Source organism: Pandoraea anhela, from assembly GCF_902459655.1.
Classification (GTDB): domain Bacteria; phylum Pseudomonadota; class Gammaproteobacteria; order Burkholderiales; family Burkholderiaceae; genus Pandoraea; species Pandoraea anhela.
This window is the reverse complement of the sequence record NZ_CABPSB010000001.1, coordinates 634386-690645: the sequence shown is the minus strand read 5'-3', so window position 1 is coordinate 690645 and position 56260 is coordinate 634386. Positions and strand designations below refer to the sequence as shown.

At 62.6% G+C, this 56260-nt stretch carries 55 protein-coding genes and 4 tRNA genes (2 of these 59 only partly in view); 25 read left to right on the top strand and 34 right to left on the bottom strand.

Annotation, left to right across the window (positions count from 1 at the left end):
• Positions 1-217: the final stretch of an ABC transporter permease gene (locus PAN31108_RS02875; protein ID WP_246183732.1), read on the top strand. The gene continues 2342 nt to the left of window position 1, outside the view; the window shows 217 of its 2559 coding nt (coding positions 2343-2559); its start codon lies off the left edge, out of view; it ends in the stop codon at positions 215-217.
• A 179-nt stretch (positions 218-396) separates the two neighbouring features.
• The gene (locus tag PAN31108_RS02870) at positions 397-840 is read left to right on the top strand and encodes a group II truncated hemoglobin (RefSeq protein WP_150667357.1); all 444 of its coding nucleotides are present in this window, start codon (positions 397-399) and stop codon (positions 838-840) included.
• 73 nt (positions 841-913) lie between these two features.
• On the opposite strand, the gene PAN31108_RS02865 is transcribed toward PAN31108_RS02870, so the two are convergent.
• Both PAN31108_RS02865 and PAN31108_RS02860 read right to left on the bottom strand, forming a co-directional pair.
• Positions 914-1909 carry a hypothetical protein gene (locus PAN31108_RS02865; protein WP_150667356.1) on the bottom strand — a complete coding sequence of 332 codons (996 nt, stop codon included), beginning with the start codon at positions 1907-1909 and terminating at the stop codon, positions 914-916.
• 41 nt (positions 1910-1950) lie between these two features.
• Positions 1951-2436: a tetratricopeptide repeat protein gene (locus PAN31108_RS02860; protein WP_150667355.1), complete on the bottom strand. Its 486-nt coding sequence runs from the start codon at positions 2434-2436 to the stop codon at positions 1951-1953.
• Between the two features lie 302 nt (positions 2437-2738).
• Between PAN31108_RS02860 and PAN31108_RS02855 the strand changes: the two genes are divergently transcribed.
• Both PAN31108_RS02855 and PAN31108_RS02850 read left to right on the top strand, forming a co-directional pair.
• On the top strand, positions 2739-3470 hold the full coding sequence (locus tag PAN31108_RS02855) for an alanyl-tRNA editing protein (protein ID WP_150667354.1): 732 nt from the start codon (positions 2739-2741) through the stop codon (positions 3468-3470).
• A 48-nt stretch (positions 3471-3518) separates the two neighbouring features.
• Positions 3519-4139, top strand: coding sequence for a DUF924 family protein (locus tag PAN31108_RS02850; RefSeq protein ID WP_150667353.1), 621 nt, complete (start codon positions 3519-3521; stop codon positions 4137-4139).
• An 81-nt stretch (positions 4140-4220) separates the two neighbouring features.
• Here PAN31108_RS02850 and PAN31108_RS02845 read toward each other — a convergent pair whose 3' ends face one another.
• From PAN31108_RS02845 to PAN31108_RS02795, 11 genes are all read right to left on the bottom strand, one after another.
• Positions 4221-4763: a DUF2062 domain-containing protein gene (locus PAN31108_RS02845; protein ID WP_174994816.1), complete on the bottom strand. Its 543-nt coding sequence runs from the start codon at positions 4761-4763 to the stop codon at positions 4221-4223.
• 431 nt (positions 4764-5194) lie between these two features.
• A complete protein-coding gene (locus tag PAN31108_RS02840; protein WP_150667351.1) occupies positions 5195-5791 on the bottom strand; it encodes an LOG family protein in 597 nt (198 codons plus the stop codon).
• Between the two features lie 3 nt (positions 5792-5794).
• A complete protein-coding gene (locus PAN31108_RS02835; protein WP_069343104.1) occupies positions 5795-6463 on the bottom strand; it encodes a TetR/AcrR family transcriptional regulator in 669 nt (222 codons plus the stop codon).
• A gap of 142 nt (positions 6464-6605) precedes the next feature.
• Positions 6606-7040, bottom strand: coding sequence for a diacylglycerol kinase (locus tag PAN31108_RS02830; RefSeq protein WP_044456189.1), 435 nt, complete (start codon positions 7038-7040; stop codon positions 6606-6608).
• A 38-nt stretch (positions 7041-7078) separates the two neighbouring features.
• Positions 7079-8113, bottom strand: coding sequence for a glycosyltransferase family 4 protein (locus tag PAN31108_RS02825; protein WP_150667350.1), 1035 nt, complete (start codon positions 8111-8113; stop codon positions 7079-7081).
• Positions 8114-8292: 179 nt separating this feature from the next.
• Positions 8293-9225, bottom strand: a complete 933-nt coding sequence (locus PAN31108_RS02820; protein WP_370819561.1) for a UDP-2,3-diacylglucosamine diphosphatase — start codon at positions 9223-9225, stop codon at positions 8293-8295.
• A 218-nt stretch (positions 9226-9443) separates the two neighbouring features.
• Complete coding sequence (locus PAN31108_RS02815; protein WP_150667348.1) at positions 9444-10400, bottom strand: esterase/lipase family protein; 957 nt, start codon at positions 10398-10400, stop codon at positions 9444-9446.
• 7 nt (positions 10401-10407) lie between these two features.
• The gene (locus tag PAN31108_RS02810) at positions 10408-10977 is read right to left on the bottom strand and encodes an RDD family protein (protein WP_150667347.1); all 570 of its coding nucleotides are present in this window, start codon (positions 10975-10977) and stop codon (positions 10408-10410) included.
• A 219-nt stretch (positions 10978-11196) separates the two neighbouring features.
• Positions 11197-12069: a DUF3106 domain-containing protein gene (locus PAN31108_RS02805; protein ID WP_174994815.1), complete on the bottom strand. Its 873-nt coding sequence runs from the start codon at positions 12067-12069 to the stop codon at positions 11197-11199.
• Positions 12070-12091: 22 nt separating this feature from the next.
• Complete coding sequence (locus PAN31108_RS02800; protein ID WP_150667345.1) at positions 12092-12520, bottom strand: DUF3619 family protein; 429 nt, start codon at positions 12518-12520, stop codon at positions 12092-12094.
• Complete coding sequence (locus tag PAN31108_RS02795; RefSeq protein WP_069343110.1) at positions 12517-13089, bottom strand: RNA polymerase sigma factor; 573 nt, start codon at positions 13087-13089, stop codon at positions 12517-12519. Before PAN31108_RS02795 ends, PAN31108_RS02800 begins: the two co-directional genes overlap by 4 nt.
• 459 nt (positions 13090-13548) lie before the next feature.
• On the opposite strand from PAN31108_RS02795, the gene PAN31108_RS02790 reads away from it, so the two are divergent.
• From PAN31108_RS02790 to PAN31108_RS02760, 7 genes are all read left to right on the top strand, one after another.
• Positions 13549-15318, top strand: a complete 1770-nt coding sequence (locus PAN31108_RS02790; protein WP_150667344.1) for an acetolactate synthase 3 catalytic subunit — start codon at positions 13549-13551, stop codon at positions 15316-15318.
• A gap of 90 nt (positions 15319-15408) precedes the next feature.
• Positions 15409-15900 (top strand): acetolactate synthase small subunit, encoded by a 492-nt coding sequence (ilvN, locus tag PAN31108_RS02785; protein ID WP_039397629.1) that lies wholly within the window; start codon positions 15409-15411, stop codon positions 15898-15900.
• Between the two features lie 77 nt (positions 15901-15977).
• Positions 15978-16994 (top strand): ketol-acid reductoisomerase, encoded by a 1017-nt coding sequence (ilvC, locus tag PAN31108_RS02780; protein WP_150667343.1) that lies wholly within the window; start codon positions 15978-15980, stop codon positions 16992-16994.
• A gap of 382 nt (positions 16995-17376) precedes the next feature.
• Positions 17377-18012, top strand: a complete 636-nt coding sequence (locus PAN31108_RS02775; protein WP_069343128.1) for a phosphatidylserine decarboxylase — start codon at positions 17377-17379, stop codon at positions 18010-18012.
• Between the two features lie 201 nt (positions 18013-18213).
• On the top strand, positions 18214-19089 hold the full coding sequence (pssA, locus tag PAN31108_RS02770; RefSeq protein ID WP_150667342.1) for a CDP-diacylglycerol--serine O-phosphatidyltransferase: 876 nt from the start codon (positions 18214-18216) through the stop codon (positions 19087-19089).
• 196 nt (positions 19090-19285) lie between these two features.
• Complete coding sequence (lysM, locus tag PAN31108_RS02765; RefSeq protein WP_150667341.1) at positions 19286-19768, top strand: peptidoglycan-binding protein LysM; 483 nt, start codon at positions 19286-19288, stop codon at positions 19766-19768.
• A gap of 471 nt (positions 19769-20239) precedes the next feature.
• On the top strand, positions 20240-21784 hold the full coding sequence (locus PAN31108_RS02760) for a 2-isopropylmalate synthase (RefSeq protein WP_150667340.1): 1545 nt from the start codon (positions 20240-20242) through the stop codon (positions 21782-21784).
• A gap of 186 nt (positions 21785-21970) precedes the next feature.
• Here the strand turns inward: PAN31108_RS02760 and PAN31108_RS02755 are convergent, their stop codons facing one another.
• The 4 genes from PAN31108_RS02755 to PAN31108_RS02735 form a co-directional block, all read right to left on the bottom strand.
• Positions 21971-22450, bottom strand: coding sequence for a DUF417 family protein (locus PAN31108_RS02755; protein ID WP_174994814.1), 480 nt, complete (start codon positions 22448-22450; stop codon positions 21971-21973).
• A 181-nt stretch (positions 22451-22631) separates the two neighbouring features.
• Positions 22632-22964 (bottom strand): DUF4148 domain-containing protein, encoded by a 333-nt coding sequence (locus PAN31108_RS02750; protein ID WP_174994813.1) that lies wholly within the window; start codon positions 22962-22964, stop codon positions 22632-22634.
• Positions 22965-23352: 388 nt separating this feature from the next.
• Positions 23353-23946 carry a sigma-70 family RNA polymerase sigma factor gene (locus tag PAN31108_RS02740; protein WP_150667336.1) on the bottom strand — a complete coding sequence of 198 codons (594 nt, stop codon included), beginning with the start codon at positions 23944-23946 and terminating at the stop codon, positions 23353-23355.
• 17 nt (positions 23947-23963) lie between these two features.
• Positions 23964-24551: a hypothetical protein gene (locus tag PAN31108_RS02735; RefSeq protein WP_246183731.1), complete on the bottom strand. Its 588-nt coding sequence runs from the start codon at positions 24549-24551 to the stop codon at positions 23964-23966.
• Between the two features lie 176 nt (positions 24552-24727).
• On the opposite strand from PAN31108_RS02735, the gene PAN31108_RS02730 reads away from it, so the two are divergent.
• The 7 genes from PAN31108_RS02730 (at position 24728) to PAN31108_RS02700 (ending at position 29965) form a co-directional block, all read left to right on the top strand.
• Positions 24728-26002: a branched-chain amino acid ABC transporter substrate-binding protein gene (locus PAN31108_RS02730; protein WP_150667335.1), complete on the top strand. Its 1275-nt coding sequence runs from the start codon at positions 24728-24730 to the stop codon at positions 26000-26002.
• Positions 26003-26290: 288 nt separating this feature from the next.
• The gene (gene rpsO, locus PAN31108_RS02725) at positions 26291-26560 is read left to right on the top strand and encodes a 30S ribosomal protein S15 (RefSeq protein ID WP_044456177.1); all 270 of its coding nucleotides are present in this window, start codon (positions 26291-26293) and stop codon (positions 26558-26560) included.
• Between the two features lie 391 nt (positions 26561-26951).
• A complete protein-coding gene (pnp, locus tag PAN31108_RS02720) occupies positions 26952-29108 on the top strand; it encodes a polyribonucleotide nucleotidyltransferase (RefSeq protein WP_150667334.1) in 2157 nt (718 codons plus the stop codon).
• A gap of 184 nt (positions 29109-29292) precedes the next feature.
• A tRNA-Ala gene (locus PAN31108_RS02715) sits at positions 29293-29368 on the top strand.
• Between the two features lie 170 nt (positions 29369-29538).
• Positions 29539-29614, top strand: a tRNA-Glu gene (locus PAN31108_RS02710).
• A gap of 98 nt (positions 29615-29712) precedes the next feature.
• Positions 29713-29789: transfer RNA gene (locus PAN31108_RS02705), tRNA-Asp, on the top strand.
• Positions 29790-29888: 99 nt separating this feature from the next.
• Positions 29889-29965: transfer RNA gene (locus PAN31108_RS02700), tRNA-Asp, on the top strand.
• Positions 29966-30226: 261 nt separating this feature from the next.
• Here the strand turns inward: PAN31108_RS02700 and gudD are convergent.
• From gudD to wrbA, 11 genes are all read right to left on the bottom strand, one after another.
• Positions 30227-31555, bottom strand: a complete 1329-nt coding sequence (gene gudD, locus PAN31108_RS02695) for a glucarate dehydratase (protein ID WP_150667333.1) — start codon at positions 31553-31555, stop codon at positions 30227-30229.
• A 253-nt stretch (positions 31556-31808) separates the two neighbouring features.
• Positions 31809-33161 carry an MATE family efflux transporter gene (locus PAN31108_RS02690; RefSeq protein ID WP_150667332.1) on the bottom strand — a complete coding sequence of 451 codons (1353 nt, stop codon included), beginning with the start codon at positions 33159-33161 and terminating at the stop codon, positions 31809-31811.
• A 38-nt stretch (positions 33162-33199) separates the two neighbouring features.
• Positions 33200-34930: an ArnT family glycosyltransferase gene (locus PAN31108_RS02685; RefSeq protein ID WP_150667331.1), complete on the bottom strand. Its 1731-nt coding sequence runs from the start codon at positions 34928-34930 to the stop codon at positions 33200-33202.
• A gap of 305 nt (positions 34931-35235) precedes the next feature.
• Positions 35236-35502, bottom strand: a complete 267-nt coding sequence (locus tag PAN31108_RS02680) for a type B 50S ribosomal protein L31 (protein WP_150667330.1) — start codon at positions 35500-35502, stop codon at positions 35236-35238.
• A 150-nt stretch (positions 35503-35652) separates the two neighbouring features.
• On the bottom strand, positions 35653-36504 hold the full coding sequence (locus PAN31108_RS02675; RefSeq protein ID WP_150667437.1) for a M90 family metallopeptidase: 852 nt from the start codon (positions 36502-36504) through the stop codon (positions 35653-35655).
• Positions 36505-36593: 89 nt separating this feature from the next.
• A complete protein-coding gene (locus PAN31108_RS02670; RefSeq protein WP_150667329.1) occupies positions 36594-38198 on the bottom strand; it encodes an MFS transporter in 1605 nt (534 codons plus the stop codon).
• Between the two features lie 30 nt (positions 38199-38228).
• On the bottom strand, positions 38229-38771 hold the full coding sequence (locus PAN31108_RS02665; RefSeq protein ID WP_150667328.1) for a MerR family transcriptional regulator: 543 nt from the start codon (positions 38769-38771) through the stop codon (positions 38229-38231).
• 172 nt (positions 38772-38943) lie between these two features.
• A complete protein-coding gene (locus PAN31108_RS02660; RefSeq protein ID WP_150667327.1) occupies positions 38944-39333 on the bottom strand; it encodes a hypothetical protein in 390 nt (129 codons plus the stop codon).
• A 719-nt stretch (positions 39334-40052) separates the two neighbouring features.
• Positions 40053-41474, bottom strand: coding sequence for an FAD-binding oxidoreductase (locus PAN31108_RS02655; RefSeq protein WP_150667326.1), 1422 nt, complete (start codon positions 41472-41474; stop codon positions 40053-40055).
• 109 nt (positions 41475-41583) lie between these two features.
• A complete protein-coding gene (locus PAN31108_RS02650; protein WP_150667325.1) occupies positions 41584-42024 on the bottom strand; it encodes a DUF2069 domain-containing protein in 441 nt (146 codons plus the stop codon).
• A 57-nt stretch (positions 42025-42081) separates the two neighbouring features.
• Positions 42082-42669 (bottom strand): NAD(P)H:quinone oxidoreductase, encoded by a 588-nt coding sequence (gene wrbA / locus PAN31108_RS02645; protein WP_150667324.1) that lies wholly within the window; start codon positions 42667-42669, stop codon positions 42082-42084.
• Between the two features lie 387 nt (positions 42670-43056).
• Between wrbA and PAN31108_RS02640 the strand changes: the two genes are divergently transcribed.
• A complete protein-coding gene (locus PAN31108_RS02640; RefSeq protein ID WP_246183730.1) occupies positions 43057-44436 on the top strand; it encodes a YihY family inner membrane protein in 1380 nt (459 codons plus the stop codon).
• On the opposite strand, the gene PAN31108_RS02635 is transcribed toward PAN31108_RS02640, so the two are convergent.
• Genes PAN31108_RS02635 through PAN31108_RS02625 form a run of 3 tightly spaced genes read right to left on the bottom strand, consistent with a single transcriptional unit; the run spans position 44433 to position 46922 of the window.
• Positions 44433-44765, bottom strand: a complete 333-nt coding sequence (locus PAN31108_RS02635) for an Mpo1-like protein (RefSeq protein ID WP_150667323.1) — start codon at positions 44763-44765, stop codon at positions 44433-44435. The two genes, PAN31108_RS02640 and PAN31108_RS02635, sit on opposite strands and share 4 nt — an antisense overlap.
• Positions 44766-44802: 37 nt before the next feature.
• Entirely contained in the window at positions 44803-45618 is an 816-nt protein-coding gene (locus PAN31108_RS02630) for an alpha/beta fold hydrolase (RefSeq protein WP_150667322.1), read from the bottom strand.
• A complete protein-coding gene (locus PAN31108_RS02625; RefSeq protein ID WP_150667321.1) occupies positions 45615-46922 on the bottom strand; it encodes an O-acetylhomoserine aminocarboxypropyltransferase in 1308 nt (435 codons plus the stop codon). The genes PAN31108_RS02630 and PAN31108_RS02625 overlap by 4 nt, the downstream gene beginning before the upstream one ends.
• A 430-nt stretch (positions 46923-47352) precedes the next feature.
• Here PAN31108_RS02625 and PAN31108_RS02620 point away from each other — a divergent pair, with 430 nt between their 5' ends.
• From PAN31108_RS02620 to aroC, 3 genes are read left to right on the top strand one after another with little or no spacing between them, the layout of a single operon-like run.
• Complete coding sequence (locus PAN31108_RS02620; protein ID WP_039397675.1) at positions 47353-47808, top strand: CBS domain-containing protein; 456 nt, start codon at positions 47353-47355, stop codon at positions 47806-47808.
• On the top strand, positions 47805-49724 hold the full coding sequence (locus PAN31108_RS02615) for an MFS transporter (RefSeq protein WP_150667320.1): 1920 nt from the start codon (positions 47805-47807) through the stop codon (positions 49722-49724). The genes PAN31108_RS02620 and PAN31108_RS02615 overlap by 4 nt, the downstream gene beginning before the upstream one ends.
• 36 nt (positions 49725-49760) lie before the next feature.
• Positions 49761-50864, top strand: a complete 1104-nt coding sequence (gene aroC, locus PAN31108_RS02610) for a chorismate synthase (RefSeq protein WP_150667319.1) — start codon at positions 49761-49763, stop codon at positions 50862-50864.
• Positions 50865-50987: 123 nt separating this feature from the next.
• On the opposite strand, the gene PAN31108_RS26275 is transcribed toward aroC, so the two are convergent.
• Both PAN31108_RS26275 and PAN31108_RS02600 read right to left on the bottom strand, forming a co-directional pair.
• On the bottom strand, positions 50988-51302 hold the full coding sequence (locus PAN31108_RS26275; protein ID WP_174994812.1) for an MliC family protein: 315 nt from the start codon (positions 51300-51302) through the stop codon (positions 50988-50990).
• A 188-nt stretch (positions 51303-51490) separates the two neighbouring features.
• A complete protein-coding gene (locus tag PAN31108_RS02600) occupies positions 51491-53161 on the bottom strand; it encodes an electron transfer flavoprotein-ubiquinone oxidoreductase (protein ID WP_150667317.1) in 1671 nt (556 codons plus the stop codon).
• Between the two features lie 178 nt (positions 53162-53339).
• Between PAN31108_RS02600 and PAN31108_RS02595 the strand changes: the two genes are divergently transcribed.
• The 3 genes from PAN31108_RS02595 (at position 53340) to PAN31108_RS02585 (ending at position 56035) form a co-directional block, all read left to right on the top strand.
• Positions 53340-54116 carry an SDR family oxidoreductase gene (locus PAN31108_RS02595; RefSeq protein WP_150667316.1) on the top strand — a complete coding sequence of 259 codons (777 nt, stop codon included), beginning with the start codon at positions 53340-53342 and terminating at the stop codon, positions 54114-54116.
• Between the two features lie 216 nt (positions 54117-54332).
• Complete coding sequence (locus tag PAN31108_RS02590; RefSeq protein ID WP_150667315.1) at positions 54333-55397, top strand: DctP family TRAP transporter solute-binding subunit; 1065 nt, start codon at positions 54333-54335, stop codon at positions 55395-55397.
• Positions 55398-55615: 218 nt separating this feature from the next.
• Positions 55616-56035 carry an acyl-CoA thioesterase gene (locus PAN31108_RS02585; RefSeq protein ID WP_150667314.1) on the top strand — a complete coding sequence of 140 codons (420 nt, stop codon included), beginning with the start codon at positions 55616-55618 and terminating at the stop codon, positions 56033-56035.
• A gap of 73 nt (positions 56036-56108) precedes the next feature.
• Here PAN31108_RS02585 and PAN31108_RS02580 read toward each other — a convergent pair whose 3' ends face one another.
• Positions 56109-56260 carry the 3' portion of a PAS and helix-turn-helix domain-containing protein gene (locus tag PAN31108_RS02580; protein WP_150667313.1) on the bottom strand. Its footprint extends 394 nt past the window's final position, so the window shows 152 of its 546 coding nt (coding positions 395-546); its start codon lies off the right edge, out of view — the gene reads right to left on this strand; its stop codon occupies positions 56109-56111.

The following is a 56260-nucleotide window of genomic DNA, read 5'->3' as shown; positions in this document are numbered from 1 at the left end:
GACGGTCGGTGCGCTGGCCGGCCTGCTCGCGTCGCTGGGCGCGGCGGCGCTGGGCTGGGCGTTGGCGCGGTATGTCTTCGAGTTCGCGTTGCGCTTCAATCCGTGGCTGCCCGTGCTGGGCATCGGCGCCGGGGTGCTGTGCGCGCTCATCGGCGGGTGGAGCGGCCTGCGTGCGGTGCTGCGGCAGTCGGCGCTGCGCACGTTGCGCGATGTCTGAACGCTGGGGGCTGTCTGGGCAGAGCATGTCGCTGCGACGTGCTCTGCGGGGCGCTGAGGTGTGCTGAGGTGCGCTTAGGTGCGCGATGGCGCGTTTCCTCGGGTTTTCGGGACGTCGACGAGACGTGGGCGCGAGGCCGATCATGGCAGGCCTGACGGGCCTCGGGCACAATATCGGCCATGACGACCGAAAACACCTCCCCAACCCCTGCGGCGCAAGACGATGTGCAAGACACGCCTGCACAACCGACCGCCTTTTCTTTGCTCGGCGGCGAGCCCCGCGTGCGCGAGCTTGTCGACCGGTTCTACGACCTGATGGATCTGGAGCCCGAGTTCGCGGGCATTCGCGGCATGCATCCGGCCTCGCTCGACGGATCGCGCGACAAACTCTTCTGGTTCCTGTGCGGCTGGCTGGGCGGGCCGAACCATTACATCGAACGATTCGGTCACCCGATGCTGCGCGCGCGCCATCTGCCGTTCCCGATCGCCTCCGGCGAGCGCGACCAATGGCTGCGGTGCATGGCGCTCGCGATGCAGGATATCGGCGTCGAAGAGGCGTTGCAGGCGCGTCTGATGCAGGCGTTCTACGGCACCGCAGACTGGATGCGCAACAAGGCCGGTTAGATCGAAGGGGCGAGCGCGGTCGATCTACCTGGTCGATCAACCCGGTCACCGGAGCCAGCGGCCCCTGGCGACATCAAAGCGTGGAGACGAGCGGCGCATCGGGCACGTACGGCACGCTTGACGACACACTTCGCAGCGAGCCGTCGTCCATCCCGCTATCGTCCGAAACCTCGCCGGCTTCGAGGTCCGATTCGGCATTGCGGGTCTTGTACGTTCCCGCCGCGCCGAACGGTTCCTCGTAGTCCAGCGCACGCTGGACGACATCCATGTGGCGCTTCGCCTCTTTAGCGCTCATCCAGTCGATGACGCCGGTCGTTATCGCATCGCCGAAGACCCGGTACGCCAATGCGGCAAAGCCGATGCAGTTTTGCAAGGTGTCGAGATGCTGCAACTCGGTGGCCGGCGTCTCTGACGGCCGCGCAAGTGCCAGGGGGCCGGGTGTCACGGCATCGTCGATCTCCTTTTTGCCATCATGTCCGCCCGCGAGTTGTCCCGCGCCGTTGATGAACAAGATCATCGACGTGCCGAGCAGGGTCGCCTGATATTTGCCACCGTAGGTTTCGAGGTGCTTCGAACCGAGCAGGCTTCCGGCGGACGCCAGCCACGCGGTGTTCTGAATCTGTGCGCTGGACGCCGACGGATTGCAGTATTTGCCAACGGCGACCGCGAGATCCATCAGGCTCGTCAGCGATGCCGCTGTTGCGGTACCCAGCGTGATCTTGTGAGCGTTGGATAGCGCACTGCTCTCATACGTTTCCTTGACCGTGGCGAGACTGGCCACACTCAACGCACTCACACTCAGCGCGAAATTGCCGATGTGCTGGAGCAACGCGGCGAAGCGGCCCACGGCGGGAGGGGACGGCGCAAGGTCCGCCAGCGATCCGGCGGTGGATGCTGTACTGGATGCAAGATTGGGTGCGGCGATCGATCCTGCGTTTCGTGCCAGTGCACCGAGCGCTCTGGCGGCGTCGGTCCTGAGTGCCGTCTCGTTGTCACGGGCAAGCCGCGTGCCTGTCGCGAACGAGGGGGAGATCGATGAGGTAGTCGGGGAGAAGCTGGTGTTTCGCATTCGGGGGGAAATCCTTAATCAGGGGAGCGCAGAGAAGTGTTTCAGCGTCCGTCGAGCAGACGCAGCAGACGTGTCAGGTTGTCTTGCAGACCGGCGTGATGATGCGAGCTGCGGGCCATTTCCAGGGCATCGACGGCCATCTCGCGTGCCGTCTCGATATCGCCTGTCTGGTGCATACAGAGGGCGGCGAAATACAACGGCTCAGGATTGCCGTACTCGCGGGCGACGGCGACGATCAACGGCGTGATGGCATGTTCGTAGTCCCCGAGTTGGCAAAGGACGTAACCGAACGCCTTGTAAGCGTCGGCGTTTTCGGGAAGCGCGCTGCATATGGACGCGAACGCCTGTGCCGCGCCCTCCAGATCGTTTGCGGCGTGCAGGGCATAGGCGTGTGCGAGGGCGTGGGCGTCGACCGGCCCGTTGATACTACGGGAGGGGCGTGTCGGCACGCCGGGCGCCGGTGGCAGTCGTCGTGCGAAGGCTGCCGGCGGGACGTCGTTGCGCCGGCCAATGGAGGTTCTCGTCATGGCATCTTTCCTTGCAAATTCGATCGCGTCGGTGCGATCGCCACGTAATGTGCGGCTCACAAGACGTTGCCGCTATAGCGCCGCGACAAACGGTGTCGAGAATTCGCGCAACTTGCGTTTGGTTGGGGGCCGACCTACGGGATTGGCGGCGTCCAGGACCAAAGCCGACCCGGTTGGGACGATGCTCGGGAACCGGATCGCCGGTGGGCGTGTGCCGACCGTACCGGCCTTCGGGTGCGCGATTGTGCCTTGCCACGGGGGCCGGAGTCGCGCGAATATATTCAGTTCCCAAAGGAGGCACCATGACAACCGAAGCGCTCTTTCGACAAGACGCCTATCTGCGCCAATGTGAGGCACGCATCACGCATATCGACGAGATGGGCATCATGCTCGACCGCACCGTCTTCTATCCGCTAGGTGGCGGACAGGCGGGCGACGCCGGCGCGCTGGTGATCGCGGACGGCACGCGTCTGGCCATTGGCGACACACGCAAATCGAAGCGCGAAGGCGCAACGCCCGACGACGCCGTTCACGTGCCCGCCGAGGGGCAGGCCGATGTGCTGGCCAACTTGTCGGTAGGCGACGTCGTTCGGGCGGAAATCGACTGGGAGCGGCGCTTCCGTCACATGCGGTTTCATACCGCGTCGCATCTGATGTGTGCGGTGCTGCCGCACCCGGTCGACGGATGCAGCATCACCACCGAGTATGCGCGGCTCGACTTCGTCACCAACGAGTCCATCGAACGCGAGACGGTCGAGGCCGGACTGGCGGCGCTGGTCGCGGCGGCGCGGCCGGTGGCGATCGATAGCATCAGTGATGAGGAGATGGCGGCGCGTCCGGAGTTGGTGCGCACGATGAGCGTGAAACCGCCGGTCGGGCTGGGGCGCGTGCGTCTGGTGCGTATCGACGGCATCGATCTGCAACCGTGCGGCGGCACGCATGTGGGCAATACGTCGGAAATCGGGGCGTTGCGCGTGGCGAAGATCGAGAAGAAGACGTCGCGCACCCGTCGGGTGGTGTTGGCATTCGCCTGAGTCTGGCATCATCGGGCCATTCCCCCAATCTTTTCCTCAGGATTTCCGATGGCGACTCCGGCAGCAGCGCATTTCTCGCAATCACACTCGGCGCAACCTTGGCAGGCAGTGCTCGACTTTTGGTTCGGCGCGCCGGATGCCGAGGCGTATGGCATGGCGCGTCCCGAGTGGTTTCGCAAATCGGACGCCTTCGACGACGAGATTCGCACCCGCTTCGGCGCATTGCATGCGCAGGCGGTGGCGGGGGAACTGCGCGACTGGGCCGACACCCCGCTCGGCGCCTGTGCACTGATCGTGGTGCTCGATCAGTTCTCACGCAATCTGTTCCGGCATCAGGCGCAGGCCTTTGCCGGCGATGCACAGGCGTTGACGGTGGCGCGTCGTCTGGTGGAGGCGGGCGACGACCATCGACTGCCGACCGCGCAGCATCGCGTCTTCGTCTATCTGCCGTTCGAACATGACGAATCGCTGGAGAGCCAGCACGTCTCATTGGCGTTGTACGAGCAATTGGCGCAGGCGTCGGGGCTCGTCGACAACCTCGATTACGCGCGCAATCACGCGGTCATCATCGAGCGTTTCGGCCGGTATCCGCACCGTAATGCCGCATTGGGACGTGTGTCGACGCCCGAGGAGATCGCGTTTCTGAAGGAACCGGGATCGTCGTTCTGATATCGGCGCTGAGGCGCTTGCGCTTCGACGGGTGACGTATCTACGCTTCTCGCGCGGCGTCGCCGTTGCGGCCAAATGGGTTCAGCCGACCTCGGGAGGCGGCGCCGACGGCGCGTGCCGGACGGTGACTGCGCGGCGTTGCTGATGCCAATGGATGGCAAAGAATCCGATCACATACGCGAGCACGCCGCCGACCACGGCAAAGGCGGCCAAACCGGCGCCGAGATGCAACGTCGCGGTGCCGAAGTCGAAATGCAACAGTTGTGTCCAGAAACTCTCGCTCGCGTGTGCCGCAGCGGCGACCGTCGCCTCGAACTCGGCTTTGGGCGACCAGTCGAGCATCCAGCGACCAAGGCGATGCGCCCCCAGATAGACGAACGGCACGGTCAGTGGATTGGTGATGAGCGTGCCCGTCGTGGCAAGAAACAGATTCCCGCGCAGGAAGGCAGCGACGAGGATCGCCACGGGCATTTGCGCGACCGGCAGCAAAAAACCGAAAAAGACACCACACGCTAACCCGATGGCCACGCCGCGCGGCGTCGCCTGCCACAAGCTACGGCGCAGCAACATGCCGGCATGCGGACGCAGCCAGCGCGAACGCAGCAGTCGCATTGGGCGAAGCATCTTTAACATCATGGGCAGGTTGCGCGTCGTAGGATGTTGACCCAGGCGGGCATGAATGGGCGTGTGTGAAAAAACGTCCGCATGTAACGGATGTCTGAGTAATGGGAGCGGCAAGAGTTCAATGCGGTGACGAACGGCGACGGTTGCCGGGAGATGTCACAAGATGGCAGGTAATACACGTTGAGGCAGGAGAACTGCGCGTGCGATGCGGCGTTGGCGGGTGCCAAGCCACCAAGCCACCAAGCATCAATGCATCAAGGCATTAGGGCAGCAAGGCGGCGGCAGCGAAGTGGGGGCAGGACGACAGACAGGAGCCGGTGGGAACGACAGGCGAAATCAGGCGTGCCGGAAAAAAGCGGTGCACGTTGGCGGGGCGCCACGTGAAGGCAGTCCTGCGCGGCATTGCTACCGCGCAGGGATCATGCCAACGCTCAAATCTGCGAGCGCTGATCGGACCAGCGATCGATTTGCGCCGGTTTGAAGTGACGCATCGTGTCGAGCATCGCTTCGGGCGACGCTTCGACCTGCAACTGATCGAGTTGCGGGGCCTTGAGGAACTGCTCGGCCACCATCGACTTCAGGAACACGATCAGCGGATCGTAGTAGTGCTCGATGTTGAGCAGACCGATCGGCTTCGCGTGGTAGCCGATTTGCAGCCAGGTAAAGACCTCGAACAATTCTTCGCACGTGCCGATGCCGCCCGGCATGGCGATGAAAGCATCCGAGAGGTCCGCCATCATCTGCTTGCGCTGATGCATGTTCTCGACGACGTGCAACTCCGTCAGCCCGGTATGGCCGACTTCCTTTTCCATCAGTGCCTTCGGGATGATGCCGACCGCCTGACCGCCATGCGCGAGCACGGCATCGGCGATGATGCCCATCAGGCCGACCTTGCCGCCGCCGTAGACGAGACGGACCCCGGCTTCGGCCATGCGACGACCCAGTTCACGCGCCGCATCCGCGTATTCGGGACGTACGCCGGTGGCCGCGCCGCAGTAGATACAAATGGATTTGACTTCCGACGACATGCCTTACTGCACTCCCTTCGATGAGGATTCCCGAGCCATCTTGTCGTAAAGCTCGCGCGACTTGCCCTTCAGGTAAGGCGCCATCTGCGAGAGGATGTGGTAGCTCGATTGATGCAACCCCGCGCCGATTTCTTCCGGATCGTTGTATTTGCGGGGATTCATCACGAATTGATAGGACAACCAGTACGTGGACAACACCACCATGTTGGTGGTCACGACATCGATCTGTTCCGGAGTGATCTCCATTTCGCCATCGGCCACGAGCAGATCGCACATCTCGCGTGCGAACCGCTTCTTGTGGCCCACGATCTGCTTGAAATGCGTTTCGAGCGTGCGGTTGCGCGCCAGTAGGTCGTTGAGGTCGCGATAGAGGAAACGGAAGCGCCACAGAAATTCGGACATGTACTGCAAGTACGTCCAGACTTCGTCGAGCGTGGGCTTGTGATCGTCGGGCAGCCGCAGGCGCCGTTCGATTTCCTGCTCGAACTGCGCAAAGATGCTGTTGATGATGTCGTCTTTATTGCGGAAGTGATAGTAAAGATTGCCCGGGCTGATTTTCATCTCCTCGGCAATCGTAGTGGTAGTGACGTTCGGTTCGCCGATTTCGTTGAAGAGTCGTAGCGACACTTCGAGAATTCGTTCGCGGGTTCGGCGTGGCGGCTTTGCTTCCATGTCTGTCGGCCCCGGTTAGCGGCAAGCTCGGCGAAGGATGTTCTCCGCTTGCGTTTATGAGTTGAGTAGCAGGTCTACGGCGACCGATTATACCCGGCAGCCGACCGCTGCCAAGCATGGGGGCAGACAGGGAAGCGCGATATCAGAAAAATGCCGTACGTACGAGGTCCACGATGACCGGTCCCGCAAGCGACGCCCAGGTCAGCAGGCACAGGCCGAGCGCGACGAGGACTGCGGCGCTGCCGAAATCCTTCGCACGCTTGGAAAGTTCGTGCCGCTCGAGTGAAATCCGGTCGATGGCAGCTTCGATGCTCGAATTGATCAGCTCGATGATGAGCACGAGCAGAATCGAGCCGATCAGCAGTACGCGCTCGACGGCGGTGACCGGCAGGAAAATCGCAGCCGGCAGGAGGATGGCGGCGAGCGCGAGTTCCTGGCGGAAGGCGCTCTCTTCGAACACGGCAAACTTGAAGCCGGACAGCGAGTACTTCAGGGCGCGCCATGCGCGCATGACGCCCCGGTTGCCCTTGTACGGATTCGGTTGTTTGTCGCGTGGCGGCGGGTGATCGATGAACAAGCGTCAGGTTCCTCGCCGCAAGGGGCTTGATAGGTGGATCAGATCGCAGGCGCGAGCGAATGCTCGGGCTTGCGCGGATGAAGATGCGAGACGAACTCTTCCGAGGCGGCTTGCCACGAGAATCGCTCGGCCCAGGCGCGCGCGCTCGCGCGCGGGACTTTGAGCGCATCGAGACACGCTTCGCGCAGATCCTCTCGCAGCGCGCCGCCTTCGCCCTCGGGGCACCCGTCGAGCACATCGATCGGGCCGGTCACCGGAAACGCCGCAACGGGCAAACCGCACGCCATGGCTTCGAGCAGCACCAGTCCGAACGTATCCGTGCGACTCGGGAAGACGAACACGTCGGCCGACGCATAAACCTTCGCCAACTCCGGCTGCGAGAGCATGCCGAGATAGTTCACATCGGGATAGCGCGAGCGCAGTTCGGCCAGTTGCGGCCCTTCGCCCGCAACCCATTTCGAGCCCGGTAGATCCAGCTTCAGGAACGCCTCGATGTTTTTCTCCACGGCAACGCGCCCCACGTAGAGGAAAATCGGATGTGCTGAATTTAGCACATGTGCTCCCTGCACACGGAAGATGTCGAGATCGACGCCGCGCGTCCACAACACCACGTTGTTGAAACCGTTGGCCTCCAGGTCGCGCCTGACCACGGGCGTCGGGGCCATGACGGCACGCGACGGCTTATGGAACCACCGCAAAAAGCGGTACGTGGCGGCCAGCGGAAAGCCGAAGCGCGCCTGCACGTATTCGGGGAAGCGGGTGTGATAGGCCGTGGTGAACGGGAAGTCGTTGCGCAAAGCCCATTTGCGCGCGGCCATGCCGAGCGGGCCCTCGGTCGCGATATGCAGCGCGTCCGGGGCGAATGCCTCGATGCGGCGAGCGACGCGTCCGGCAGCGAAGAACGCAAGACGGATTTCGGGGTACGTCGGACACGGGATCGTGCGGAATTCCTGGGGCGTGAGCAACTCGACACGATGGCCGGCGGCCTCCAACTGAGCGCGCGTGTTCTTCAACGTGCGGACCACGCCGTTGATCTGCGGATCCCAGGCGTCGGTGATGATCATGATTTTCATCGGGCGCTCCTTCGCGCACACGGCGCGGGTGGAATGACACGCGCGATCGCGCGTGAGGGGGGGCACCGGCGGCACAGGACTGCCGCTCGTGCACGGGTTGAAATCGGGTGGGCCCGGAGGGGGCGGGCGATGTCGTCGGGCCATGCCGCTGTCCGACGCGTCTGACCTCCGTGGCCCTCTCAGGCACTGACGGGTATCGCTTTCACGGTGAGGCGGGTATCGCGTTTCTGCGTCCAGTAGACGATCTTCAGTTCGCCTTCCATCGTCTCGACAAGCGCCGACAGGCTCTCGACCCAGTCGCCGTCGTTGCAATAGAGCAGCCCGTCGATCTCGCGGATTTCGGGCTTGTGAATGTGGCCGCACACCACGCCGTCGCAACCCCGTCGACGGGCCTCGTCCGCCATGACATGCTCGAACGCCGAGATGAAGTTCACGGCGTTTTTCACCTGATGTTTCAGGTACTGCGAGAGCGACCAGTACGGGAAGCCGAAGCGTGTGCGCACGCGGTTGAACCAGCGGTTCAGGAGCAGCGTGAGGGTGTAGAGCGAGTCGCCCAGATAAGCGAGCCATTTGGCGTGCTGAATAACGCCGTCGAACAGATCGCCGTGGGTGATCCACAGGCGCTTGCCCGAGAGCGTGGTGTGAAACGCCTCGTCTCGTACGGCGATGTCGCCGAAGGCCAGCCCGCAGAACTGGCGTGCGGCTTCGTCGTGGTTGCCGGGCACGTAGATGACTTGTGTGCCCTTGCGTGCGCGGCGCAGCATCTTCTGCACGACGTCGTTATGCGCTTGCGGCCAGTGCCAGCCCTTGCGCAGATGCCAGCCGTCGATGATGTCGCCGACCAGATACAGATAGTCCGATTCGTGGTGACGCAGGAAGTCGAGCAGATATTCCGCCTGACAGCCTTGCGTGCCGAGGTGGATGTCCGAGAGCCAGATCGTGCGGTAACGGGTGATGCCTTCGGGGGGCGGGTCGAGCGGGTCGGGGGTGTCCGGCGGCAGATCGATCGAGGTGGGAGGCGCGGTGGGCGGGCTGGCGGGCGGGGGAGCGGGGCGGCCCGGCGGGGTATCTGCGAAGTGACCGGCGCGAGCTGCGGGCGTGGGGATCGGCAACTCGAAGGTGGGGGTCGTCGTCATAGCGGCTCGCACGTCGCGTTGAACATGCGTGCATTGCGCCATGGCTTCGTGAAGAGACGATGACAGTCACGCACGTGTCGCGAAAGTGTCTTCCGACGTCGCGCCGACGCGACAATTGCCGAAGCCGCTGAAGCGGTGTGCGTCGCTCTGTGCGTCCTTTGCGCTCTCCGCGTCCTCTGCGCGAGGCGATGCGCTCAGGCGCCGTGACGCAATCCCTGTGCGACACGCTCCAGCGTCTCCAGCACCAGCGCCCGCGAGCGCGGATGCGTGCCGAGCGACACATGGCCGAGTCCTTCGATGGCAATATTGCGCGCGCCCGGCAGTATCGAAGTGCGCACGGGATAAACCACGTTGTCGTGCGCCGTGTAGATCGACGTGATGCGTGCCCGCTCCGAATCTTTTTCGCTGCTGGCGAGCGCCACCAGCCATTCGCTGCCGATGCCCATCTGGCGCACGTTGCGCCCGATGCCGTGACGCGCGTGAAGCGTGCCGAAGTGCGGCGAACCCAGCGTGACGGTGTGCACGACGGGCAACGTCGGATAGCGGCGCAGACAGGCGCGCGCCGCCAGCCCTCCCATGCTGTGACCCACGATGACGACCGGGGCGCGCGTGCGCTCGGCAAGTGCCTGCACGGCCTCGGCGATCGTCTCGGCATAGTCGTCGATGTCACCGAGTAACGGGGCGAGGTTGATCGCGTCGCTGTGATAGCCGGCGTCCGCCAGATGCCGCGAGAAACGAAGCCAGAACGCACGGTTGCATCCATAACCATGCAGCAGCAACACGGCGACGGGACGCGCCGGGCCGCCGGGCGCCGGCAGCGTGGCGGTGCTGAACCATGGTTGATAGAGGTCGAGCAGGAGGATCGACGCCGCGCATTCGTACACCCAGACCGCGACGTTCGTGCCGGCGGAAGTTCGCCGCTCGGGCGCGGGGTCGCCCTGGGCGGCCATGACGAAGCCGGCGGCGAGTCCGATGGCGTGAGAGACCGGGAGCCAGAGGAGGGTCCACAGAAACGTCGCCCAGGGGTTGTGCCACGCCGACCACGTTGCGACCGCGACCACGATCGACAGCCCGATCTCCACGCCGCCATAGATCAGGTGCGGGCGAGAGGCGCGCAGCGCGTCGGCGGTGGGCGGGACCGGCTTGCTCATCGACGCCTCATTGGGTCAGTACGCTGACGAGCCGTGTGCCGGCAAGCCGATCGTGGACGAATTGATGATCGGGCATCACGCGCATGGCCAGCGCCCAGAGCACCACCCAGCCCGCGAGCAACCCGACACTGTGCCAGCCCGTCAGCCCTAATGCCCAGTCGATCGCCATTGCCGGAAGCACCCACAGCCAGGCGAGAACGTAGCGCAAGATCGCGCGGCCGGGGCTTACCGGGTGGCCGTGGGCATCGACCAGACGGATCTTCCAGGTCTTCATGGCGAGCGTCTGGCCGCCGTGCGTCCAGAACCAGACGAAGTAGACGCCGAGAACGAGAAACAGCCACGTCTGCATTGCGTGGCGGTACATCAGGCCGCTGCGTTGCTGGGTCAGCGCGCTAAAGAGGTAGCCCGCCAGGAACAGCACGCCAAAGAGCAACAGCGACTCGTAGACCATCGACAGCAGGCGTCGGCGCAGCGTGGGCACCGCATTCCCGGCAGGGGAAGCTGACGGCGCGAAGGCGGTCGTCAACGTTTGCGGGCGCGGCGGCGTGGCGGGTTGGGTCGTGACGGAGTCGGTCATCGCAGCGTGGTCCGAGATCTTAGGGGCGAGAACTCCGGCGCCACGTTCGGCTTTGGCGCTACGCGTTCGCGTCGGGAGCGCCGTCCATTATGCGGAAGATTGTGCAGATGGGCCAGTCGGCCCATCCGCCAGCCTGCCGGCGGCGGTGCGAAAGGCCAACGGCCGCCGGCAGACTGGGGTATTTCGGGTACTTCGGGTATTTCGGGTGCCTGGGGGGCGTTACGGCTTGTCGAACCCGGCTTCGCCGTTCTTCTCGCTGCTGGCGGGCGCGGCGCTGGCCGTCCCGTTGCTGGCCGCCGACGGCGCCGGTGCGGAGACGCCCGGCGCAGAGGCCGTGGCGGGCTGCGTGGCGCCCGGCGTCGATGCGACCATCGGGGCGGGAGCCGGCAATGCGCCGTTTTTGGCCGCGATGCCGATGTCCTTGCGATGCACGACCGCGTACGGATTTTTTACCCCCGAGCGCCCTGAAGGCGGCGCGCTGACGACGTTGGGGCGATTGGACAGCTTCTTGTCGTCTGCGGCGAGACGCTTTTTCTGCTCTTCCGTGAGTTGCTGGTATTGCTGCCACACCTGCGCCTTGCGCTCCGGCGGCAGCGTCTTGGCGTTCTGATAGCTCTCGCGGGCCAACTGGCGCTGCTCCGGCGTGAGGCGCACCCAGTCTGCCATGCGGTCGTGCAGACGCTTACGGCCCTCGGGTGACAACGTCTGGAAACGCTTGGCGATCTCGATCCACTTTTCGCGGTGGCGCTCGTTCATCCGATTCCAGTCTTGGGAAAGGGGGGCGAGCGCTTCCTGTTGGGCGGCATTGAGCTTGGCCCAGGCGCCACCGGGCGAGGGCAGGGCGCCTGCCGCGGTGCCGGCGCCCGCCGTGGCACCGGAGGACGGCGTACCGACCGGGGCTGCCGGGCTGGCCGAAGTGGCAAATCCGGCCGAACTGCTGCCGGCCACGACGGATGCGCCGCCGATGGTCGGCGGCGCATCGGACACCACGGGGGCGGCGTCAGGTGCTTGCGAGCGGCGCAGCGCGGCCGTGCCGGCGAGGCCGGCGACGATTAGCGCGGCGACCAGAAAAAGTACGTTGCGTCGCGTCACTGGGCGGTCTTGGATGGGGGGACTACTGGGCACGCTTCACATAGGCGTTGAAGCCGTGGTCGGCGTAGGCCGACAGCGGCAATTCGTCGCTCAATACGGCAGCATCGATATCCGCCAGATCCTGAATGTGCTGCTGATGTTCCCAGTACGCTATGCCGGCCAGACCGATCACCAGTGCGGCGAGCGGCCAGAGCAGGCCCAGACGGCTGAGTTTATCCAGTGCGCGGCGCGGCCCGCCGACTTCCGGCGACTGCATGCCCCCGACACCCGCGAGTACCAGCGCCGGTTGCACGACTGCGACCGGTTCGGGTTTCTTGCGGGCGAGCGCCTGCTGGCGCGCGGCGGCCAGCCGGGCCGCGATGTTCGGCGACGGTGCATCGGAGGCTTCGTCCAATGCCAGTCGCACGCGATGTGCGAAGCGAATTTCCCTCGTTTCCAGATCGTGACTCATAACCTGATCCCTTTTGCCTTCAACGCCTGTGCCAACGCGTGGGTAGCACGCGAGCAGTGCGTTTTGACGCTGCCTTCGGAGCACCCCATCGTGGCGGCGGTCTCGGCAACGTCCATGTCCTCCCAGTAACGCATGAGGAAGGCTTCTCGTTGACGTGTCGGTAGTTTCTGTATTTCCGCCTCGATGAGCGTGAGGATTTCGGCACGCGAAACCGAGTCTTCGCTGCTCTCGGTCTGCACCGACCCGTCCTCGCCCAGCAAGGTTTCGAGGGGGTCGAAATCGTCGCGTTCGTCCTCGCCGGGGCCGGCGAGGTTGGAGAACAGCGTCACCCAGGTGTTGCGCACCTTCTGGCGGCGGAAATAGTCGTGAATGGTGTTCTGGAGGATGCGCGTGAACAGCAACGGCAGGTCGGCCGGCGGCTTGTCGCCGTACTTTTCGGCCAGACGGATCATCGCATCCTGAACGATATCGAGGGCGGCCTCGTCGTCGCGTACGGCATAGACGGCCTGCTTGAAAGCGCGCCGCTCGATGCCTGCGAGAAAATCCGCCAGTTCCTTGTCAGATGCCATCCGGTGGGGTACACGCAGCGTCTGCCGCTGCGCCTGTGAAATGCCGTTTAAGCGTAAAGATTACGTAAAGATCGCGTAGTCGGTGCGGATGCTACCAAAAACGCGCCTGCCTGTAACCGATTTTGCTTCCGGTTGTGTCACGTTGTGCCGAGTTACGACGCCGGGCGTCATCGCCGGGTTCCTATCGTGTGAAGATTGTGCACCAGCGTAGGGACTTGCACCGAACAGTGTGGGAAATTTGCGAAGCGAACTTCGCGATCATGCTGCAAATGCATAAACTCGCTTGACCATTTTGCTGCGAACCAGTAATGTTGCCAGTTCGCAATATCTGTGATTGTCTCAATATCGGCACGCCTATCCGGTGTGTCCATCATTCAGACGCGCAGCTTGAGCCCGGACCACAAGTTCGCGGGGAGAGCACCCGATCAAAATTTTTGCCGAAACTTTGAAAGGTCGACGATGAACATGCCAAGCGCGGAATTCTCCGAGGCGGAAGCTACACGCCACCAAAATACTTCTGAAGACATGATCGGCGCCGAGATCCTCGTGCGCTCGCTTCAGGAAGAGGGAGTCGAACATCTGTGGGGTTATCCCGGCGGTTCGGTTCTCTACATCTACGACGAACTCTACAAGCAGGACAAGATCCAGCACATTCTGGTGCGCCATGAGCAGGCAGCCGTGCATGCGGCCGACGCTTATTCGCGTTCCACCGACAAAGTCGGCGTGTGCCTCGTGACGTCTGGCCCCGGCGTGACCAATGCGGTCACCGGCATTGCCACGGCGTACATGGATTCGATCCCGCTCGTCATCATCACCGGACAGGTGCCCACGGCCGCCATCGGCCAGGACGCCTTCCAGGAGTGCGACACGGTCGGTATCACGCGCCCCTGCGTGAAGCACAACTTCCTGGTGAAGGATGTGCGCGATCTCGCCGCCACGATCAAGAAAGCCTTTTACATCGCGAAGACGGGCCGTCCCGGGCCGGTGCTGGTCGACATTCCGAAGGACGTCTCCAAGGCGCGTTGCCGCTTCGAGTATCCGAAGTCGGTGGCGTTGCGCTCGTACAACCCGGTGACGAAGGGCCATTCGGGCCAGATCCGCAAGGCCATGAGCCTGCTGCTCTCGGCCAAGCGTCCCTATATCTATACGGGCGGCGGCATCATCCTGGCCGATGCATCGAAGGAACTGAACCAGTTCTGCGATCTGCTCGGCTATCCGGTGACCAATACGCTCATGGGCCTGGGCGGGTATCGCGCGAGCGATCCCAAGTTCCTCGGCATGCTGGGCATGCATGGCACGTACGAAGCCAACATGGCCATGCAGCATTGCGACGTGCTCATCGCCATCGGCGCGCGTTTCGACGACCGTGTGATCGGCAACCCGGAGCATTTCTCCTCGACCGCTCGCAAGATCATCCACATCGACATCGACCCGTCGTCGATCTCGAAGCGTGTGAAGGTCGACATCCCGATCGTCGGCGACGTGAAGGAAGTGCTGCGCGAGATAATCGAAAATCTGCAAACGGCCGACCACGGTCCGGACGCGGCGGCGCTGGCCGATTGGTGGAAGCAGATCGAGCAGTGGCGTTCGCGCGATTGCCTCGCTTTCGATCGCCAGAGCGAAATCATCAAGCCGCAACACGTGGTCGAGACATACTGGAAACTTACGGACGGCGAAGCATTCGTGTGCTCGGACGTCGGTCAGCATCAGATGTGGGCCGCTCAGTACTACCGCTTCAACAAGCCTCGCCGCTGGATCAACTCGGGCGGGCTGGGAACGATGGGCTTCGGTCTGCCTGCGGCAATGGGCGTGAAGATGGCGCACCCGGATGCAGAAGTCGCCTGTATTACGGGAGAAGGCTCAATCCAGATGTGCATTCAGGAACTCTCGACTTGCCTGCAATATCGTACGCCGGTCAAGATTCTGTCGCTGAATAATCGCTATCTGGGCATGGTTCGCCAGTGGCAGCAGATCGAGTACAGCAAGCGCTACTCCAGTTCGTACATGGATGCGCTGCCGGACTTCGTGAAGCTTGCCGAGGCGTACGGTCACGTGGGGATGCGCATCGAGAAGTCGTCGGACGTCGAGCCGGCACTGCGCGAAGCGCTGGCCCTTAAGGATCGTACGGTATTCATGGATTTCCAAACGGATCCCACCGAAAACGTCTGGCCGATGGTTCAGGCGGGCAAGGGCATCAGCGAGATGCTGCTCGGTTCGGAAGATCTGTAAGACGACGAGGCGCGTTTGCGCTGTCGGTTGCCGTCGGCATTGCCGGGGCACGGGCGCGACGTCCCAAACCAGGACAATCCGGGATACACCATGAGGCACATTATTTCTGTTTTGCTCGAAAACGAGCCGGGCGCGCTGTCGCGCGTGGTCGGGCTGTTTTCGGCGCGTGGCTACAATATCGAGACACTCACCGTTGCGCCAACCGAAGATCGGTCGCTCTCACGCATGACGGTGGTCACGACGGGCTCCGACGACGTCATCGAACAGATCACGAAGCACCTGAACCGGCTCATCGAGGTGGTCAAGGTGGTCGACCTGACCGAGGGGGCTCACATCGAGCGCGAACTGATGCTGATCAAGGTTCGTGCGGTGGGCAAGGAGCGAGAGGAGATGAAGCGGATGTCGGATATTTTCCGCGGCCGCATCATTGACGTTACGGAAAAGACCTATACGATTGAGCTCACCGGCAATTCGTCGAAACTCGACGCATTTATCGAAGGGCTTGACCAGACGGCGATTCTCGAGACGGTTCGTACCGGTGGCTCGGGCATCGGGCGCGGCGAGCGCATTCTGAAGGTCTGACCGGCAACGACAACGCGGTAAGCGGATTTCAATCCATTCTGATTGCAGTTTATTTTTGGTAATACGGGACACTCGAAATGAAAGTTTTCTACGACAAAGACGCCGACCTCTCCCTCATCAAGGGTAAGGAAGTCACGATCATCGGTTACGGCTCGCAAGGCCATGCGCACGCACTGAACCTCAAGGACAGCGGCGTGAACGTGACGGTCGGTCTGCGCAAGAATGGCGCTTCCTGGAACAAGGCGGTCAACGCCGGCCTGAACACCAAGGAAGTGGCGGAAGCCGTGAAGTCGGCCGACATCGTCATGATGCTGCTGCCGGACGAGCAAATCGCCGACGTGTACAAGAACGAAGTGCACGGCAACATCAAGGAAGGCGCAGCGCTCGCATTCGCGCACGGCTTCAACGTGCACTACGGCTGCGTGATCCCGCGCGCCGACCTCGACGTCATCATGATCGCCCCGAAGGCGCCGGGCCACACGGTGCGCTCGACGTACTCGCAAGGTGGCGGCGTGCCGCACCTGATCGCCGTTGCACAGGACAAGTCGGGTGCCGCTCGCGACATCGCGTTGTCGTACGCTGCCGCTAACGGCGGTGGCCGTGCCGGTATCATCGAGACCAACTTCCGTGAAGAAACGGAAACCGACCTGTTCGGCGAACAAGCCGTGCTGTGCGGCGGTACGGTCGAGCTGATCAAGGCCGGTTTCGAAACGCTGGTCGAAGCCGGTTACGCGCCGGAAATGGCCTACTTCGAGTGCCTGCACGAACTGAAGCTGATCGTCGATCTGATCTATGAAGGCGGTATCGCCAACATGAACTACTCGATCTCGAACAACGCCGAGTACGGCGAGTACGTCACGGGCCCGCGCGTCGTGACCGAAGAGACGAAGAAGGCCATGAAGCAGTGCCTGACCGACATCCAGACCGGCGAGTACGCCAAGTCGTTCATCCTGGAAAACAAGGCCGGTGCCCCGACCCTGATCTCGCGTCGTCGTATCACGGCCGAGCACCAGATCGAGCAAGTGGGCGGCAAGCTGCGCGCAATGATGCCGTGGATCGCCAAGAACAAGCTGGTCGACCAGTCGAAGAACTAAGCAGCAAGCATGACGTGCCGCTCGGCGCAGGCCTCCGGGAGTTTTCGGGGGGGGGCGCGCGCCGGTGGCAGACGGTAGCGGGCAGGAAGGGGCACGGTGACATCGAGCCCGACTGTGCGTGACCCGTTGCGCCGGGCCGTCCGTTTTGCCGTAGCCACCCGCTATGGCAAGGCGGACGGCCTTTTTCGTTTCGACTCAACGGGGTTTGCGCGTCGTTGTCACCGAATTTGGCCCGCCCCGCGAATGTGACGCGAACGTGTCGATTGGGGAAAAAGTGCCGCCATGTCGCGCGCATTGCTACAATGCCGCCACGTCACGGTTTGGCCCGAAGCAGGTCGACCCGCTCACTCAACCGTTTTACCAAGGACGCGAGTTCAATCGCATGAATTATCCTCACCCGATCATCGCCCGAGAGGGCTGGCCTTTTCTGGGTATCGCCGTCGCCGTCGCGCTCGTCGTGCATTTTATGGCTGGCGTGTTTTGGGCCGCGCCGTTCTGGGTGATCGCCCTGTTCGTATTGCAGTTCTTCCGCGACCCGCCGCGTGAAGTGCCGCAGCAGGCCGGCGCCGTGCTCTCTCCGGCAGACGGTCGCATCGTGGCTATCGAAACCACGCAGGATCCCTATGCGGGCCGTGAGGCACTGAAGATCAGCGTGTTCATGAACGTCTTCAACGTCCACTCGAACCGTGCGCCGGTTGACGGCACGGTGACCAAAGTGGAATATTTCCCAGGCCGCTTCTTCAATGCCGATCTGGACAAGGCGTCGCTTGAGAACGAGCGCAATGCGCTGGTGATCGATGTCGGCGGTCAGATCGTGACGAGCGTGCAGGTCGCCGGTCTGATTGCACGCCGCATTCTGTGCTACGTGAAGGCGGGCGACCGTTTGTCGCGCGGCCAGCGCTACGGCTTCATCCGCTTCGGTTCGCGTGTCGACGTGTACCTGCCGCTTGGCTCGCGTCCGCGTGTGGCCATCGGCGACAAGGTATCGGCTACGTCGACGATTCTCGCCGAGCTGTAAGCCGTATGTACCGCATCAGGGCCGCTGGCGGCGGCGCGACACGGGGTCGCACGTCGCCTGATCGTCGCGGTGGCGTCATGTCGTGACGATGCGGTCTGCAACTGCTTTCGCTTTTCGCGTTCCAATAGCGGTGATCCGTCGCGGGTTCGCCCGCAGTTTTGGGGTCAGTGAACCGACCCTAGCATCGTCAAGGAGTTACAGATGCCGGAAAACCATCGCGGCCGCTTGCGCAACAATGTCAGGCATCTCTCGCCGTTCGGCCGTCACAAAAATCCATCAGAGCCATCGATGAACGAAGACCACGATCAGGGTGTGGAGGACGACCTGCCGGTGCGCCCGCGCAATCGCGGCATCTATCTGCTGCCCAACGCATTCACGACCGCCGCGCTGTTCTGCGGCTTCTTCGCCATCGTTCAGGCGATGAACGATCGCTTCGAGCAAGCCGCCATTGCCATCTTTTTCGCAATGGTGCTCGATGGCATGGACGGGCGTGTTGCCCGCATGACCAACACGCAGAGCGCTTTCGGCGAGCAGTACGATTCGCTGTCCGACATGACCTCGTTCGGCGTGGCGCCGGCGCTGGTGATGTACGAGTGGATTCTTCACGAAATCGGCAAATGGGGATGGCTTGCGGCGTTCGTGTACGTGGCCGGCGCCGCGCTGCGCCTCGCCCGCTTCAACACGAACATCGGCGTAGTCGACAAGCGCTTCTTCCAGGGACTTGCCAGTCCGGCGGCGGCGGCGCTCATTGCGGGCTTCGTCTGGATCACCATCGACAACAAGTTGCCGGTCAACGTGTTCTGGATGCCCTGGGTCGCCTTCTGCCTGACGATTTACGCCGGGATGTCCATGGTCTCGAACGCGCCGTTTTACAGCGGCAAGGCGCTCGATGTCCGTCAGCGGGTGTCGTTCGGCGTGGTGCTGCTGTTCATGGTCGGCTTCATTCTGGTGTCGTCCGACCCGCCGCTCGTGCTTTTCGGCATGTTCTGCCTCTACAGCATTTCGGGCTATGTGCTGTGGGCCTTCCGCTTCCTGAAGGGCCGTCGGCAGCGTATCTTCGGTGAGGTCGACGAGTAAAGCCAGTCATGACAAGGGGCGTGTGAATACGCCCCTTGTCACATCTACCTGTCAGAGTTGTCAGGTATTACGCCATCGGAATGTTCTACGCTTGACGATGGTGGCATCGAAGTACCCCCTGTGGCCCGGATCGCGCGACAATCTTTGCGCCCGACCCGGCGCCGTTTCCGTAGGTCAATGTGACGAAGGAGAAATCATGGGCATTATGGACTTCGTGAAAGACGCGGGTGAAGCGTTGTTCGGCAAGGCGCATGCGGCCGAACCGCCGCCCCCGGGCACTGACGCAGACGCCGCCAATCGTGCGGCGGGTGAGGCGATTCAGAACTACATCGCTACGCAAGGCTTGAGTGCAACGGCGCTCAATGTCGAGTTCGACGGTGCGACACGGACCGCCACGGCGTATGGGGTGGCGCCGGATCAGGCCACCAAGGAGAAGATTCTACTGTGTTGCGGTAACGTCAAGGGCGTCGCGACGGTGAACGATCAGATGTCCGTCTCGACACCCTCCGCCGAAGCGACCTACTACACGGTCAAGTCGGGCGATACGCTCTCGGCGATCTCGAAGGCGCAGTACGGCGACGCCAACAAGTACAACGCCATCTTCGAAGCCAACAAACCGATGCTCTCCAGCCCGGACAAGATTTACCCGGGGCAGGTGTTGCGGATTCCGCCGCGCTGATCGTCAGGTCGGTGGGCGGGGCGTTGTTGCGCTTGCGTACGCCGCCTGCCGCGCCGGCGATTTCGTTCTGCATCGATGGCAGTGCAAGGCGCTTCGGTGATCTTCAGCCCGGCTCAACGCCGGGCTGTTTCGTTTTTGGATGGGGGAGGCGGGGGCGTCGCCGAGCTTCGCCCGGTTGCCGCAAAGGCCCGTCTGTACGGGCCTTTGCGCCGGTGTGCGCGTTGCGAAAACCCCCGATTGCGACTATATTGGCGCTCATGATTTCAGGCGCCATCCCGGCTCCGGGCCTTCCTCACGCAACGCCAACGCCATGCCGTTTCTCCGCCTTCGGGCCGGCCATGCCTGCGCGCGTCGCGCGCTGATTCCCTCCCGGTAGTTGCCGCCCCGGACGGCCGCGCGCGATTTGGCTCGCGCTGGCGCCGCCGCCAGACATCAAGACCCAACCCTACGAGATCCCCACAGGAGCAAATCATGGCCGACAAGCTGATCATTTTCGATACGACCCTGCGCGATGGTGAGCAGTCGCCGGGCGCGTCGATGACACGCGACGAGAAGATTCGCATTGCCCGTCAACTGGAGCGCTTGCGCGTGGACGTGATCGAGGCCGGCTTCGCGGCCAGCTCGAACGGCGACTTCGAGGCGATTCAGGCTATCGCGGGCATCGTCAAGGACAGCACCGTGTGCTCGCTGGCCCGCGCCAACGACCGTGATATCGCCCGTGCCGCCGAGGCGCTCAAGGCAGCGAATTCCTCGCGGATCCACACCTTCATCGCCACGTCGCCGCTGCACATGGAGAAGAAGCTGCGCATGACGCCGGATCAGGTGTTCGAGCAAGCCAAGCTCGCAGTGCGCTACGCGCGTCAGTTCACGGACAACATCGAGTTTTCGCCGGAAGACGGCAGCCGCTCGGACCTGGATTTCCTGTGCCGCGTGCTCGAAGCCGTGATCGATGAAGGCGCGACGACCATCAACGTGGCGGACACGGTCGGCTACGGCGTGCCGGAACTCTACGGCCAACTGGTGCGTACGCTGCGCGAGCGCGTACCTAACTCGGACAAGGCCGTCTGGTCGGTGCACTGCCACAACGATCTCGGCATGGCCGTGGCGAACTCGCTCGCGGGTGTGCAACTGGGCGGTGCGCGTCAGATCGAGTGCACGATCAACGGTCTTGGCGAGCGTGCAGGCAACACGTCGCTCGAAGAAGTCGTGATGGCGCTCAAAACCCGCAAAGACTACTTCGGTCTGGATCTGGGCATCGATACGACGCAGATCGTGCCTGCCTCGAAGCTTGTCTCGCAAATCACCGGTTTCACCGTCCAGCCGAACAAGGCCGTCGTGGGTGCGAACGCTTTTGCGCATGCGTCCGGCATTCACCAGGACGGGGTGCTCAAAGCGCGCGACACCTATGAAATCATGCGCGCGGAAGATGTGGGCTGGACCGCGAACAAGATCGTGCTGGGCAAGCTCTCGGGCCGTAACGCGTTCAAGCAGCGGTTGCAGGAACTGGGCATCGAGATGGCGTCGGAGCAGGACGTGAATGCTGCGTTCGCCCGCTTCAAGGAACTCGCGGATCAGAAGGCCGAGATCTTTGACGAAGACATTCTCGCGATCGTCTCGAACGAAGCGCAGGCGGAAGGCGGCGAGCACTTCTACCTCGTGTCGATGGCGCAGCACTCCGAGACCGGCGAGCGCCCGAGCGCGCGTGTCGTGTTCACGGCGCAGGGTAAGGAGCTGGTCGGCGAGTCGGACGGCAACGGTCCGGTCGACGCCGTGCTCAATGCCATCGAGTCACAGGTGCAAAGCGGTGCGGAGCAGTTGTTGTACTCGGTCAACGCCATCACGACCGGTACGCAATCGCAGGGAGAAGTGACGGTGCGTCTGTCGAAGGCCGGTCGCATCGTGAACGGCGTGGGCACCGATCCGGACATCGTCGCGGCATCGGCGAAGGCGTATCTGTCGGCGCTCAACAAGCTTTACTCGAAGGCCGAGAAGCTGAACCCGCAGCTCACGCCGTAAGGCGCAGGGGGCGATAGATTTCGGCGCATATCGACAGATATCGACGGATATCGACGAATTCGGCAGACTGCTGCGCCGATCGTCGGATCGACGCGTCACCCTGGGATCGTTGTCTGCGACGACGTCGCGCCCCGGCACTGGCAGACAAAGCGCCCGCTCCCTGATCGCAGGGGCGGGCGCTTTTCATTATTGCGCTGCGGGATGACGCGGGCCGTGAAGGCTTTGCTCGTGACCCTTCACGAGCGTATGCGCCGCGACGAACAGCGCGATGCCCAGCAGCGAGAGATCCTTGATCAGAAAACCGAATGCACTTCCACCGAAATTGGGCGTCGTCACGATGAAGGATAAGGTGACGACAAGCGTTAGTGCCACGCCGAGGCTGCCTGCGACACGCACCCGCCAATTGCGGGGATAGGCCATTGCCAGCGCTGCCGCCAACTCGAAAACCCCGATGAGGTTGGAAACGCCCTGCGTGCTGACAATCCGATATAGCCAACTTAGCAACGGATGGCTGCTGACCAGCGGGAAGATGGCGGCAGCCTCGTATGCCGTGAATTTGTAGGCGCCGTATCCGATGAAGATGACCACGACGCTGTAAAGTGCAAACTGATATGCCAGGCGCTCAAGGCGCAGGCAGGTCGGGCATGACGCCTGAAACGGTTGCATGGGTGGCGGTCCTCCGGGCAGAGGCGTTGGGGGCCGGTCGCCGGGACTGGCATCCCGGCGACACGGGGCGGGGCTTATGGCGCATGGAGCACACATCGCGTGAGCGCGTCACCCGCGACCGAGCTGGTGTGCGCGGCTCGCGGGTTGGCGATCGTCGGCGACGGTGTGGGCGCGCGGTGGCTTATTGGCCGCGGAACGTGGCGTCGAAGCGCGATTTATCGCGATAGGCCGGCGGCATCGACGCGGCGGGCATGGACGACATGGCGTCCCCCGTGGCAACGCCCGTAGCGGGCTGCGAGCGTTCCATCGACGACTTCGCCAGCTTGGCCTGCGCCTTTTGCAGGTTCGCCGGATAGCGCGTGCTGTCGCCGGCCGCGGTGTAACCTGCGTCTTGCAGCGCCTTGAGTTCGGCGCGAACTTCCGCGCGCGTCTTTCCGGTCTGCGGGGCCGCCATGGCAACGCTCGAGGCGGCGAGGAGGATGGCGGTCGTGGTGGCGAGAATGGACGTCTTCATGGTTGGCATCTCCAAAGGTGCATGAGAACAGAATGGATCCGATCGGGGGGGGGGCGTTCGCTTCCGTTTGCTTCCGTTCGCTACCGATCGCTACCGATCGATACCGATCGCTACCGATCGCTACCGATCGCTACCGATCGCACCGTTTAGTCGTTTGGAGATGCCGGATATGACAGGGCTGCGAAAATTTTTTTAGTCGTGCGCCGGTGAGGTGTCGATGTCGGTTTGCCCGGATGCGACGCGCGACGCAAAACGTAGCGCCGAGAGTTGCGACGCATAGGTCCGACATCCGCAGCAACACATCATATGGACGCGAACGCGCACGCTTTCGCGTCGCGTCAGCAGTCGATCGAGTCTGTCGGAGGCCAGTCGCGTCATCGTTGTGCATTTACCCAAAAGCATCGTCGGTCTCCAGGCCCTTGGCAGACAGGCAGGTGCGCAAGCGGGTGCGAGCCCGGTAAAGCAGCACGCTGCAATGGTTGGCTTCCAGGCCGAGTTCTTCGCAGATTTCGGCAATGTCCATTTCGAGCAGTTCGCGCATGGCGAACACGCGTCCGATGGACGCGGGCAATGCGTTCAGGCATCCGTCGAACAATTGCCAGAACTGTTGCCGGGCGAGAAGCGTATCCGGGCGAGGCCACGGACGAGGCCGTGCATGGTTCGTCCAGTGTCCGCCGTCGTCGAAGAGTTCGCGGTCGAACACGGAGTCGTCCTCGGTGTCGCCCTCGAGCGCCGAGGCGTTGATCGTGCGACGTCGCGCCCGCATGATGTCGATAAGCTTGTTTCGCAGAATCGCGAATACCCATGTCTTGTGCTGAGCGCGCCCCGAGAACTCGTTCGACGGCTGGCAGGCAGCCGTCAGGGCATCCTGAACGGCGTCTTCGGCCAGATGGTCGTCGCGCAATTGCAGCCTGGCGAAACGCAAAAGATCGCGACGCAAATGGGCGAGGTAGGTGGGGTCCAGCGGCGAATTCGCAGGAATAGGGCGCTCTCCTATTGTCAGAACAAATTGTTATCCCGTTTCTCGTGCAGCGGATCGGGGCTGATTTGCGTGGTTTTGACGATGCCTTCCGGGTCGAAGTAGAAGTTCATCATCGAAAACCACACGTCGTCCTGCTTGAAGCGATACGTCCAGACTTCGCGGTTCATCCGCGGAAAAGCCGATGTCTCGACGGGTTCGCCAAAGTGATGCAACACGTCCGTTTTCGTCCACTTGTCGATCTCGACCTTGTTGAACTCCTGTGTGGACAGGACTTGGGTCGTGCCCAGCAAGCGGCCTTGCGCATCGAAGTCGGCGGCAATCGTTTCCTCGCCGAACGGCTTGGTCGGATACAGCCAGCGCGTGACCCCCGGTGCCAACGGGTAGACCTCCCTGGGCTTGCCGAGCTGCGCCTGAACGTCGGCTTGCGACGCCATGGGCGGCAGTGTCTGCCAGGCAGGCGTGTAACACGCGCTCAGCGAAAGCGTCAGCGCGCCCGCAATCAGCCAGCGTGCCGGAGCGCCCGCGTAAGTCCGCCGTTTCCCATCCGGTTGGTCTAGCGTCGACGCTTGAAAAGTAGCAAAACGGGTGTGAGTACGATACGTCATGGTGGCCCTCATGTTCGTGGGGAATAACCCAAAAGCAGTGCGACGATTGTGTGGCGATCGGGTGCCGGTGGCATCGGACTAGGATACCGCCCTTGTTCCGCATCGTGGGGTAGCGCGGCTTGCCCGGGGCTGGCGTGGAAGTTATGATTCGCGCCGGGACAGTCCTAGAGGCCTCGATGAAATCTCAAGTCTTGCTTTCGCGTATCTGTGCCGTTGTTTGCACTTTCGGCCTGCTGGCCGCTGTCAGCGTCGCGAATGCCGCGCCACCGATTCGTCTCGCCCTTATCGAGGGAATGAGCGGGCCGTTCGGCAACGCCGGGGCGATGGTGGAGCGCAATCTTCGGTTCGCCATCGATCGTGTGAATGCGCGGGGTGGGGTGAAGTTGCGCGATGGCGCGCATCCGCTCGAACTGACGGTATTCGACAGCAAAGGCGCGGTCGAGGACAGCCTCGTTCAACTCAAGGCGGCCGGCGACCTCGGTATCCCGTTTGTGCTTCAGGGCAATAGTTCGGCGGTGGCGTCGGCGCTGATCGACGCCGTGAACAAACGCAATGCGCGTGAGCCGGGACAGCGCATGCTGTTCTTCAACTACTCGGCCGTCGATACCGCGCTCACCAACGAGCAGTGCAGCTTCTGGCATTTTGCGTTCGACGCGAATGCTGCCATGCGCATGCAGGCGCTCACCGAGGCGATCAAGCTGGACGACAGCATTCAGAAGGTCTATCTGCTCAATCAGGACTACAGCTTCGGGCGTCAGGTTGCAGGGCTGGCGCGTCAGATGATCGGGGCGAAGCGTCCCGATGTGCAGATCGTGGGCGAGCAGTTCAGCCCGGTGGGGCGTGTGAAAGACTTCACGCCGTATCTGGCGCGCATCCGGGCGTCCGGGGCCGATACGGTGGTCACGGGCAGTTGGGGCAACGATCTGACGTTGCTCGTCAAGGCGGCGCGCGAGCAAGGCATGGAGCTCAAGTTCTACACGTTCTACGGCAACGCGCTGGGGGCGCCGGCGGCGCTGGGCGATGCCGGCGTCGGGCGAGTCTACGCGGTGGCCGAGTGGCATCCGAATGTGGGCGGCGAGGCGTCGGATGCCTATTACAAGGCATTCCGGGCACGCTACCCCGAGGCGCGCGACGACTATCCGCTGTTGCGCATGAGCGTAATGATCGACATGATCGCCGCCGCGCTCGAACAGGCGGGCACGACCGATGTGACGACGGTGGCGCGCGCGCTCGAAAACCGTCGCGTTCGCGAGGCGCCGGCCGATGCGTGGATGCGTGCGAACGATCACCAGATGATCGAACCGCTGTACGTTTCGGTGATGCGCCGTGGGGGCGAGCCGGGCGTGAAGTTCGATAACGAAGGCTCGGGCTACGGTTTCCGGACGGTCATGGAACTGCCGGCGAACAAGGTCGCGCTGCCGAGCACGTGCCGGATGGCGCGTCAGCGGTAATGACGCGCGGCGGCGCTTTGCGGGCGTTTTTGGCGTCGATTAGTGGTGAATTTCGGGATAATGCGGAAGTTTTGACGGGATTGTTCCCCGGGTTTCCCGGATTTGGCGTCCCAAATCGGCTTTCGCGCCCCGCCTGTTGCGGCACAGCGTGGAAAAAAGTGGCGAGGTAATGCTACTTCCCGTATAATCGCGCACTTGCAGTTTTGTTTATGTACGGCAACGTACATGTTTTTGTAAGTTCACGGCACGGCCATTCTTCCGTGACCGCGTGTATCCAAAGGAAAGAAAATGTCGAACGCAGATATCAAGAAGTCGGAAGTCGTGGCGCAATTCGCCCGCGCCGCAAATGACACCGGCTCGCCCGAAGTTCAGGTTGCGCTGCTGACCACGCGCATCAACGAACTGACCCCGCACTTCAAGGCGCACATGAAGGATCACCACAGCCGCCGCGGTCTGCTGCGCATGGTGAGCCGTCGTCGTAAGCTGCTCGACTACCTCAAGGGCAAGGATGCAGATCGCTACCGCGCCCTGATCGAGAAGCTGGGCCTGCGTAAGTAAGCGATTACGATTACGACGAGATGCCTGTATCAGCGTGCTGATGCAGGCATTTTGTTTTTGGGCGGTACCCGATCGTTGGTCTGAGTGGATTTTCAGGTCGTCGATCCGGCGGCGATACCCGGTTCCCGTGCCAGTCGCGGTGAGCGGGCGACTCGCCGGAGCATTCATCGGATCCTCGATGAATTTCCAACGGAATTCGCCGCTAAATTACCCGTTTACGGGGCCTCGTCGGCAAGCAGGGCTTGTGTCATTCCAGGGTCGTCTCAGCGCAAGCGTTCGCACTGAGCACCGGACTACGCTGGAATGGCATAACACTCCCCCCTGTGAGGCGTCGGGATCACCCCGGCAGCGATATCGCGCCGCTGCTGCATTCGCGCGATTCGATATAGGAGTGCAAATGTTCAATAAAGTCGTCAAGTCTTTCCAATGGGGACAAAAAACGGTTCGCATGGAGACCGGTGAGATTGCTCGCCAGGCATCCGGCGCTGTGCTCGTCGACATGGACGATACCGTCGTGCTCGCCACGGTCGTAGGCGCGAAGAAGGCCAAGGCTGGCCAGGATTTCTTCCCGCTGACCGTCGACTATCTGGAAAAGACTTACGCCGCCGGCAAGATCCCGGGTGGCTTCTTCAAGCGCGAAGGCCGTCCGTCGGAAAACGAAACGCTCACGTCGCGCCTGATCGACCGTCCGATTCGCCCGCTGTTCCCGGAAGGCTTCTACAACGAAGTCCAGGTCGTGGTGCAGGTCGTCTCGCTGAACCCGGAAGTGCCGGCCGACATTCCGGCCCTGATCGGCGCATCGGCTGCGCTGGCGATCTCGGGTCTGCCGTTCAACGGCCCGGTCGGCGCTGCACGCGTCGCCTACGTCGACAGCCAGTACGTGCTCAACCCGTCGCGTGAGCAGATCGCCAAGTCGAAGCTCGACCTGGTCGTCGCCGGTACGGAACAAGCCGTGTTGATGGTGGAATCGGAAGCGCAAGAGCTGCCGGAAGACGTGATGCTGGGCGCCGTGGTGTTCGGTCACGAACAAATGCAAACGGCGATCAACGCGATTCACGACCTCGTGCGCGACGGCGGCAAGCCGGAGTGGGACTGGGCGCCCGCCGCCAAGAACGACGCCCTGATCGCGCAGGTGAGCGAGCTGGCCGAAGGCGCGCTGCGCGCGGCTTATCAGACGCGTGAAAAGCAAGCACGTACGCAACAACTGCGCACCGTAAGCACCGACGTCATCGCCAAGCTTGGCGAAGCCGCGGCCGCCAAGGGCGAAGCTGCACCGGACGAGATCGAAGTCGGCAACATCCTGTTCGATCTGGAAGCCAAGATCGTGCGTAGCCAGATTCTGGCTGGCGAGCCGCGTATCGACGGCCGCGACACGCGCACCGTGCGTCCGATCACGATCCGCACCGGCGTGCTGCCGCGTGCCCACGGCTCGGCGCTGTTCACGCGTGGTGAGACGCAGGCGCTCGTGGTGGCCACGCTGGGCACCAAGAGCGACGAGCAGATCATCGACGCGCTGCAAGGCGAGTACCGCGATCGCTTCATGCTGCATTACAACTTCCCGCCGTTCTCGACCGGGGAAACCGGCCGCGTGGGTTCGCCCAAGCGCCGTGAAATCGGTCACGGCCGTCTGGCCAAGCGCGCGCTGGTCGCTTGCCTGCCGAGCGCCGACGACTTCGGTTACACCGTGCGTGTCGTGTCGGAAATTACCGAATCGAACGGTTCGTCGTCGATGGCTTCGGTCTGCGGCGGCAGCCTCGCCATGATGGACGCCGGTGTGCCGATGACCTCGCCGGTCGCCGGTATCGCCATGGGTCTGATCCTCGAAGGCAACAAGTTTGCCGTGCTGACCGACATTCTCGGCGACGAAGATCACCTGGGCGACATGGACTTCAAGGTGGCCGGTACGTCGAACGGCGTGACCGCGCTCCAGATGGACATCAAGATCCAGGGCATCACGAAGGAAATCATGCAGGTCGCGCTGGCGCAAGCCAAGGAAGGCCGTCTGCACATCCTCGGCAAGATGACGGAAGCGCAATCGGGCGTTCGCACCGAGTTGTCGGAATTCGCGCCGCGCATGGTCACCATCAAGATCAATCCGGAAAAGATCCGCGACGTGATCGGCAAGGGCGGCTCGGTGATCCGCGCACTCACGGAAGAGACCGGCACGAGCATCGACATTTCGGACGACGGCGTGGTCACGATTGCCAGCCCGAGCGCCGAAGGCATTGCCGAAGCGAAGCGCCGTATCGAGCTGATCACCGTGGAAGTCGAAGTGGGCCAGGTCTACGACGGCACCGTGCTCAAGCTGCTCGAATTCGGCGCGATCGTCTCGGTGCTGCCGGGTAAGGACGGTCTGCTGCACATCTCGGAAATCGCCAACGAGCGTATCAAGGACATCAACGAGTACGTCAAGGAAGGTCAGGCCGTACGCGTGAAGGTGATCCAGCAAGACGACAAGGGCCGTCTGCGCCTGTCGCACAAGGCGCTGACCGAAGAAGAGAAGCAGGGTGGTCCGCTCCTCGTGAAGCGTGAAGGCGACGCCCAGTAAGCGGGGTATCGACCTGGCGCAGGGCGGCGTGCGGATGCGCTGCCCCGGCCGAAAGCAAAGCGGCGACTCCGGTGAGTCGCCGTTTTTTCATCTTTCGCACGGATTCGCAAAATAATGCGGAAAAAATGCGAGCAGGGTATTTACAGGAAATGGGTTTGTCATTAGAATCTCATTTCTCTGTTCGGGGGGTATAGCTCAGCTGGGAGAGCGCTTGCATGGCATGCAAGAGGTCAGCGGTTCGATCCCGCTTACCTCCACCACGGATTCAGAAGCTTGGTTTTCAGGCTGCGTCGAAAGAGCAAGATTCTTGCGAAAAAGATGCAAAAAACTTGAAAATAAAGCTTCACAAGCGAAGAAATGTTGTTTAGAATGGCGTTCTTCGCGAAATGCAGTAAGCAGTTAGCGAAACAGACAAAGTTTTGACGATTTTGTCCCCTTCGTCTAGAGGCCTAGGACATCACCCTTTCACGGTGAGTACAGGGGTTCGAATCCCCTAGGGGACGCCAGAATTGGTATCGGTAGCGAGTCGGTATCAGTTTGAAAATGCCAAGCAGTTAGTGGCGTAAAGCCCGCTGAAAGTTAGGCGGGTTTTTTTGTCGGTTTTGGAGCGGTAGTTCAGTTGGTTAGAATACCGGCCTGTCACGCCGGGGGTCGCGGGTTCGAGCCCCGTCCGCTCCGCCAAAACCTACGAAGTTCGGTGATATGCGCGTGAAAACGCAGCAATGCCGGACAATTAGCAGGAAAGCAAAGTGAGTGACATCACGATGCTGTCGCAAGTTTGGAGCGGTAGTTCAGTTGGTTAGAATACCGGCCTGTCACGCCGGGGGTCGCGGGTTCGAGCCCCGTCCGCTCCGCCAAACGAAGAAAGCCCAGGCTTAACCGCCTGGGCTTTTTTTATTTCAATCGCCTCATTTCTGAGCGTGGCGTCCGGGTGGGGAAGTCCTGCAACGGGGCTTTTCCGGGGTGCTCATCCAGGTTTTCATGCCGGTGATTCGGTCTCAACAACGCGTGCGGCATTTTCGCGCGATTTCCGAAAAATCCGTCAATCACGCGCATTGCGACTTGGGTGTGACAGGGCGCTTCGTTTTTGACGTGAAGACGCCCTGAAGGCTCACACATCAGCGCACGAGACAGGGGAGCTTCGGATCGAATTTCCAGTTGGGAACGAGATACTGCATCGCCACGCCGTCATCTCGCGCACCGAGCCCATGTTCAAGGTAAAGGGCATGGGCGGCCTCGACGGCTTGCATATCCAGAGTGACGCCGAGCCCGGGCGTTGTCGGCACCTTTACGTTCCCGTCCACGATGCGCAGCGGATGTTGCGTGAGGTACTGGCCGTCCTGCCAAATCCAGTGCGTGTCGATGGCGGTGATCTTGCCCGGCGCCGCTGCGGCCACATGCGTGAACATCGCGAGCGAGACGTCGAAGTGATTGTTCGAGTGCGACCCCCACGTCAGTCCCCATTCGTGACACATTTGCGCGACTCGCACCGAGCCCTGCATCGTCCAGAAATGCGGGTCCGCCAGCGGAATATCCACTGACTGAAGCTGGATGGCGTGCCCCATCTGACGCCAATCCGTCGCGATCATGTTCGTTGCGGTCGGCAAGCCCGTTGCGCGGCGGAATTCGGCCATGACTTCGCGCCCCGAATAACCGTTTTCTGCGCCGCATGGGTCTTCTGCGTATGCGAGAACGTCGTGTTTGTCGCGGCACAGGCGCACGGCTTCGGCCAGCGACCACGCGCCATTCGGGTCGAGTGTGACGCGGGCTTGCGGGAAGCGCCTGGCGAGCGCTGTCACGGCCTCGATCTCGGCATCGCCTTCGAGTACGCCACCTTTAAGTTTGAAGTCCTGGAACCCGTATCGCGCGTGTGCTGCTTCGGCCAGCCGGACGACGGCATCGGGCGTCATGGCGACTTCGGTACGAACGCGTTCCCAGTCGTCGCTGGCGCCCTCGTTGCCTGCGTAGGCGAGATCGGTCGCGTGGCGATCACCGATGAAGAACAGATAGCCGAGCATGGCGACTTCACTGCGTTGCTGTCCTTCGCCGAGCAGGGCGGCCACGGGGACTTCGAGATGTTGGCCGAGCAAATCGAGAAGGGCCGCTTCGAGTGCGGTGACCGCGTGAATCGTCGTACGCAAATCGAACGTTTGCAGGCCGCGTCCGCCAGCGTCGCGATCGGCGAAGACGCGGCGCGTCTGACCGAGAATTGCCTGAATATTGGCGACCGACTGTCCAACGACGTAAGGACGCGCGTCTTCCAATGTCTTGCGAATCGATTCTCCGCCGGGGACTTCGCCAACGCCGGTATGCCCGGCGCTGTCCTGAAGAATGACCAGGTTGCGTGTGAAGAACGGGCCGTGAGCGCCGCTTAGATTGAGCAGCATGCTGTCGCGGCCGGCAACGGGAACAACGCGCAATTCAGTGACGATGGGGGTTCGGCTCATGGCAGGGAACGGTGATCAGACCAAAGGGAATGAAGTGATGCGACATACGATTTGTTGTATGTCGTCAGACAACATTTTATGGAAAGTTCCGAAGGTTGCCTTTGCGGGTATACCCGTTTTCGCTCGGGAAGGCGGTAAGTGCTAGTTAAGCAGGAGCGGCGTGTGCCAGCGTCGATGGGATGAACTGGGTCTTGGTGTCATCGTACAACGGTTGGGGCAGTGAAATCCGCCGAGCGACGCACGCCTGCCGACGTCACCGCGTTTTCGTGCGCACTACCCACCGCAGGTAGATCAGCAGGCCAACCGCCGCGACGGCAACGCTCGCGCTATTGGCCGCCCAGAAACCCGTCGCGCCGTGCAACCATCCGGGCGAAATGCCGCCGACATCAAAGCCCAGCACATACCCGCCTCCGAGGCCGACGCCCCACAGCGACAACGCGTAGATGACCGTCGGCACGACAGCCACCTTCCAGGCGCGCAGGACGAAGACGGCGTTGACTTGCAGCGCATCGAAGATATGATAAACGGCGACGATGGCGAGCAGCGGTGTGGTGACGGCGGCGACCAGTGGGTCTGACGTGTAGGCCGCCAGCACCAGCGCGCGGCAGAGCCACATGAGTGCGGCCATCGCCAATCCCAGCGTGCCGGCAAGCTCGACACCACGTCGTCCCACCCGTTGCGCCGCCTTGAGATCACGCGAGCCGATGGCTTGAGCCGTAAGGGTGGCGGTTGCGATGCCGATCGACATTGGCAGCATGTACATCAGGGCGCCAAGGTTCGCGGCGATCTGGTGGCCGGCGAGCGTCACATCCCCCAGGCGGGCGATGAAGATCGCCATGAACGAATATGCCGTCACTTCGATGAGGTAGCTCAGCCCCATCGGCACACCGAGCTTCAGCAGCGCCCGAATGGCCGGCCACTTAGGCCAGCAGAACCTTGTGAAGACGCCGAACTCGCGCAGCTTCGGATGGCGCGCCATGAGGGTGAGTCCAAGCCCGCAAGACACCCAGTTAATGGCGGTGGTGGCGATGGCGCATCCCGTGCTGCCGAGCGCAGGAACGCCCATCCGCTCGACACCGTAGATCAGCGCGAGATTCAGCGGCACTTTGAGCGCCAGTCCGGTCAGTTGGATGGCCATGACGATGCGCGGCTGCGCGACGGCGGTCGACAGCGACGAATACACACGAAACAGCATGGCGGCCGGCAGGCCGTAAGCGAGAATGTGCAGGTAAGCGCTCGCGCGGGCTTCCAGCGCGGGCGTTGCCTGCGAAAGTTTCAGGATGAATTGCGGGTGCGACAGCACCAGAAATCCCGGTACCGCCAGGAACAGGGCAAGCCAGAAGGTCTGACGGACTTCCTCGCCGATGGCGGTGCGCTCCCCCGCCCCGTAAAGCTGCGCGGCGATGGGCGAGAGCGCGACGAGAATCCCCATCAGCCCGACGTAGACCGTGATGTAAATCGAGCCGCCGAGCGCGAGCGATGCGAGGTCGAACGCGGAGGCGCGGCCGACCATCGCCGTGTCCATCACCCCAAAGGCGATGACCGCCAACTGGCCGATCAGCACCGGCCACGCCAGTGCGGCAATGCGTTTGATGTCGTGCCACATGGTTGACGCGTTTGAGCGTGGCGGGGGCGGGCGGCCGATCAGCGCGGCCGCGCGGCGCGGCGCCACGGGCGCTCTTGCAGGACGTAGAGACGGAAGCGTTCGTCGCGGTCGGCCGCGCGGCGGCCTTCCCAGAGCTGACGCCATTCGTACGGTGCAAGCGAGAGCGGTTCGCTGTAGTCCTGAGAGTCCTGACGCAGCAACACATCGCAATCGTCGTCTGCCGAACCGAAACGCATGTTGCCGAAATAGGCGAACGACGCGAGCTGCGCGTCACCCACGCGGGCGGTACGGATGCAGGTGTAATCGGCAGGCAGATGCGCCGAGATCTGTGCCGCCACGTCGCGATACGTTCTGCCGTAGTTCACGACGGGCAGCCAGAGTGTCATGAGCAGGACCCACATCAGAGTCGTGCCGCCGGACGACAGCACCACGCTGCGCCACAACACTTTCGGGCTGCGAGACACGCGCCAGGCCACGAGCGCGACCCAGGCGCCCGTCACGAGCAGTGCGCTGATCAGCGTGATCCAGCTGAATTCCGGCGCAAAGCCGGGGACCAGGCGTCGCAGGTTGCGTGCCGTCGACGCCGGGAAGCCGGTGATGCCGGCGAGCCAGACGATCCAGACGAAGCCCGCCAGCACGGTAAACGACAACACGGCAAACCAGTCGATGGCGTTGACCGTGCCACGCTTGAGTGTCGGCAGACCGAAGGCGGCAATGATCGAGAGCGCAGGCAGCACCAGCATGAAGAGCTGGTTGCCCTGATGCGCTTGCAGCACGATCAGGACGAGCAGGGCAATCGCAAAGACCAGTGAGATCGCGATGTGCGGCGCGCGGCGCATGCCTCGCCACGAATACAGCGACCACGCGGCGAGCGGCCACGCGGGCCAGGCGAACAGCGCCAGATTCTTGACGATATAGCTCAGCGAGGCGAGGGTAGGGCCGCTGAAAGTGTCGACGCCGATATCGGCCCATTCGCCCAACCACCGACGTGCGCCGTCGGCGAACTTGAGCGCGGCTAACGGCCATGTGAAGGCGAGGAGCAGCGTGATCGGCGTGGAGACCAGCAACAGCATCCGCAGCGGCAGGGCGCGACATACCGCCGCGGCCACGATGCCCGCGATCCATAGCGAGAGCGTCATCAGCGGCGACGACGCGAGCGCCATGCCGCCAAGGGCGAGACCGAACCACACCGCACCCTGACGCGGCTTGTCCAGGCTGCGCACGAGACCGTAAATGGCCATCGAGATGAGCGTGAGTTGCCCGACCGTCGCCGTCGTTTCGTGCCCCCGTTCTGCCAGGCCGAAGCAGGCCAGCAGAATCAGCAACGCGCCGTCTGCGAGCGTGCGGCCGTAATCGCGCGGCTCGGGTTCGCCGCCGAAGGCGTATTTGAACGGTTGTACCTCCGGTCGGCGACCGAGCAGATAGGTGCCGTACCAGATGAACGTGCAGGTGATGTAGAAGCACAGGCCGGTGACGATGCGGGCGGCGTCGGGGGCGTCTAGCCACGAGAACGCGCGGATGGCGAGCGCACCGAGCCATGAGACGAGCGGGCCGTTATCGTAAATGGGCTTGCCCGCAATATTCGGCAGCAACCAGTCGGACAGATGACCGTGGGCCATCGTCCACATGATGCCGAAGCCGGCAGCGTCTTCGTTTTTCCAGGGATCGCGACCGAACAACCCCGCAAGCACATAGATGACGCAAATGGCGACCAGCAGCGAACGCGGTAGCGCGCTAGTGGCGGAGGCAGTGATGCGAACTCGTCTCATAGGCAATACGGCAGGACCGGCACGGCTGCCGGATCGGGAAAACGGAAGAGGTGAGCCGGAAGCGGCCCGGGGTGAAACCTGGGGCAATGCCCGGGACTGTCCTGAGAGGCGACCCGGAACGACCGGAAAAGCCGACAGTATGACAGTAACCGATGATGTGGCGCAGGGCAGAACCAAGAAAAAAGGGCAGCCTTGGCTGCCCCTTTCCAACACTTTCCGCAACGTTGGGGTGTTGCCCCTGATGTGACGACCTGCAAACTTCTGCAAGGCCCCGCATCGCGTTATGCGGCGATCTGCCGTAAAACTCAGGCGATCTTGCCGCCGGCGCGGTTGCCGAACTTCTGACGGAACTTGTCGACGCGGCCAGCCGTGTCCATGATGCGCGTTTCGCCGGTGTAGAAGTTGTGCGATGCGGCCGAGGTATCCAGCTTCACGAGCGGGTAGCTCTTGCCGTCGATCTCGATCGTTTCCTTGGTCTGGATCGTCGAGCGGCTGATGAATTGGAAGTCGATGCCCGGGGTCATGTCCTTGAACACGACTTCGCGGTAATTCGGGTGAATGCCTTCTTTCATGATGGACCTTGAGTTAAGTCGGTAGCCAGTCTGCGCGGGCCGCCTGGCTCGCTAACGCTATCGCCGTCTTGCGACGGGAAACGCGTCGACCACTTTCCGGATTTGGAAAACGCGCATTATGCCATGAAAACAGCGATTTCCGCAAAGTTTTCATGGGGTTGCGGCAGGCCCGGGTGTCGGGGCCGCCGCCATGTCCGGGGCGGCGCCGACCTGAGCGGCGGGATCTTGCAGGAAGTAGCGGGAAAATAGCGTGTACAGGGCCGGGTATTCGCGTTGGAAGGCCTCGGGCGCTACGAAGAATGCTTCGGCGCACACCGCGAAGAATTCCGACTCGTGTTCCGTTGCATACGGATCGAGCAGCGAACTCGATGCGAAGGCATCCCAGTCGGCGTCGTGAACGTTCGCCACGTGATGGCAGAACGCCTCGTAGGCCGGGTCGAAGATGTCGCACCATGCGTCAGGCGTCAGGTCGCCATGAAAGCGCCTGAGCATCGGCGGCACGCCGTCCGCTTCGCCGGCTTCCATGTCGATCTTGTGCACGAACTCATGGATCACGACGTTGTACGCCAGCACGTCGCTTGCCTGAACATCCTGCCAGGACAGCACCACAGGCCCGCCTTCCCACGCCTCGCCGCTCGCTTCCTGCTCGACATCGTGCACCACGCCGGCGTCGTCCTGCACCGTCTTGCGGATCAGAAACTCGCCCGGATAGAGCACGATGCCGGTCCATCCGCGATATAAGGCGGGCGGCAGATGGAGGATCGGCAGGCATGCCTGCGCGGCGACCGAGACGCACATCGCGTCTGTCAGCGGTAAATCGTGCGCGGTGGAGAAGTGCTTGCTGGCCAGAAAGTCGGTGGCCAGCGCGCGAAGCTTTTCGAGGTCGGCAGGGATGCGTCGCGAGAGGAACGGCAAGGTGCTGACGACTTCGTGCCAGACGTCGTCGTCGATCGCAGTGGCCTTTCGTGCGAGTCCGAGGCTCGCGAGCAGGATATTTAGCATGGCGTACGGCGCCGGCGTGGGCGCTGCGGCAAAGGGTTCGTGCATTGCCCTGCGATGATCCGCGATGCGAAGGCAATGGCCTGAAGATTCTAATTTAGCTGCTTCTGGAGCGCCGCAAACGTTGCGCCACAAAGCGCCACGATGGCAATGAAGTGAAAACCGTCGAGGAACGAGAGAAACGAGGCCTGCCGCTGGATCATTTGGGCGATCTGCGCGAGCGCGGCGCCGCGCGCCTGCGACGTGGCGATGCCCGCGTGAGCCAGGGCGTCGGCGAGCGTGTCCAGCGTCTGCACGAAGACCGGGTTGAATGGGTTGGCGACTTCGGTCAGCCGGGTGCGGTGCAGAGCTTCACGGTGCTGTTCGAATGCCACGATCGTCGAAACGGCGAACGAGCCCGAGAGTTGACGAAGAATGTTCTTTAGCCGGTAGCCGTGCACGAAGCTCTCGTGGTCAAACGCGCGGAACGTGAGATTCGCCACGGGCAACACGGTAAAGATGCCGAAAACAGCCTTGAGCGCCAGCACGCCGTAAAGCTGCGACTGGCCCGCGTCCGGCGGCATGGCGCCGAGCCAGACGCTGGTGGCGATCGTCATCAGAAAACCGCTCACGATAAGAAGCTTCTTGTTCGTGATGAACTTGGCGACGCGAAAGTACGCGATCAGCAGAATGACCGTGAGCAATGCCGAATAGCCCAGCAATTGCCCGGTTCGCTCGACGGTAAAGCCGAGGCCTTGCTCCAGCAGGCGCGGCATCAGATAGCTCTGCGTATTCGCCAGATAGTAGTAGGCCGCGTAAAGGACCAGACCGACCTGGAACTCGCGTCGACGCAACGATTGAAGGCGAATGAACGGCGCGGGGTGCTGCCATTGGTGGTAGCCGAACCAGACCAGCGCGCCGACCCCGACGACGGTCAGTAACGGCAGTAGCGGGGTTTGCAGCCAGAGTGTGTAGCGCGTCTCCTGAAGCACCACCTGAAAAGCGCCCATGGCGAGGGCGAACGCCATGAATGGCGCGAACGGGTAGCTGCCGCCCGAGACGCGATCCCGCAGCCGACCGATGTCGGGTACCGAGAACCAGGCGAGCCCGGCGAGCAGCACGGCGGGCGGCGCGGTACACAGAAACAGCGTGCGCCATGTGTACCCGGACACCAGCAGGCTCCCGATGAGCGGTGCGGCGGCGGAGCCGGTGAACAGCAACAGTGCGAACGTCTGAATCGTTTTGCCGCGCCGCTCCGCAGGCATGCTGACTTGCGCGAGAATGCGGCACGAGCTCATCCAGCTGCCGGCGCAAAAACCTTGAAACGCTCGCGCGATCACAAGTTGAGCCACGCTTTCGCTGGCGCCCGCGAGGATGGCGCCGCAGGCGTACAGCAGCAGCGATGCCGTCAGGTAGCGGCGGTAGCCGATGCGCTCGACGAACCACTGCTGTTTGAGAATGGCAAGCACCGAGGCGATGCCGTAGGCCGTCGTCATCCAGACGAATTCTTTCGGCGAGGCGTCCACGCCGCCCGAGATGTAGACGGCGAAGTAGACGATCAGCGCATTTTCGAAGAACTCGAGACCGGGGATCAGGCCGAGGGCGTAGCGATAGGCCTCCACGCGCATCGGCCGCAGCGGGTCGGTACCGCCGGCGCTACCGGACGCCTGCGCAGGTGGCGCAGCGGCGGCATCGAGCGGCGGGGCGGGGCGTGTCATGAGCGCGACGAGATCGGTGGCGGAGAGGGCTTAGCGTGACGACGACGGCTTGCGCGCTTTCGCCGCGCGCTCGGCCAGGAGTTCGTCGGCGGGCACGCCGCGAAGCCGTTGCTCGATGTACTGGAGGTCGTGTTCGATCTGGGCTTCGAGTTTTTCCGCGTCGCGCAACTCGCGTCGCACCTGCGCGGTGCGCGCCCGCAATGTGCCGAGTTGCGATGTCAATGCCTCGCGCACCACCTGGAGGTCCTCTTCGTTCATGCGCGATTTGCCGGCTTCGACCATTCGGCGCGGACGCTTGAGCATTTCCGTGATCGCCGCGATCGAGAAGCCGAGCGAGCGCATGCGGAGAATGCGGCCGAACGTGGCCAGATCGGCTTGCGTGTACATGCGGTAATGTCCGCCGCTTCGGGCTGGCACGACGAGGGCCAGTTCCTCGTAATACTTGAGCGTGCGGGCCGTCACCCCAAGCGCCGCGGCCGCCTGACCGACCGTCAGCAACGCAGTGTCGTCCGGCGAAGCCTCGTCGGAGGGCGTAAATAACGTGGATGAGGCGGGCGAGAGATCTGCGGGCATGGACATGCCTCCGGCCAAGTGATGGACGGATGTTAGCACAACCCATACGTGAACGTATAGGTTTGGGTGGTATGACGACCTTCAGAGATAATCGGCCCGACACGCGCCGACGTGATGGTGTCGGTGCATGCCGGGCCGAAGGCCGAGCGATCGAAGTGTGGAGGCGGGAACGTCAGCGCGGCGTCAGGTTCGGCGCGGTTTCCCAGCGAATGGCGCGCACCCCTGCGGTGTCGCCCAAGGTGGAGACGAGGTGCACGAGCGCGGCACGACGGCTGCGGTCGCAGCGCAGCACGTAATCGAGTTCGAGCAGGTAGCCGCCCGAACGGTCCGTGCGGGTCGCCATTTCGGGCGAGATCCTTTGGTTGCGCAGCGCATCGCGGACCGTTGCGTCGATGGTGTCGGCTCGCGATGCCAGCGTCAGCACCACCAGTCGGTATTGCGGCGAGTGGGCCGAGCGCGAGTCGCCCGCCGCAGACGTGGCCGGATTCGAGGCTGCGGCATTCGGCGCCAGACGGGCGCGGGCGCGATCGAACAACGAAGGGATAAGCATTTGCAGCGTCATGGTGTCCTCCTGAATCAAGGGCCTGAGACGTCGGATGCCGGGGCTTGGCAACGCATCGCGACGACGCTCCTGAGCGGCCCATGCACCCCGGGGGGCGCAAGGACGTTGCACGAGATGTCGTGATGCGATAAGTGATTCGACGCAAGCGTCGGCAGGCTTTCGGTGTTGACGCGATCGACGGTGACATGTCGGACGCGAAACGACGCCTTGAGCGTGCCTTGTTCCGGATGCGGACGAGCCGATCCGTCAAACAAACGCTGAACGGCGGGGTAGGTGCGGAAAACAGATCGTGGATTGCGAGGTCGTATCGCGAGGGGGCGTGATGACCCAATCGCGAGACCTCCGCCGGAAAACGCCGATGACGCTGAAGTCGTCGGTGAACTGGCGCGATCGATGCACTACCGCTGCGGCATGGGTTCCGGCAGCGGCAGTCGGAGACGACTGCGGGTTACCGGGCCAACGCCTCGCCGGTCATTGCCGACGCTTGCGTGCTACTAGAGCAACTGCCCACGGAAAACTCCGTCGTAATTGGAAAGCAGTCATTCTAGGGGTTCGATGCGCGTCTGTAAAGAAAACCGCATGATTTCGCGGCGTTTTGTCGCGAAATTGACGACATTTCTCCGAATTTTGGCGATTTCTTGATGCTAAACCTCCGCTTGGATGATCGCCACCCCCCCGAGTCATCCGTATCACGCGTAACGCATCGACAGGCCGAGGGTTCAGTCCGGCAGGACCTTGCCGGGGTTCATCAGTCCGAGCGGGTCGAGAGCGGTTTTCAGCGCGCGCATCAGAGCGAGTTCCACGGGCGACTTGTAATGCGCCGAGGCCTCGCGTTTGAATTGCCCTAGCCCATGCTCCGCGCTGATGGTGCCGCGATGTGTATGCACGCTGTCGTGCACGGCATCGGTCACGGGCGACTGATATTGCTCGAGGAAGACAGCGGGATCGACGCCTTCGGGCGCCATGACGTTGTAGTGCAGATTGCCGTCGCCGAGATGCCCGAACGTCACCATGCGCGCGCCGGGGGCGATGCGCTGCACGATCGGATCCGTGGCCGCAATGAACGCGGGCACCTGCGAGACCGGCACGGCGATATCGTGCTTGATGTTGAGACCGGTGGCCGATTGCGCGAGCGGAATGCTCTCGCGCAAATGCCAAAGAGCGTTCGACTGGGCAAGGCTGCTGGCGACAATGGCGTCGCGCACGATGCCCTGATCGACGGCGGTGTTCAACACGCGCTCCAGCAGCTCGCGTGCGTGCGTCTCGCTTTCGTTGTCGGAAAGCTCCAGCAGTACGGCCTGCGCATACGGTTGAGAGAACGGGTAGCGTTGCTGCGCGAAGACCTGCGCCACCAGCTTGAGGCAGAAGTCGGACATCAACTCGAAGCCCGTGAGCAGCGGCCCGGCCATGCGCTGGGCGAGGTTCAGCAGCGCGAGGGCGTCGGCCGGGCTGTCGAGCGCAGCGAGTGCCGTCATGCGAGCTGCCGGTTGTGCGAAGAGTTTGAGGGTTGCGGCGGTGATGAGGCCGAGCGTGCCTTCCGCGCCGATGAACAGGTCCCGCAGGTCGTAACCGGTATTGTCCTTACGCAAGCCGCGCAGTCCGTCCCACAATTCGCCTTGTGGTGTCACGACCTCCAGACCGAGACACAATTCGCGTGCATTGCCGTAACGCAGCACCGCCGTCCCGCCCGCGTTCGTGGCGAGATTGCCGCCGATGGTGCAACTGCCTTCCGCTGCGAGACTCAGCGGGAACAGTCGTTCGACCGCTGCCGCTGCTGCCTGAACGTTGGCGAGAAGGCATCCAGCCTCGGCCGTGAGCGTCATGTTGTCGGCGTCCACCTGCCGGATGCGGTCCAGGCGGCGCAGGCTGATGACGACCTGGCGCCCGCTGACATCGGGTGTTGCGCCGCCGGCGAGCCCGGTATTGCCCCCTTGGGGCACCATCGACACGCCATGGGTGACGCACAGACGCACGAGTGCGGCGACTTGAGCGGCGTCTGACGGCCGCAGCACGGCGAGCGCCTTGCCGACATAGCGCTTGCGTTGGTCGGTGAGGTAGCCGACAGTGTCGGCGGCCTCTTGCAGGACATGGTCGCGGCCCAGGAGGTCGCGGCATGCAGTGAGGAATTCGGCGTTGTTCATGGCAGGGGAGGCGTTGCCCGATGTGAGTTCGCCGCGCGCGGTATGGATGATCGACGCTTAACGATTGGCGATACTGTGACGAACGACCGGTGCACGCGCGTGACGACGACTAGCGTGCCGCCGCCGCCCGGGCTTTCGCCGCGCGTTTGAAAGGCCGCAGATAAAAGATCGTTGCGAAGAAGAACACGAGCGAGAGCGCCGTCTCGATCCACGCGAGCGATGCGGACGCCCCGGTGTCGGACATGCCGCGCACCACGCCTTCCGCCAGAAACAGCAGGATAAACATGCTCGACCACTGAAGCGTGTACAGATCGCCACGCAGCACCCCGCGCAACGGCAACAGCAGGAGCAGCGCCTTGAGCACCAGCCATGAGCCGCCGGGACGCAGCGGCGCGAGCCACAATTCCCATGCCACCGACAAGGCGATCAACGCCAGCAGACTGGCGATGCTCACCCGCCTAAGCCAGTGCGTATGGGACGCGCCCGTGGGCACGCCATTGGGCGCGTCGTGTGGCGGATGGTGCGGGAGATCGGGCGGTGTGGCAGTCATGGGCGAGTCTCGTGTGCCTGTGTCACTGCGGGGGCGGGGGCGACGCGTCGCAAAGGCTCATTCTGCCAGTTTGCCGGCCGCGCGTGCGAGTCGTGCGCCGAGCGCGGACGCCAGTTGACGTTCGTCTGCCGAGAGCGGATTGCCGTCGTGGGCGAAGTGCGTCGCGCCGTAAGGGGAGCCGCCCGTGCGGGTGCTGGACAGGGCGGGCTCCGTGTAGGGAAGGCCCATGAGCAGCATGCCGTGATGGAGCAGCGGGATCATCATCGATAGCAGCGTGCTTTCCTGGCCACCGTGCAGGCTGGCGCTGGAGGTGAAAACGCAGGCGGGTTTGCCGGCGAGCGCACCCGAGAGCCACTGGGGCGTGGTGCCGTCCAGGAAGTACTTCAGCGCCGCGGCCATGTTGCCGAACCGGGTCGGCGACCCGAGCGCCAGTCCGGCGCACTCTTCGAGATCGCGCAGTTCGACGTACGGCGGGCCGCTATCGGGAATGTCCGGTGCGCTGGCTTCGCACACCGTCGACACGGCGGGCACGGTGCGCACACGCGCTTGCGCGCCGGGCACGCTGTCGATGCCGGCAGCGATGCATTGCGCGAGTTGGGCGGTCGTGCCATGGCGGCTGTAGTACAGGACGAGAATTTCGGTCATGAAATCGAGGCGGTCGAATCGGCGTTGGCCGAATGTCGGTAGCGGGTTGACAGGGGCTTGCGGGCGATTTGCCGTGCGCTCGTCCCGTGGGGCGAGGGCTTCGGCAGAGGCGTGCCGGTCGGCCGGTATCGATCGCTTTTCGGCGTGCGCGATCCATGGCAAACCGGCTGCTACCTTGGGTTCAACGTGAAAAGCCTGCAAAAAGTGCGGTTATTATAGGGCGTTCCCAAGCGGGTGACAGCGTGGCGATATGGCTGCGTATGCCCACGTAAAGCCGCTTATGGCCCTTATGGCCGCGTGCGCCAGCGCGTCGTCGATGCACATGCGTTCCCCGACGTCCCCGCATCTTTCCGGCCTCTGACCGACGTCAACCTCTAGGAGCTTGATTTGCTCAAACTGTCCCGCATCAACTGGAATAACGTTCGCCAATTGCTGAGGTACGCGCTTGCGCGGGCACAGGACGATCGGATTCCGCAAGTGGCGGGAAGTCTGACGTTCACTTCGATCCTGTCGATCGTGCCGCTGTTTGCCGTCACGTTCGCGCTGTTCACGGCGTTTCCGATCTTTAATTCGTTTCGCGACGCCTTGCAGGGTTTCCTGCTGGAACATTTGATGCCTGAGAGCGTCAACGCGCAGATTTTCAACTATCTCAACCAGTTCGCGTCGAAGGCGAAGAGCCTGACCGCGTTCGGCCTGATCGGTTTGCTGGTGACGTCGGTCCTCACGCTGATGACGATCGAGTCGGCCTTCAATGTGATCTGGCGCGTGCCGCGTCCGCGCCCCCTGGCTCAGCGTCTGCTCATTTATTGGAGCCTGCTTACGCTTGGGCCGTTGCTGTTCGGTGTGAGTTTGTCGATCAGCTCGTATGTGTTCACGCAGTCGATGTCGCTCGTGAGCACGCTGCCGCCCGCCGTAGCTTCGCTGCTCAGTCTGATTCCGCTGGCGCTCACGAGCGTGGCGTTCATGCTGATGTACGTCTACATGCCGAATTGCAAAGTGGATTGGCGCGATGCACTGGTCGGTGGTGTGGTGGCGGCGCTCGCGTTCGATCTGACCAAACGCGGCTTCGGGATGTACATCCGTCAGTTCCCGACTTACACCGCTGTCTACGGGGCATTTGCGGCAGTGCCGATCTTTCTGTTGTGGATTTACCTGTCGTGGCTGGTGGCGCTGTTGGGCGCGACGATCACGTCGGTATTGCCGGCGCTGCGTCTCGGTCATTTTCAGTATCCGCGATTCCCGGGCAGTGACTTGCTCGACGGCCTCACGCTGATCCATCTGCTCAATCAGGACCGGGAGGCGGGGGGCAGCGGGTACACCACACAGCAGTTGGCGCGTGCCATGCGCACCAGCCTGGAACACGCGGGTGAGCTGCTCGGCAGACTCGAACGCATGGGCTGGGTGGGACGGCTCACGATGCAACCGCCTGCCGAGCGTTGGCTGTTGCTCGCCAACCCGCGCACGACAACGCTTTCACCGCTGGTCGCCCAACTCGCCCTGAACGTCGACGAGCTGGCGCGGCAGATGGAGCGTCACGCGCTTGATGGCGCTCACGTGGCGGAGATGCTGCGCGAAGGGAAATGGGACGTGCCGCTGGCCGACGCCCTGCCGCGCGATCCTTCCGATCTTTCGGGGCTTTCGTCGACAGAAGTGGATGAGGTGGACGGGGTGGGGGAGGTGAGAAAGGTGAGCAAGGTGGGAAAGGTGGCCCTGGGCGACGAGGGTGAGGTCGACCGCGAGGGGCGGCCGTATCCGTCGACACGCTAAAGCTTGATGCGCCCCACGCAGATGTCGCGGAACATGACCCAGTCGCCCATCAGGCTGTAGATCGGGTGGCGAAACGTGGCGGGCCGGTTTTTTTCGAAGAAGAAGTGGCCGATCCATGCGAAGGCGTAGCCGCACACGATGGCTGCGAGCAACCACCACGCATGACCCGTCACCGCGAATGTCACCAAAAACGCGATGACGCCCCACGAGCCTGCGAAATGCAGACGCCGGCACGTCGGATTCCGGTGTTCGCCGAGATAAAACGGGTAAAAGTCCGCAAACCGGTCAAAGGTTTGCGACGGCGCTGCGGGCTTCTGTTCCTCGTTCATGGCAAGCCTCCTGTCCCGATTGGCGAAGGTGACGCACTTAGTCTCGCATGAATCGCTTGAGGGCATCGAGCAGGGCGTCCGGTTGCTCCGTCATGATGGCGTGCCCCGCGTTCACGAGCGTTATCGTGACCGGCACGCCGGCGTCGCGCAGGGCGTCGAGCAGTGCCTGCGCCGCGCGTGGCGGCGTCATCTGGTCCCGTTGTCCCAGTACGGCGAGCACCGGGCATTTCACGCGGGCGACCACCTCCATCCCCTGATCGTACGAATTGCACGCTTCGAAATCCGTGAGAAACACCTTCGCCGGATTGCGCTGCGCCACGCGCTCCATCAAGCGCTGATTGCCTCCCCAGGTCCAGAATCCGGGCTCGGGCGCGGAAGGCTTCGCGGCGAGCGTGCTGTGCGACCAGGCGTTGACCAGCGCGATAGCCTCGGACTCGCGCTCGGCGGCGGCGTTGCGCAAGGTGTCCGAGACTTTCATCGGATACGCCGTACCGACGAGTGCGATGCGCGTGACTCGCTCGGGGTGGCGCGCTGCCGCGTCAAGCGCGATCAGCGACCCCATGCTGTGGCCGACCCACGCAGCGCTGCCGATGCCGGCGGCGTTCAGTACGTCGACCACCCGATCCGCCATCTCGCCGATCGTTCCGAGCGGTGCGCCGGTGCTTCGATGATGTCCCGGCAGATCGAGCGCAAGCACGTTCATGCCATGATTGGCGAGGTACCGGCTCTGTAAGCCCCAGACACTGTGGTCGTGCTGCGCGCCATGCACGAAGACGACCGTGGGCAGTGCCGGATGAATCGGCTTGCCCGCCGTGTAGGCATAAAGGTTGTGGCCTGCAATTTTGAAATTCATCGGGCTTGCCCCTTCGTGGACGATTTGACCGCGGCTTTCAGGCCGCGCCCGAGGTCTTGTATCAGGTCGTCGGGATCTTCCAGCCCGATGGACAGCCGCACTGTGCCCTCTCCGATACCGGCGGCGGCCAGCGCTGCGGCGTCCATGCGAAAGTGCGTCGTCGATGCCGGATGAATCACCAGCGAACGGGCGTCTCCCACGTTCGCGAGATGCGAGAACAGTTGCAATGACTCGATGAACCGTCTGCCGGCGTCACGATCGCCTTTCAGATTGAAGCTGAACACGGCACCTGCGCCTCGTGGCAGCAATCGTTTGGCAAGCGCGTAATCGGGGTGCGATGGCAATTCGGGGTAGGCCACGCTCGCGACGGCTTCGTGCCCGGCCAGAAAGTCCACCACGCGGCGTGCATTGTCCACATGCCGCGCCATGCGAAGCGGGAGGGTTTCGATACCTTGCAGCAATTGCCATGCAGCCTGCGGATGCAGACACGCGCCGAAGTCGCGTAACCCCTCGCGACGTGCGCGCAGCAGGAACGGGGCGACGGAATTCTCCTCCGCGAAAACCATGCCGTGGAAGCCATCGTAGGGCTCGGTCAGTTCGGGAAATTTGCCGCTTTTCTCGAAATCGAACGTGCCGCCGTCGATCAGCACCCCGCCGATCGTCGTGCCGTGACCGCCCAGGAATTTGGTCGCCGAGTGATAAACGAAGTCCGCGCCGTGCGCGAACGGCTGGATGAGCCATGGCGTGGTGAACGTGCTGTCAACGAGCAAGGGCACGCCGGCGTCATGGGCGATGCCGGCGATTTGCCCGATGTCGAGCACGTCCAGCCCCGGATTGCCAAGTGTTTCGCCGAAGAGCAGGCGCGTTTCAGGCCGGATGGCGGCGCGCCAGGCATTCAGATCGCCGGGGCGAACGAAGGTCGTCTCGATGCCGAAACGCCGCAGCGTGTAATGCAGCAGATTATGCGAGCCGCCATAGAGCGCGCTCGACGCCACGATATGCGAACCCGCGCCCATCAGCGTGGCGATCGCCAGATGCAGGGCGGCCTGTCCGCTTGCGGTTGCGATGGCCCCGACGCCGTTCTCCAGTGCCGCCATTCGCTCTTCGAACACCGCGTTGGTCGGATTGGAGATGCGCGAATACACATGTCCGGCGCGTTCCATGTTGAATAGCGCGGCGGCCTGATCGGCATCGGAGAAGACGAACGACGTGGTTTGGTAGATCGGAGTGGCGCGTGCTCCCGTGGTGGGGTCGGGCGCGGCCCCGGCGTGCAGGGCAAGCGTGTCGAAGTGCGGAACTGGCATGTCGGAGAGGGCCTCGCTGATGGCGTGAAGTGGGCGCTCGAGTGAAAAACGCTCACCGGGCAGACGCGTGAAGCAGACTTTACGTATACGGCAATCCTAGCACCACCGACGTGCGCTCCGGCAGCCTTTGCGGGCCGCATCAGGGAAATTGCGGTGTTGTCCGATGTCGGGGGTAAGGTGTTGTCTTATCGTCGATGCAGAATCGGCCGAAAACCCGCGCCAAGCGGTCATGTGCGCGTCTTTCGCCTTTCCTTTTCAGACGCTTTCCGATAGCATCCATCGAACAGGTTTCAATTCCAATATAACGCGGAGACAGCGGGCGTACGCGTCGGCCATCCGTCTCGCAAGCCGAAGTCCGGCGACGTTCGGTGGCAGCGCTTGCTGCGTACCGCGACGTTTTGCCCGAGCAACACAATGAGGAGTGTGTGCCATGCGTGTGTCTGACATTCTGAAAGTAAAGGGCAACACCCTTTTCACCGTGACCCCGGAAACGTCCCTGGCCGATGCCGTCGACACGATGGCGGAGCACGATATCGGTTCGCTCGTCGTCATGGAGTATGGCGACCTCGTGGGCATGCTCACATTCCGCGAAATCATCAATACCATCAGCAAGAACGGCGGCACGGTCGGCGGGTCCACGATTCGTAAGATCATGGACGACCATCCGCTCACGTGTACGCCTGAGACCGACGTGAACGAAGTGCGCCGCATGATGCTCGAGCGTCACGCTCGTTATCTGCCGGTCATGGAGAGTCGCACGCTCATGGGCGTGATTTCCTTCTACGATGTAGCGCGCGCGGTCGTCGAAGAGCAATCTTTCGAGAACCGCATGCTCAAGGCCTACATTCGCGACTGGCCGGCCGAGGAAGCGGAAAACGCAAAGTGAGTGAGGCTAGTCAGCGCGAGGCTCGCGGCGACGGCCACCAATCGCGACTGCTGAAGGAACGCCGGTTCGCGCCGTTCTTCTGGACGCAGTTCCTCGGCGCGATGAACGACAACGTGTTCAAGATCGCGTTCACGTCGCTCGTCACCTACCATGCGTCGCTGTTTCAGGACGTCGACGGCAAGACCGCGGCGTTCCTGATTTCCGCGATTTTCATTGCGCCATTTCTGCTGTTTTCGGCGACCAGCGGGCAGATTGCCGACAAGTGGGACAAGGCGCGTCTGATTCGATTCGTCAAGACGCTGGAAATCGCCATCATGGTGGTGGGCGCGGCGGGGTTCGTCTGGACGAATGCGTCGCTCCTCTACGTTTGCACCTTCCTGATGGGGCTGCATTCCACGCTGTTCGGGCCAGTCAAATACGCCTATCTGCCGCAGCATCTCGCCGATCACGAACTGGTCGGCGGTAACGGGCTCGTCGAGATGGGCACGTTCGTGGCAATTCTTCTCGGCACGATCGTCGGTGGTGAGATGGCGGGGGCCGGGGCGGGGGCGTTGCCCTGGATCGCCGGCGTGTGCATCGGCGTGGCCGTGCTGGGGCGCGTGGTCTCGACATGGGTGCCGCAAACGCCGGCTGCGCAACCGGATCTGCGTATCAACTGGAACCCGTTTACCGAGACGTGGCGCAATCTGCGAATTGCGCGTGCGGATCGAGCGGTATTTCAGAGCCTGCTCGGTATTTCCTGGCTCTGGTTCCTGGGCGCGACTTTCCTGGCCTCGTTTTTCAATTTCGCGCGTGATGTACTGGGCGCGAATCCGGATGTGGTCACGCTCCTGCTGGCCATGTTTTCGGTCGGGATCGGCCTGGGATCATTGCTGTGTGAGCGGCTCTCCGGCGGCAAAGTGGAGATTGGGCTGGTGCCGTTCGGTTCGATCGGCATGACCGTGTTCGCCGTCGATCTCTATTTCGCGAGCCGTGGCGGCTCTGCGGGCGCGGCGCTGTTGACCGTTGGCGAGTTCGTGTCGCGACCGGGCCATTGGCGCATTCTGGCTGACCTGTTCCTGCTGGCCATGTTCGGCGGTTTCTACAGCGTGCCGTTGTACGCGCTGATCCAGAGTCGCAGTCAGCCGTCGCATCGCGCGCGCATCATTGCCGCGAACAATATCCTGAATGCGCTGTTCATGGTCGTCTCCGCGCTCATGGCGATGATGCTGACCAAAGCCGGATTCACCATCGACCAGTTGTATCTGGTGACAGGCGTTCTCAACGCGTTGGTCGCCGTATATCTGTACTCGCTGCTGCCGGAATTTTTGATTCGCTTCGTCATGTGGCTGATGCTCCATACCGTCTATCGGATCGAGGTCAAAGGGGCCGATCGGATTCCCGATGCGGGGCCATGTGTACTCGTATGCAATCACGTTAGCTTCGCAGACGCGGTGGTGATCGGCGCTTCGATCCGCCGGCCGGTGCGTTTTGTGATGGATCACCGAATTTTTCGTATCCCCGTGCTGTCGTGGTTCTTCCGTACCGTCGGGGCGATTCCTATTGCGCCAGCGCATGAAGACGCGGCAGGGCTTGAGCGGGCTTACGGGAAAATCGCTGAGGCGCTCGACGCGGGAGACGTGATTTGTCTCTTTCCGGAGGGTAAGCTGACGGCCTCCGGTGATCTGCAAGTCTTCCGGCAAGGTGTGCAGCGCATTATCGAGCGCTCTCCGGTGCCGGTCGTGCCCATGGCGTTGCGCGGGCTGTGGGGCAGCTTTTTCTCCCGGCACGGTGGGGCGGCAATGACGCGTCCGTTCAAGCGAGGCATCCTGAATCGGCTGGAATTGGTGATCGGCGAACCCGTCGAACCGGCTCAGGCCACACCGGAGTCGCTACGCGATAAGGTGCTCAAGCTGCGCGGCCCCTGGCCGGTATAATAGAGTCTTTCCGTCACACCCCAACCTGATCCCCGTATGTCTGGCAATACGCTTGGAACCCTGTTTACCGTTACCACTTTCGGCGAATCGCATGGCCCGGCCATCGGCTGTGTCATCGATGGCTGCCCGCCGGGAATGGCGCTGACGGAAGCCGACATTCAGGTCGAACTGGATCGCCGCCGTCCCGGTACGTCGCGTCACGTCACGCAGCGTAACGAGCCGGACGCCGTCGAGATTCTCTCGGGGGTTTTCGAAGGCGTGACGACGGGCACGCCCATCGCTTTGCTCATCCGCAATACGGATCAACGCAGCAAAGATTACGGCAATATTGTCCAGACGTTCCGTCCCGGCCATGCCGATTACACCTATTTGCAGAAGTACGGCGTGCGCGATTATCGCGGCGGTGGCCGTTCATCGGCCCGCCTGACCGCGCCCGTGGTGGCGGCGGGCGCCGTGGCCAAGAAATGGTTGGCCGAGCGCTACGGTGTGCAGGTGCGCGGTTGCATGACGCAACTGGGGGACATCGAGATTGCGCAGACCGATTGGTCGCAGGTCTCGCAGAACCCGTTCTTCGCCGCGAACGCTGACGTTGTTCCGCAGTTGGAAACGTATATGGACGACCTGCGCAAGGCAGGGGATTCCGTAGGGGCGAAGCTGCGCGTCGTTGCGACCGGCGTGCCGGTCGGTCTGGGTGAGCCGCTGTTCGATCGTCTCGATGCCGATATTGCCCACGCGATGATGGGGCTCAATGCCGTCAAAGGGGTGGAGATCGGTGCGGGATTCCGTAGTGTGACGCAGAAAGGTTCCGAGCATGGCGACGAACTGACGCCGGAAGGCTTCGTCGGCAACAATGCCGGCGGCATTCTCGGTGGCATTTCGACCGGTCAGGATATCGAGGTCTCGATCGCCATCAAGCCGACATCGAGCATTCGTACACCACGTCGATCGGTCGATGTGACCGGGCAACCGGCGACGGTGGAGACGTTTGGCCGTCATGATCCATGCGTGGGCATTCGTGCCACGCCGATCGCTGAGGCGCTGCTGGCGCTCGTGCTGATCGATCATGCGCTCCGTCATCGCGCGCAATGCGGCGATGTCCGCGTCGACACGCCGGTTGTTCCTGCGCGTGCGCCGGAGTGAGTGCGACGGACCCCGGGGATTGACGAAGTCTGCCTAAGCCGTCGTTGCAGCGCGTGTCAAACGAAAGCGAAAACGAAAACGAAAGACATTCCGCTGGCGTTTTTTCGTCTCGGCGTTACCGCGTCATTCACGGCACTGCGTGATAGGCTGTTCGCCTTTCGCGGTATAAAGCGTGCCTTCCGGTCCTTTGCTCCACCAGATGAGCGTGCTTCCCACGTGTTTTTCCCCGCTCGCGGCGCGAGCGGGCTTGAGCACCTCGCGTTTGCCCATCCAATACAGCGTCACGTTGCCGCCGAGATTGTCGTCGTCGTAGACGACCACGGCCACACGTTTGTTATCGCACAAATAGCTCACCGTCTTGGCGTGCACAGCGCCTGCGGTAAGCGCAAGTGCGCCGACGAGCGCCGCACCCGAAAGTCCCAGGGAAGATCGCGACATACCGCCTCCTTGCCTTTGGCGTGGATTGGAAACGAATCCTCTACATGCTGGATCGGACACATTGGCCGCGGGCAAGTTGCCAGGCGAGTGCCCTTGCCGACGTCTAAACCGACATACCACCGACATACCATCGACTACAAGCCGACATCCCAATAAAAACCGCCGGACGAACCGGCGGCAGCACAACATTACATATTCGGGTAGTTCGGACCGCCGCCACCTTCCGGCGTGACCCATACGATGTTCTGCGTCGGATCCTTGATATCGCAAGTCTTGCAGTGCACGCAGTTCTGCGCATTGATCTGCAAGCGCTCCGAGTCATCGTCGTTCTTCACGAACTCGTACACCCCAGCCGGGCAATACCGCTGCTCAGGGCCGGCGTACTCGCTCAGGTTGATGCCCACAGGCACGCTCTGATCCTTGAGCGTCAAGTGGGCAGGCTGATTTTCTTCGTGGTTGGTGTTCGAAATGAAGACCGACGAGAGACGGTCGAACGTGAGCTTGCCATCCGGTTTCGGATACACGATCGGCTGGCATTGCGCGGCCGGCAGCAGGCATTCGTGATCGGCCTTCTTGCGGTGGATCGTCCAGGGCATTTTGCCGCCGAGCAGCTTTTGCTCGATGCCGGTCATCAGCGTGGCGACCGTCAGGCCCTTCTTGAACCACTGCTTGAAGTTGCGCGCCTTGTTCAGCTCTTCATGCAGCCACGATTGCTCGAATGCCGCCGGGTAAGCGGTGAGTTCGTCACGCTGCCGGTCTGCCACGAGCGCGTCGAACGCGGCATCGGCGGCCATCATGCCGCTCTTGATGGCGGCATGGCTACCCTTGATGCGGCTCACATTCAGGAACCCGGCCTCGCAGCCGACCAGGGCGCCGCCCTTGAAGGCCAGCTTCGGCAGGGCCAGCAGGCCGCCCGCCGTAATCGCGCGCGCGCCGTACGAAATGCGCTTGCCGCCCTCGAGGAAGTGACGGATCGAGGGGTGCGTCTTGTAACGCTGGAATTCTTCGAACGGGGACAGGTACGGATTGCTGTAATCGAGACCGACGATGAAACCGACGGCAACCTGATGGTTCGGTAGGTGATACAGGAAGGAGCCGCCATAGGTCTGGGCGTTGAGCGGCCAGCCGGCGGTGTGAATGACGAGGCCTTCCTTGTGCTTGGACGGATCGATTTCCCACAATTCCTTGATGCCCAGGCCGTATGCCTGCGGATCGCGCCCGTCATCGAGGTTGAACTTGCGCATCAACTGGCGGCCGAGGCTGCCGCGCGCACCTTCCGAGAAGATCGTGTACTTGGCGTGCAACTCCATGCCGAGCTGGAAGTTTTCGGTCGGTTCACCGTCCTTGCCTACGCCCATGTTGCCTGTCGCCACGCCCATGACCGCGCCGTTATCGTCATACAGCACTTCGGCGGCGGGGAAGCCCGGGAAGATTTCGACACCGAGCGCTTCGGCTTGCTGGCCGAGCCAGCGCACGACGTTGCCCAGGCTGATGACGTAATTGCCGTGGTTCTGGAAACAGGCGGGCAGCAGCCACGACGGGGTCGCGGTCGCGCCGGTCTCGTTCAGGAACAGGAACCGGTCTTCGACGACGGGGGTATCGAGGGGGGCACCGAGTTCCTTCCAGTCGGGGATGAGTTCGGTGAGCGCTCGCGGATCCATGACGGCACCGGAGAGGATGTGGGCGCCGATTTCCGAGCCTTTTTCCAGGACACAAACGGAAATTTCTTTGCCTGCTTCCTGCGCGCGTTGCTTCAAACGGATAGCCGTGGACAGGCCGGCCGGACCGCCGCCAACGATGACGACGTCATATTCCATCGACTCCCTCGGGCCGTACTGCTCAAGCAGCTTGGGATCCATTGATGCTCCTGTTATAAACGTTAGAATTCGTGGGTGCGGTCATTTTCCGGGAATGGGGAGCACCTCGCAACCGCATATTAATAGCACGATCGTTCGGTTAGGTAGGTAGGAAGCTCTAGCGGCGGGCCTTGTGGCCGCGCCGTAGTTCAATGCACGTCGGGGTACGAGGGAGAACAAGATGGGTCGTTCGCTGAATCTGGAAGGCAAAGTCGCGATGGTCACAGGGGCGTCAAGCGGCCTTGGTATGCAGTTTGCCAAGGTGCTGGCGCAGGCGGGGGCCAAAGTCGTGCTGGCCAGCCGCCGTGTGGAGCGGCTCAAGGAGTTGCGGGCGGAGATCGAGTCGCAGGGGGGCGCAGCCCATGTCGTGCCGCTCGATGTCACGGATTACGACAGCATTCGCGCAGGGGTCGCCCACGCGGAGACCGAAGCCGGGGCCATCGATATTCTGATCAACAATTCGGGGGTGTCGACGCAGCAGAAGCTCGTCGATGTAACGCCGCAGGACTACGACTACGTGGTCGATACCAATACGCGCGGCGCATTCTTCGTCGCCCAGGAAGTGGCCAAGCGCATGATCCGCCGCAGCAAGGGCGATCCGCAGCGACAGCACCGGATCATCAACGTGGCGTCGGTGGCCGGGCAGCGTGCGATTTCGATGCTGGGCGTCTATTGCATGAGCAAAGCGGCCGTGATTCACATGACCCGTTCCATGGCGCTCGAATGGGGGCGCTTCAACATCAACGTGAATGCGCTGTGTCCGGGCTATATCGACACGGAAATCAACCACGATCATTGGCAGACCGAAGCCGGTCGCAAGCTGATTCAGATGTTGCCGCGTCAGCGGGTGGGAGAGCCGAGCGATCTCGATGGGCTCATTCTGCTTCTGGCTTCAGACGATTCCCGATTCATCAACGGCTCCATCATGACCATCGACGATGGTCTGGCGATTGGCTGATCCCTTGGCCGGACCCCGGAAGCCAAAGGGCGGGCGCTCAATCCGGTCCGATGAAGAGATGAGGAGCCCCGATTGCACAGGCCGGTGACATGGCGGCAATCGGGGATTGTCCGAGGCAGTCAGCGTCATGACGACGAGCGCATAATTTCGGGACGCTCACGGGAATCGCGAAAGACGTCGCGTTGACGTCGGATCCCGAATCATCTCGAGGACAACATGCGTAATCAAGGCTGGCGGGGGCTCGTCGGAGTCGCGCTTGCCCTCGCCGCAATCGCGCTGCCGGTGGCCGCGCAACCTTACAAGGCTGAATACACGCTGTCGATCGTGCCCGATACGGGCACGCCCTGGGGCAAAGGCACTCAACTCTGGGCGGACATGGTGCGCGAGCGCACGCACGGGCGCATCAACATCCGGCTGCACCCTAACGCCACACTCATGGGCGGCGACCAGACACGCGAGTTCACGGCGTTGCGCCAGGGGGTCATCGACATGGCGGTCGGCTCGACGATCAACTGGTCGTCGGCCCTTCCCGAATTCAACATTTTCTCGCTGCCTTTTCTGCTGCGCGGCTATCGCTCGGTCGATGCGCTTACACAAGGCGACGTGGGGCGAGAGTTGTTCCGACGCGTGGAAGAGCAGGGCGTTGTGCCGCTTGCCTGGGGGGAAAACGGCTTTCGTCAACTAAGCAATGCACGGCGGGCGATCCGCTCGCCGGACGACATGCGTGGGCTGCGTTTTCGCGTCGTCGGCTCCTTGCTTTTCAATGACATCTTCACCGCGTTGGGCGCTGTGCCGACCCAGATGACATGGGGTGAAGCCATTCGCGCGCTGCGCGCGCGCAAGATCGACGGGCAGGAGAACCCGATCACGATCTTCAACAACGCCAAGCTCGATACGGCTGGGCAACGCTACATCACGGTTTGGGATTACGTGGCCGATCCGATCGTGTTCGTGGTCAACCGGCAGGTCTGGGACAGCTGGTCGCCGCAGGATCGCGACATCGTGCGCGATGCGGCGATCGAAGCGGCACGCTTCGAAGTCACGCTCGCTCGCGAGGACCTTCTGAGCACCGGCCAGGGCATGTGGGACGACCTGGAAGCGCGAGGCGTCAAAGTCACGCGGCTCACACCCGAACAGCGTCAGCGCTTTGTCGATGCGACGCGTCCCGTCTATGTGAAATGGAAGGCGCTCGTCGGGCGGGATCTGGTCGAAAAGGCCGAAGCCGCTGTCAAGGACGATGCGATGACGGGCAAACCCCAGCCCGCTGGCGCTCGCAAGTAACGCCATCGGTTCGCCCAAATCGGTTGGCGATTCGATTGTCGTCGCGCCGCTTCGGAATTTTCCGACACGTCGCTCTCCTGCGAATCCCAAAAGGCGCCTTGTCGAAGCAATTCCCTACGGCATGGCGCGCGCCGTTCGGTCCGAGGCGCTACACTTTATCCCCATGACGCTCTGCCATTTCGCGGCGGGGCGCTGATTTTGATCACGGGGAATTTGCAGTGTCGTCAGAGTTCAAAGAAGTTTTCCGAATGAGCATGCCCATTCGCTGGGGCGATATGGATGCCTTCGGGCATGTCAACAATACCGTCTACTTCCGCTACATGGAGCAAGTGCGTATTTCGTGGCTGGAGACGCTGGACATCGCGTCGGAGGAGCGTCAAACGGGGGAAGGCCCTGTGATCGTCAATGCGAATATGACGTTCCTGCGTCAGTTGCGGTATCCGGGAGATATCGATTGCCGCATGTTCATCGGCGAACCCGGGCGTAGCAGTGTGGACACGCGCTTCGAGCTGCGGCGCGCGGATATGCCGGAGGTCCTTGTGGCCGAGGGCGGTGCGAAGATCGTGTGGGTGAACTACCACGCCGAGAAGTCGGTGCCGCTGCCGGAAGCGGTGCGGACGTTGTTCGCCGATCAGTGATGCGGTGACGATTCGCGGGTCAGCGGGGGGCGTGTCCCCCGCGACATTTCACGACATCCCGCGCGGAAAACGGCTAGTTGCCGAGCAGGCGTTGAACGAGTTCGGTGGCGGTACCCGCGCCGTACTTTTGCATCAGTCGCGCGCGGTAGATATCGACGGTGCGCGGGCTGATCTCGAGAATCTTGCCGATCTGCTTGCTCGTCTTGCCTTGCACGAGTTGTGCGG

Coding starts and splice junctions, on each gene's coding strand:
- PAN31108_RS02870 (WP_150667357.1), top strand. CDS start 397: ATGACGACCGAAAACACCTCCCCAACCCCTGCGGCGCAAGACGATGTG.
- PAN31108_RS02865 (WP_150667356.1), bottom strand. CDS start 1,909: ATGCGAAACACCAGCTTCTCCCCGACTACCTCATCGATCTCCCCCTCG.
- PAN31108_RS02860 (WP_150667355.1), bottom strand. CDS start 2,436: ATGACGAGAACCTCCATTGGCCGGCGCAACGACGTCCCGCCGGCAGCC.
- PAN31108_RS02855 (WP_150667354.1), top strand. CDS start 2,739: ATGACAACCGAAGCGCTCTTTCGACAAGACGCCTATCTGCGCCAATGT.
- PAN31108_RS02850 (WP_150667353.1), top strand. CDS start 3,519: ATGGCGACTCCGGCAGCAGCGCATTTCTCGCAATCACACTCGGCGCAA.
- PAN31108_RS02845 (WP_174994816.1), bottom strand. CDS start 4,763: ATGCTTCGCCCAATGCGACTGCTGCGTTCGCGCTGGCTGCGTCCGCAT.
- PAN31108_RS02840 (WP_150667351.1), bottom strand. CDS start 5,791: ATGTCGTCGGAAGTCAAATCCATTTGTATCTACTGCGGCGCGGCCACC.
- PAN31108_RS02835 (WP_069343104.1), bottom strand. CDS start 6,463: ATGGAAGCAAAGCCGCCACGCCGAACCCGCGAACGAATTCTCGAAGTG.
- PAN31108_RS02825 (WP_150667350.1), bottom strand. CDS start 8,113: ATGAAAATCATGATCATCACCGACGCCTGGGATCCGCAGATCAACGGC.
- PAN31108_RS02815 (WP_150667348.1), bottom strand. CDS start 10,400: ATGAGCAAGCCGGTCCCGCCCACCGCCGACGCGCTGCGCGCCTCTCGC.
- PAN31108_RS02810 (WP_150667347.1), bottom strand. CDS start 10,977: ATGACCGACTCCGTCACGACCCAACCCGCCACGCCGCCGCGCCCGCAA.
- PAN31108_RS02800 (WP_150667345.1), bottom strand. CDS start 12,520: ATGAGTCACGATCTGGAAACGAGGGAAATTCGCTTCGCACATCGCGTG.
- PAN31108_RS02795 (WP_069343110.1), bottom strand. CDS start 13,089: ATGGCATCTGACAAGGAACTGGCGGATTTTCTCGCAGGCATCGAGCGG.
- PAN31108_RS02790 (WP_150667344.1), top strand. CDS start 13,549: ATGAACATGCCAAGCGCGGAATTCTCCGAGGCGGAAGCTACACGCCAC.
- ilvN (WP_039397629.1), top strand. CDS start 15,409: ATGAGGCACATTATTTCTGTTTTGCTCGAAAACGAGCCGGGCGCGCTG.
- ilvC (WP_150667343.1), top strand. CDS start 15,978: ATGAAAGTTTTCTACGACAAAGACGCCGACCTCTCCCTCATCAAGGGT.
- PAN31108_RS02775 (WP_069343128.1), top strand. CDS start 17,377: ATGAATTATCCTCACCCGATCATCGCCCGAGAGGGCTGGCCTTTTCTG.
- pssA (WP_150667342.1), top strand. CDS start 18,214: ATGCCGGAAAACCATCGCGGCCGCTTGCGCAACAATGTCAGGCATCTC.
- lysM (WP_150667341.1), top strand. CDS start 19,286: ATGGGCATTATGGACTTCGTGAAAGACGCGGGTGAAGCGTTGTTCGGC.
- PAN31108_RS02760 (WP_150667340.1), top strand. CDS start 20,240: ATGGCCGACAAGCTGATCATTTTCGATACGACCCTGCGCGATGGTGAG.
- PAN31108_RS02755 (WP_174994814.1), bottom strand. CDS start 22,450: ATGCAACCGTTTCAGGCGTCATGCCCGACCTGCCTGCGCCTTGAGCGC.
- PAN31108_RS02750 (WP_174994813.1), bottom strand. CDS start 22,964: ATGAAGACGTCCATTCTCGCCACCACGACCGCCATCCTCCTCGCCGCC.
- PAN31108_RS02735 (WP_246183731.1), bottom strand. CDS start 24,551: ATGACGTATCGTACTCACACCCGTTTTGCTACTTTTCAAGCGTCGACG.
- PAN31108_RS02730 (WP_150667335.1), top strand. CDS start 24,728: ATGAAATCTCAAGTCTTGCTTTCGCGTATCTGTGCCGTTGTTTGCACT.
- rpsO (WP_044456177.1), top strand. CDS start 26,291: ATGTCGAACGCAGATATCAAGAAGTCGGAAGTCGTGGCGCAATTCGCC.
- gudD (WP_150667333.1), bottom strand. CDS start 31,555: ATGAGCCGAACCCCCATCGTCACTGAATTGCGCGTTGTTCCCGTTGCC.
- PAN31108_RS02690 (WP_150667332.1), bottom strand. CDS start 33,161: ATGTGGCACGACATCAAACGCATTGCCGCACTGGCGTGGCCGGTGCTG.
- PAN31108_RS02685 (WP_150667331.1), bottom strand. CDS start 34,930: ATGAGACGAGTTCGCATCACTGCCTCCGCCACTAGCGCGCTACCGCGT.
- PAN31108_RS02680 (WP_150667330.1), bottom strand. CDS start 35,502: ATGAAAGAAGGCATTCACCCGAATTACCGCGAAGTCGTGTTCAAGGAC.
- PAN31108_RS02675 (WP_150667437.1), bottom strand. CDS start 36,504: ATGCTAAATATCCTGCTCGCGAGCCTCGGACTCGCACGAAAGGCCACT.
- PAN31108_RS02670 (WP_150667329.1), bottom strand. CDS start 38,198: ATGACACGCCCCGCCCCGCCGCTCGATGCCGCCGCTGCGCCACCTGCG.
- PAN31108_RS02665 (WP_150667328.1), bottom strand. CDS start 38,771: ATGCCCGCAGATCTCTCGCCCGCCTCATCCACGTTATTTACGCCCTCC.
- PAN31108_RS02660 (WP_150667327.1), bottom strand. CDS start 39,333: ATGACGCTGCAAATGCTTATCCCTTCGTTGTTCGATCGCGCCCGCGCC.
- PAN31108_RS02655 (WP_150667326.1), bottom strand. CDS start 41,474: ATGAACAACGCCGAATTCCTCACTGCATGCCGCGACCTCCTGGGCCGC.
- PAN31108_RS02650 (WP_150667325.1), bottom strand. CDS start 42,024: ATGACTGCCACACCGCCCGATCTCCCGCACCATCCGCCACACGACGCG.
- wrbA (WP_150667324.1), bottom strand. CDS start 42,669: ATGACCGAAATTCTCGTCCTGTACTACAGCCGCCATGGCACGACCGCC.
- PAN31108_RS02635 (WP_150667323.1), bottom strand. CDS start 44,765: ATGAACGAGGAACAGAAGCCCGCAGCGCCGTCGCAAACCTTTGACCGG.
- PAN31108_RS02630 (WP_150667322.1), bottom strand. CDS start 45,618: ATGAATTTCAAAATTGCAGGCCACAACCTTTATGCCTACACGGCGGGC.
- PAN31108_RS02625 (WP_150667321.1), bottom strand. CDS start 46,922: ATGCCAGTTCCGCACTTCGACACGCTTGCCCTGCACGCCGGGGCCGCG.
- PAN31108_RS02620 (WP_039397675.1), top strand. CDS start 47,353: ATGCGTGTGTCTGACATTCTGAAAGTAAAGGGCAACACCCTTTTCACC.
- aroC (WP_150667319.1), top strand. CDS start 49,761: ATGTCTGGCAATACGCTTGGAACCCTGTTTACCGTTACCACTTTCGGC.
- PAN31108_RS26275 (WP_174994812.1), bottom strand. CDS start 51,302: ATGTCGCGATCTTCCCTGGGACTTTCGGGTGCGGCGCTCGTCGGCGCA.
- PAN31108_RS02600 (WP_150667317.1), bottom strand. CDS start 53,161: ATGGATCCCAAGCTGCTTGAGCAGTACGGCCCGAGGGAGTCGATGGAA.
- PAN31108_RS02595 (WP_150667316.1), top strand. CDS start 53,340: ATGGGTCGTTCGCTGAATCTGGAAGGCAAAGTCGCGATGGTCACAGGG.
- PAN31108_RS02590 (WP_150667315.1), top strand. CDS start 54,333: ATGCGTAATCAAGGCTGGCGGGGGCTCGTCGGAGTCGCGCTTGCCCTC.